Origin of the sequence: Cellvibrio mixtus subsp. mixtus J3-8, from assembly GCF_000766945.1 — a bacterium.
In the GTDB taxonomy this organism is placed as follows: Bacteria; Pseudomonadota; Gammaproteobacteria; order Pseudomonadales; family Cellvibrionaceae; genus Cellvibrio; species Cellvibrio mixtus_A.
This window is the reverse complement of record NZ_ALBT01000058.1, coordinates 115,343-173,013: the sequence shown is the minus strand read 5'-3', so window position 1 is coordinate 173,013 and position 57,671 is coordinate 115,343. Positions and strand designations below refer to the sequence as shown.

39 protein-coding genes (2 of these 39 running past the window's edge) are annotated in these 57,671 nt (G+C 47.1%); 17 read left to right on the top strand and 22 right to left on the bottom strand.

Features of this window, described 5'->3' with window-relative positions; all coding sequences use genetic code 11:
* The 16 genes from A596_RS03515 to A596_RS03440 all read right to left on the bottom strand — a co-directional run.
* On the bottom strand, window positions 1-4,626 hold the 5' portion of the coding sequence (locus tag A596_RS03515; protein ID WP_039912691.1) for a polymorphic toxin type 10 domain-containing protein. 2,679 nt of this gene lie to the left of the window's left edge; 4,626 of the gene's 7,305 nt are visible here — the first part of the coding sequence; the start codon lies at window positions 4,624-4,626; its stop codon lies beyond the left edge, outside the window.
* 193 nt (window positions 4,627-4,819) lie between these two features.
* Window positions 4,820-6,331: a tryptophan halogenase family protein gene (locus A596_RS03510; RefSeq protein WP_039912690.1), complete on the bottom strand. Its 1,512-nt coding sequence runs from the start codon at window positions 6,329-6,331 to the stop codon at window positions 4,820-4,822.
* Between the two features lie 4 nt (window positions 6,332-6,335).
* The gene (locus tag A596_RS03505; protein WP_039912689.1) at window positions 6,336-7,802 is read right to left on the bottom strand and encodes a tryptophan 7-halogenase; all 1,467 of its coding nucleotides are present in this window, start codon (window positions 7,800-7,802) and stop codon (window positions 6,336-6,338) included.
* Complete coding sequence (locus tag A596_RS03500; protein ID WP_039912688.1) at window positions 7,802-9,337, bottom strand: tryptophan halogenase family protein; 1,536 nt, start codon at window positions 9,335-9,337, stop codon at window positions 7,802-7,804. The genes A596_RS03505 and A596_RS03500 overlap by 1 nt, the downstream gene beginning before the upstream one ends.
* Before the next feature lie 37 nt (window positions 9,338-9,374).
* Complete coding sequence (locus A596_RS03495; RefSeq protein ID WP_084127998.1) at window positions 9,375-10,856, bottom strand: tryptophan 7-halogenase; 1,482 nt, start codon at window positions 10,854-10,856, stop codon at window positions 9,375-9,377.
* A complete protein-coding gene (locus A596_RS03490; protein WP_039912686.1) occupies window positions 10,853-12,337 on the bottom strand; it encodes a tryptophan halogenase family protein in 1,485 nt (494 codons plus the stop codon). The genes A596_RS03495 and A596_RS03490 overlap by 4 nt, the downstream gene beginning before the upstream one ends.
* A 110-nt stretch (window positions 12,338-12,447) precedes the next feature.
* Complete coding sequence (locus A596_RS03485) at window positions 12,448-15,987, bottom strand: TonB-dependent receptor (protein ID WP_459542203.1); 3,540 nt, start codon at window positions 15,985-15,987, stop codon at window positions 12,448-12,450.
* Between the two features lie 504 nt (window positions 15,988-16,491).
* A complete protein-coding gene (locus tag A596_RS03480; protein ID WP_039912685.1) occupies window positions 16,492-17,790 on the bottom strand; it encodes an adenylosuccinate synthase in 1,299 nt (432 codons plus the stop codon).
* 46 nt (window positions 17,791-17,836) lie between these two features.
* Window positions 17,837-19,009, bottom strand: coding sequence for an ATP phosphoribosyltransferase regulatory subunit (locus A596_RS03475; protein WP_039912683.1), 1,173 nt, complete (start codon window positions 19,007-19,009; stop codon window positions 17,837-17,839).
* A 175-nt stretch (window positions 19,010-19,184) separates the two neighbouring features.
* Entirely contained in the window at window positions 19,185-20,060 is an 876-nt protein-coding gene (gene hflC, locus A596_RS03470; protein WP_039912682.1) for a protease modulator HflC, read from the bottom strand.
* The gene (gene hflK / locus A596_RS03465) at window positions 20,060-21,196 is read right to left on the bottom strand and encodes an FtsH protease activity modulator HflK (protein ID WP_039912681.1); all 1,137 of its coding nucleotides are present in this window, start codon (window positions 21,194-21,196) and stop codon (window positions 20,060-20,062) included. Before hflK ends, hflC begins: the two co-directional genes overlap by 1 nt.
* A gap of 51 nt (window positions 21,197-21,247) precedes the next feature.
* On the bottom strand, window positions 21,248-22,576 hold the full coding sequence (gene hflX / locus A596_RS03460; RefSeq protein ID WP_039912680.1) for a ribosome rescue GTPase HflX: 1,329 nt from the start codon (window positions 22,574-22,576) through the stop codon (window positions 21,248-21,250).
* 37 nt (window positions 22,577-22,613) lie between these two features.
* On the bottom strand, window positions 22,614-22,880 hold the full coding sequence (hfq, locus tag A596_RS03455) for an RNA chaperone Hfq (protein ID WP_039912679.1): 267 nt from the start codon (window positions 22,878-22,880) through the stop codon (window positions 22,614-22,616).
* A 125-nt stretch (window positions 22,881-23,005) separates the two neighbouring features.
* Window positions 23,006-24,010, bottom strand: a complete 1,005-nt coding sequence (gene miaA / locus A596_RS03450; RefSeq protein WP_039912678.1) for a tRNA (adenosine(37)-N6)-dimethylallyltransferase MiaA — start codon at window positions 24,008-24,010, stop codon at window positions 23,006-23,008.
* Entirely contained in the window at window positions 24,010-25,893 is a 1,884-nt protein-coding gene (gene mutL, locus A596_RS03445) for a DNA mismatch repair endonuclease MutL (RefSeq protein WP_039912677.1), read from the bottom strand. The genes miaA and mutL overlap by 1 nt, the downstream gene beginning before the upstream one ends.
* Window positions 25,894-25,960: 67 nt before the next feature.
* Window positions 25,961-27,715: an N-acetylmuramoyl-L-alanine amidase gene (locus tag A596_RS03440; RefSeq protein WP_052417195.1), complete on the bottom strand. Its 1,755-nt coding sequence runs from the start codon at window positions 27,713-27,715 to the stop codon at window positions 25,961-25,963.
* Window positions 27,716-27,983: 268 nt separating this feature from the next.
* Between A596_RS03440 and traF the strand changes: the two genes are divergently transcribed.
* A complete protein-coding gene (gene traF, locus A596_RS03435) occupies window positions 27,984-29,333 on the top strand; it encodes a conjugal transfer protein TraF (protein WP_039912676.1) in 1,350 nt (449 codons plus the stop codon).
* 75 nt (window positions 29,334-29,408) lie between these two features.
* Here traF and A596_RS03430 read toward each other — a convergent pair whose 3' ends face one another.
* The 3 genes from A596_RS03430 to A596_RS03420 all read right to left on the bottom strand — a co-directional run bounded on the left by A596_RS03430 (window position 29,409) and on the right by A596_RS03420 (window position 33,740).
* On the bottom strand, window positions 29,409-31,652 hold the full coding sequence (locus A596_RS03430) for an EAL domain-containing protein (protein ID WP_039912675.1): 2,244 nt from the start codon (window positions 31,650-31,652) through the stop codon (window positions 29,409-29,411).
* 121 nt (window positions 31,653-31,773) lie between these two features.
* Window positions 31,774-32,220 carry a tRNA (adenosine(37)-N6)-threonylcarbamoyltransferase complex ATPase subunit type 1 TsaE gene (gene tsaE / locus A596_RS03425; RefSeq protein ID WP_039912719.1) on the bottom strand — a complete coding sequence of 149 codons (447 nt, stop codon included), beginning with the start codon at window positions 32,218-32,220 and terminating at the stop codon, window positions 31,774-31,776.
* 17 nt (window positions 32,221-32,237) lie between these two features.
* Window positions 32,238-33,740, bottom strand: coding sequence for a bifunctional ADP-dependent NAD(P)H-hydrate dehydratase/NAD(P)H-hydrate epimerase (locus A596_RS03420; RefSeq protein ID WP_039912674.1), 1,503 nt, complete (start codon window positions 33,738-33,740; stop codon window positions 32,238-32,240).
* A gap of 217 nt (window positions 33,741-33,957) precedes the next feature.
* Between A596_RS03420 and A596_RS03415 the strand changes: the two genes are divergently transcribed.
* The 3 genes from A596_RS03415 to A596_RS03405 are packed head-to-tail and all read left to right on the top strand — an operon-like array spanning window position 33,958 to window position 36,931.
* Complete coding sequence (locus tag A596_RS03415; protein ID WP_039912673.1) at window positions 33,958-35,763, top strand: DUF1631 family protein; 1,806 nt, start codon at window positions 33,958-33,960, stop codon at window positions 35,761-35,763.
* 36 nt (window positions 35,764-35,799) lie between these two features.
* Entirely contained in the window at window positions 35,800-36,162 is a 363-nt protein-coding gene (locus A596_RS03410; RefSeq protein ID WP_039912672.1) for a PilZ domain-containing protein, read from the top strand.
* Between the two features lie 58 nt (window positions 36,163-36,220).
* Window positions 36,221-36,931, top strand: coding sequence for a LytR/AlgR family response regulator transcription factor (locus tag A596_RS03405; RefSeq protein ID WP_039912671.1), 711 nt, complete (start codon window positions 36,221-36,223; stop codon window positions 36,929-36,931).
* 132 nt (window positions 36,932-37,063) lie between these two features.
* On the opposite strand, the gene A596_RS03400 is transcribed toward A596_RS03405, so the two are convergent.
* The 3 genes from A596_RS03400 to A596_RS03390 all read right to left on the bottom strand — a co-directional run bounded on the left by A596_RS03400 (window position 37,064) and on the right by A596_RS03390 (window position 41,206).
* Window positions 37,064-38,941, bottom strand: coding sequence for a tetratricopeptide repeat protein (locus A596_RS03400; protein ID WP_152600082.1), 1,878 nt, complete (start codon window positions 38,939-38,941; stop codon window positions 37,064-37,066).
* Between the two features lie 126 nt (window positions 38,942-39,067).
* Entirely contained in the window at window positions 39,068-40,138 is a 1,071-nt protein-coding gene (locus tag A596_RS23425; RefSeq protein WP_039912669.1) for a PEP-CTERM sorting domain-containing protein, read from the bottom strand.
* A 336-nt stretch (window positions 40,139-40,474) separates the two neighbouring features.
* Window positions 40,475-41,206, bottom strand: a complete 732-nt coding sequence (locus A596_RS03390; protein ID WP_039912717.1) for an SIMPL domain-containing protein — start codon at window positions 41,204-41,206, stop codon at window positions 40,475-40,477.
* Window positions 41,207-41,339: 133 nt separating this feature from the next.
* Between A596_RS03390 and queG the strand changes: the two genes are divergently transcribed.
* The 13 genes from queG to map all read left to right on the top strand — a co-directional run.
* A complete protein-coding gene (gene queG / locus A596_RS03385; protein WP_039912668.1) occupies window positions 41,340-42,458 on the top strand; it encodes a tRNA epoxyqueuosine(34) reductase QueG in 1,119 nt (372 codons plus the stop codon).
* 258 nt (window positions 42,459-42,716) lie between these two features.
* Window positions 42,717-44,171 (top strand): decarboxylating NADP(+)-dependent phosphogluconate dehydrogenase, encoded by a 1,455-nt coding sequence (gene gnd / locus A596_RS03380; RefSeq protein WP_039912667.1) that lies wholly within the window; start codon window positions 42,717-42,719, stop codon window positions 44,169-44,171.
* A gap of 197 nt (window positions 44,172-44,368) precedes the next feature.
* Window positions 44,369-44,899, top strand: a complete 531-nt coding sequence (locus A596_RS03375; RefSeq protein WP_235425606.1) for a GNAT family N-acetyltransferase — start codon at window positions 44,369-44,371, stop codon at window positions 44,897-44,899.
* A 409-nt stretch (window positions 44,900-45,308) separates the two neighbouring features.
* Window positions 45,309-48,632, top strand: coding sequence for a ligand-binding sensor domain-containing diguanylate cyclase (locus A596_RS03370; protein WP_160280068.1), 3,324 nt, complete (start codon window positions 45,309-45,311; stop codon window positions 48,630-48,632).
* A 106-nt stretch (window positions 48,633-48,738) separates the two neighbouring features.
* Window positions 48,739-49,896 carry a DUF2817 domain-containing protein gene (locus A596_RS03365; RefSeq protein WP_084127988.1) on the top strand — a complete coding sequence of 386 codons (1,158 nt, stop codon included), beginning with the start codon at window positions 48,739-48,741 and terminating at the stop codon, window positions 49,894-49,896.
* Between the two features lie 28 nt (window positions 49,897-49,924).
* The gene (locus tag A596_RS03360; protein WP_039912665.1) at window positions 49,925-50,674 is read left to right on the top strand and encodes an alpha/beta fold hydrolase; all 750 of its coding nucleotides are present in this window, start codon (window positions 49,925-49,927) and stop codon (window positions 50,672-50,674) included.
* Window positions 50,675-51,045: 371 nt separating this feature from the next.
* Window positions 51,046-51,684, top strand: coding sequence for a gluconate 2-dehydrogenase subunit 3 family protein (locus A596_RS03355; protein ID WP_052417194.1), 639 nt, complete (start codon window positions 51,046-51,048; stop codon window positions 51,682-51,684).
* A gap of 63 nt (window positions 51,685-51,747) precedes the next feature.
* Window positions 51,748-53,487 (top strand): GMC oxidoreductase, encoded by a 1,740-nt coding sequence (locus A596_RS03350; RefSeq protein WP_039912663.1) that lies wholly within the window; start codon window positions 51,748-51,750, stop codon window positions 53,485-53,487.
* A 60-nt stretch (window positions 53,488-53,547) separates the two neighbouring features.
* A complete protein-coding gene (locus tag A596_RS03345) occupies window positions 53,548-54,411 on the top strand; it encodes a sugar phosphate isomerase/epimerase family protein (protein WP_039912662.1) in 864 nt (287 codons plus the stop codon).
* A gap of 123 nt (window positions 54,412-54,534) precedes the next feature.
* Window positions 54,535-55,602 carry an SGNH/GDSL hydrolase family protein gene (locus tag A596_RS03340; protein WP_039912661.1) on the top strand — a complete coding sequence of 356 codons (1,068 nt, stop codon included), beginning with the start codon at window positions 54,535-54,537 and terminating at the stop codon, window positions 55,600-55,602.
* Between the two features lie 137 nt (window positions 55,603-55,739).
* On the top strand, window positions 55,740-56,675 hold the full coding sequence (locus A596_RS03335) for an NADP-dependent oxidoreductase (protein WP_039912660.1): 936 nt from the start codon (window positions 55,740-55,742) through the stop codon (window positions 56,673-56,675).
* A gap of 83 nt (window positions 56,676-56,758) precedes the next feature.
* Window positions 56,759-56,959: a ParD-like family protein gene (locus A596_RS03330; RefSeq protein WP_039912658.1), complete on the top strand. Its 201-nt coding sequence runs from the start codon at window positions 56,759-56,761 to the stop codon at window positions 56,957-56,959.
* Window positions 56,952-57,671, top strand: partial view of a type I methionyl aminopeptidase gene (gene map / locus A596_RS03325; protein ID WP_039912657.1) — the 5' portion only. It continues 60 nt past the right edge of the window; the window shows 720 of its 780 coding nt (coding positions 1-720); the start codon lies at window positions 56,952-56,954; its stop codon lies beyond the right edge, outside the window. Before A596_RS03330 ends, map begins: the two co-directional genes overlap by 8 nt.

Sequence of the window (57,671 nt, the reverse complement as noted above, 5' to 3'; positions counted from 1 at the left end):
TTCACGATTAAATCCATCGTAATACGTACGAACCGCGGAACTACCGGTTGTTTTTACCTGCTTATACCACACAGCAGCAGAATGAAAACCGGAGCAGGAATTACACTGGCGATAATCAATTTGTGTATTGGTCGCATCGGCATACACAATTGATGAAGGGCGTCCCTGAGCATCGTAGAAACGTTTGGTTTCCAAACCATTTACATCGATTTCGCTGGTTGGGACACCAAAAACCGGGTGGAATTTTGTAGTTTCCTTCAGCCCGAGTGGTTTGGTGGTTTCTACCTGGCGCGCACCTGAAGAATCAAATGTTTCAATGATGTTAGTTTCACGGGTTGTGATATCCAGACCATCATTTGCGGCATCGTCCCAGGCTTCAGTAATTTTCCTGACAGAACCAAATCCGTTATAGAGGTAAGTCGACGTTACCTTGAAATTATTGGGGGACGCCAATTCCGGCTCTATGGTTTTAGTTTCCAATTGGCCGAGCGAGTTATAGGCAAACGATTGCGTGCGAACGTCATAGGCTGATTTTGTTGCCGAGGCAACAGCAGAACCAACCCAGGCATAGGCCTTGCGTTTTTGAACCAATGCCCGCGCATTGCCTTTGCTGGTGACATCCAGATTTTCCAATGCATTGATTTGCACGGAAGCCGACGATCCGGATTGATCGCACATGGCGGTTTGGCTGAACAGTAAAACACCATCAGCGGAATAATCATTATCCGCAGCGCTGCCTGCATTGGTTACCACTATAGAAGGACTTTCTACCAGCTCATCACAAGACGCCGTAGCACTTGCCTGATTCTGGGTTTGCGAATTTGCGATTTTGGTTCCGTCCAAATCCCATTGCTGTGAACTGGATTTATAGAGGTACGAAAAATAATGCGGGCTCTTGAAAGCAGTATCTATATCATCACTATAAATGCGCACTTTCCATTGGTTGCGGGTATCCGATAATTTTTGCAATAACGCGCCCGAAGAATTACTGGTGTAAACAAGTTGTTGCCTCACTCGCCCTGCCAGTTTGTATTGGGTATCCGCCGATTGATAATAACGCGTAATCGTTTTTATTGGCGTTTTACCAGCAACGGTATCCAATACCTCTACTTGCGCAAAGCCCAAGTCACCATAACCGGAACCGTGGGTTTTGGAGCCTTTGTAAATGTATTCACTTTTGTTGGTGCTGCCAGCACCATTGGAAACCTGGATTTCTCTTACACCAAAACGCTTACCAATCACTTTTGCCGATGAAATAAGAGAATAGGAATTATCGTTCCTTGATAAATCCTGTGCTGCTGCATCGGTAGTATATTGATAAATTTTTTGCGACAGCAATGAGTCATACGCAATATTAATCCGACCAGAGGCTTCAATTATCGACTCGATACGATTGGATTTAACATTGTTTTTCAGCCGTGCGTCGGTTTCCTGGTTACCATCATTATTGAAATCATCAACTCTCCTTTTGGCAAGGGACATACGGGTATAAGTATCAGCACCAACTGATTGCAACAATGGCAAATCGCTAATATTAACCGGAGCAGAAAATATTATATTACCCTCTGCATTTGCCCCCAAGGAGAGATAAACACGCGAAGTGTGCGCCGTCACACGATGGACATAGTTCCAACAGGAATCGCGAACTGGCGTTGCATCACGACACTCTGCCAATATTGCTGTAGTACTCGTTTCAACGATATCATCCATTCCATCATTGTTAAAATCAAAAATATCATATCTACACTTGTTAGATATGGGCTCAATTCCTGCACAATTCCCACTGTTGGAACCTGATGCCTCAGCAATAGAGAAGCTCGTAAATCCTTTTAACTCATCACCTGCTGCTATCATTTTTCCTATTCCTGCCTTGACACTAATCCGGTCAGAAGAATAAGAAGGCATTTTCACAATATCAATTCGTCCATCACCATTGAAATCACCCAAATAATTATTGAGAGCAATGGATTTTCCCAACGGGATAATGGTGAAACCATCCTTACCATTATTCAGGCCAACAATTACAAATTCATAAGTACCATTTGATCTTGGATATGCAGTATTTGCATAAAAATCAATGGTGCCATCGCCATCAATGTCAACAAAATTCAATTTGAACGTATTTAATTGACAGTCACGGAAAGCCGGACCAGCGGAAGACGGGCATAATGGACTGGGGCCAGCCCAGTTGGAATACCAGGAAATGAAAGCACCGAACCCCGTTCCAGTATTAAATGCAATAGAAATATCTTTAGCTGCAGATGAATCAAACTTACACCAAACTGTTGAGCCATAACAGCTGTAGGGGTATCTAATTAAATCGATAAGACCATCGCCATTAATATCTGCATATTCTGTTTCATATGCATACACATTTGGAGACGAGTCAGTCGCCGGCGGTGAATTACTTTGGTTAATGTAGGATGACCAGGTACGAATGGCAGAGTAGGAAATATCGCTTACACTTTTTCCGTATGAGCTGGCAGGGGTAGACTCTATTGATGTGCCATTACTTAAATAGACAGTGACCCCACTCACCAATTTATTTTCTTTAATAACATCTTCAAAACCATCGCGATTGACATCGGCTTTTCTGTATTTGATATTTCCCAATTCCGTAGAATCACCACCGAAATACGGCTCAAGCCTTCCATCGCCATTGATATCCAAATATACCTTAACAGTTGAAGAACCCTCGTCCTGATTTAACCCTGATGATGAAAACCTGTAGTTTTCTACCGTTTGCAAATTCCAATCAAATTCCACAGGCTTTGCACAATCTGTCAACGAATTACCAATGCATTTTTTAACGCTAGCCAAACGACTGGTTTTTGCCGGATCGGAATATTGTTTCCCGTGATACATTTGACCGGCTTGCTGATACGCAAGGTTATAGGTATGAATCGTAACGGAGGACGACTTCAATTCGATTTTCGAAAGTCGCTTATCATTTTTAACCTTCATCCCCGCAACGTATTTTACGGAAATGTCTTCACGGTTTTCATAATAAAATTTCACTGAGTGCATAGCACTCAGAAGAGGGTTGCTTGTATAGGTGATTGAATCCGGATAATGCGACTGGTGTCCACCTGATGAAGACTTGCTATAAATGACGGACCAACTATTGTTGGAGACATCTTTTTGCTGATCCAGATACCACGCATAAGTTTGGCTCTGATCATCCTCCAATTTGCTATCCGTATTAAAACCATAGCGGCTTTGGATTCCGACATTATTGGTGACCTCCCAGTAATCCCCCATTTTTTTAACACGCAAAAAACTTTCACTTTCGGTGCGATACTCACCGGTAGCGACTTCAACCAAACGCTGGCCATCAATGCAATATTTGTAATTATCTCCTGCCTGTATTCCACTTACATACCCATCGCGAACCATGCTGGCATTGCAGCGACCAATAACGGAAAGCCCACCCAAGGTCCAACCCCATCCCAGCAATCCATTTTTTGCATTGGAGTTATAATTCAGTTGCAATTTTGGTTGGACACCATTGATTCCAACTGGAATTGACAGTGGAAGGGAATAATTAAATGAGCCATCAGGGCCAACGCTATGTGAGCCACCAAGTGCACCGTTGTAGATGGATTCTGTCATTGAATCAGCAGCAGGATTAACCGGTGCGGTCTGGTTCAAAGACTGGATAAAGTTTGATGCTGTACCCGACAAGTTAATTGATTGAGCAGACGAACTACTTAATTTTGATGAGCTAGCCACTGAACTGCTAAAAATTGTTGCAATACTTGATTTCGAAGAACTATTGGTTGCAGTTGCCCTGTAATTAAATGAAGAGCCTACGAAATCCCTATTCAATATTGCCCCATCTGAATAGGTTATTAACACTCTCCAATAATAGGTAACGCCATTTTGAAGTGGCCCGGGTGTGGCGGGCGGAGTCGAACCTTTTGGTGTCCATCCCGAGCCATTATTCCAGCATATACTGGTTGTAGCTGCTGAATTTATTTGGTATTGCCAACGAGTAGATGGAAAATCAGGCGTGGTGGACACCATTACGGTGTAGGAACCAAAATTGCTCTGAGTGTATATATTCCAGGTAAAACAGGGCTCCCCAGCTGAAGCATCCACAACTGCTCCATTCGCAGGAGAATTGGCAAATACCATGCGTCTGTTATCCAGTGTCGAAAAAGTATTTTCAACTGACTTGGTTACATTACTCGCATAGATATGCCAGTAATATGTTTTTCCATAGGGCAATGACGCTGGCGTCGCGTTGGGAACTACTGTTGCAGCACCCACATAATTGCCATTTCTCGTTTTTCGAACCCAGGTGGAATCCCAACCTATACGATTCAAATTAGTATCCAGTATGCTTTCTGCAGGTAAACCTTCTTTAATCCAAAAATCAATATATTGATCAATACCCGCACCACCACCCCTGGGCTGCTCGGACACGATAATATTGTATGTAACACCCGGAATAAGGCTGGATGCGATGGCAGTAAATTTTGGATTGGATGAAACTTTATCGTTATTAATTGGATAACGAGGCTGCGCTGTTTGCGCCAACGAAAAAGCACTAAAAAAAAATAACGCGATTAAAATTAAATATGTGGAAACGAATCGAAATTGAACGGCAAGGAAAGGATGCATTGAATACGCTCCATGTATAAAGAAATAAAGCAGAAAATTAAACCTGATTCAAATTTAATCAATATTAATTAATAAAGCTAATAATTTTTTGTTACCTCACAAAAACCGAGACATTGATCACAGGTGACTCCTGAATAGTCACCAAGCATCTCATCAATTTAACCCAGGGGCAGCTGCTGTGCCCCCTATATTATCAGTACACTTTTTCAGCTTTACAATTTTCGGCGATAAACTGTGCATGCGTTGGCATGTAATCGACTGATTTATCAATGACTCGACGAACACTATCTAGTCGCTTCATAATCTCCTCCTCGGGCATACGATCAACCAGTGGATGGTATCCTCTAGGACGAATTCCTTGACCATACATAACCTCAAGCCAACTTAAATCACTGAACATTTCATTACTATTTCTAAAAATTCTTCCATTCTTTTGGAACTGTTCAATTTTTTGCTTTAGTTCGGGTGGAATAGACATTGTTCGACAATAATTCCAAAATTCAGAGTCGTTTCTCTCTGTAGCATGATAATGCAGAATGAGAAAATCCCTGATTTTTTCCACTTCGAAATCAGCTTGCCGATTAAATTCATCAATATCAGCTTGATCAAATGATTTGTTAGGAAAAAAACTCATTAAACGCCCAATCGATGACTGAATAAGATGAATACTCGTCGATTCAAGAGGCTCCATAAAACCACTCGACAAGCCAATTGCAAGGCAGTTTTTATTCCAGATTTTTTTTCTTTTCCCAGTAACAAATTTGAGCAATCTTGGCTCAGCCAACGGCTTGCCATCAAGATTATTTAATAAAATTGATCGAGCCTCATCTTCACTCATAAATTTACTGGAAAATACGTGACCATTTCCTACTCGATGTTGCAACGGAATTCGCCATTGCCAACCAGCAGAATGAGCAGTGGAGCGAGTGTAAGGTGTAGGGTCACTCGTGTTTTCACAGGGTACCGCCCAAGCTCGATCGCACGGCAACCAATGAGACCAATCCTCATATCCAGTATGTAAGGCTTCTTCTATTAACAACCCCCGGAACCCAGAACAGTCTATAAAAAAATCTGCTTCAACGGTCTCACCCGATTCCATGCGTACCGATTTTATAAAACCAGTACTTGAGTCAACATCTGTTGCAGCAATTTTACCTTCCGTACGCTGCACGCCGCGCGTTGTAGCAAACTCCTTAAGGAATCTTGCATATAAACCGGCATCAAAATGAAAAGCATAGGCGATATTTGATAAAGGTGAATTTCCCGCATCAAATGGCCTCATAAACTTCCCCTGTTCGGCAGCAACACCAGCAATTGAATATTGCCTCAAATCCTCAGCCTTACCCAATTGAGCCATTTTCAACCAGTAATGATAAAACTGCACAGCTTCCATATCTTTGCCAACTTCACCAAACGCATGAATATACTTCTGCCCAATATTTGTCCAGTTGACAAATTCAATCCCTAGCTTGAATGTGCCTTGAGTTTTTCGTACAAACTCATCTTCATCCAAATCCAGTAATTTATTGAACATTTGGATAATAGGTATAGTCGCCTCACCCACACCGACTGAGCCAATATCATCTGATTCAATTAATTGAATTGCACAAAATCGTTTGTCTATAATTTTCGATAGAGCGGCAGCTGTCATCCAACCTGCGGTTCCTCCACCAACGACGAGTATTTTTTTTATATTTTCCTGCATAACTTCACCGCTTATTTTTAGATTGTAAAAATTGACTAAGAAAAATTAAATGGTTGGGCATTTCAGCAACTGACTTTTTTATTTCCGCACTCATTGAATTTAGTAATATGGCAAGCCGTTCCAATTCGCTTGTGCCTATCAGCGCATCACGTTCTTTTATAGGGACTCCAAAGCCCATGAGCAATGAAATCCATTCATCTTTTGATATCAGCTCATTTTCGTGGAACTCATATCTTCCCGTTGACATAAAATAATTAATTCGTGCAACAAGGGATGGATAAAGACCGTTAAGTTCTTTATCCAGAGAACCTTTTCTCAAGATCGCACTTATTAGGCAATGATAATCGAGAATATTATCTACTGCTTGAGTAGTTATCCTATTATATTCAGCAATCAATTTGTCATTTTGCTCCATACAAGGAAAGTACTTAAGTAATTTTTCCAGCTGGACCTTAGTAACCTCCAACGCAGGAAACGCCAAATTACCAAGAGCAACAGCACTATCTCCAAGCGCCAAACAATTACCATTCCAAAAAACATTTTTGCGTCCTGAAGCCAAAATGATCAACTTTACAGAACTCTCTTGGATTAGATATCCAAGATTATTAAATAGCGCAGAATAATTTTTCTGTCGTGGCAACGGACCAGCACCGTAAAGCTCCACAATAGTACGAGATTGCAACGGAATTTTCTTAATCCAATACTGATCGTTAATTCGACGATATTCAGTTGCGGGGCGATAAACCTGATGCTCATCAAGAAACGCAGTTAAACACCAACTCGACAGCGCGTTACTTCGCCTTGGAGTATTCTGTAACTCATTCATCTCAAATGATGATGTAGAATTAGATGACCTTGCATCAATATAAAAATCCGCAGCATAAGTATTGCCATTACCAGTGATTATCTGGTTAATTTTAGCAGGGCTGTCAACATCAACAGATGTTATTGCATCAGCAATATGTTTTACACCCAATTGTTGGGCATAGGTTTTCAATAGTTTAGAGAACGCAATTCGATCATAATGCAAACCCCAGGCGCTATCTCTGTTGACAATAAATTTCCCATGCTTTGCAGCCTGAGCTTCCAATGAGTAGGCATCAAAAAACGCTGAAGGAAAATCATGATTTAACGCTTTAATAACATGATGAAATTCAAACAATCCGATATCTGCACCATAAGTACTGCAACTATGAAAAAAATCGAGACGATTATCGTCATCATTAACATAATGATTTGCGAGTTTATAAGTAGCACTGGAAGAAAATAGTAACTCCTGCCATGAAAACCCTAGTGAACAAAAAAAATCCTGACAATTACCCCGGGTAGCCGCCGCATAAAATCCACTGTTATTTTCGTTTTCACCAAGAACAGTAACGCTTAACCAAGGGCAATTAAATGCAAGAACTGCTGCAGCAAACCACGCATGCTCATCTTCACCCAAAATAATTATTTTCTTTATTTGCGACATTAGTTGCGCCCGTACAAACTAAGTGTCGCCGCAGGACACTGCCCTACCTCATCACCATGAATTTTGGCAAGAAACGCCTGCGCGTCAGGCATCGCTGCAACACTATTTTTTATAAGATTGTCAAAATCGGTAAGACGAAAATCAAGATTTTTAACATGCCGTGTTCGCAGATCATATTCTTTGGGAATGAAACCTTGTCCTAAATAAACGGCTAACCAACTTGGGCGCATAAACAAGCCTAAACTATAATGCTCGACATGTGCAGTATCTTCAAACAACGCCATTTTTCTTTCAAGCGATGAGGGAATTTCCATGGTCGCGCAATAATTCCAGAATGCTGAATCGGATTTTGAATTAAGCCGATAATGTAAAATAAGAAAATCCCTGATCAATTCATATTCAGTTTTCATAAATTTATTAAAATACAACCTCCTCAAAGGGTTTTCTTCCGAATGAGGAAACAATTCAAGCAATTTCATAATAGCTACCTGAATCAAATAGATACTGGTAGATTCCAACGGTTCCAGAAAGCCGCCGGAAAGTCCAATCGCAACGCAATTTTTTTTCCATGACTCATATCGGCGACCTGCAGTAAATTTTAATTGCCGTACATCTGCTAACGCAGGTGTATCCAGATTTTGTAAAAGCTGATCTTTCGCATCATCGTCACTAATATATTTGCTGCAATATACATATCCGTTACCCGTCCGATGTTGTAGCGGTATTTGCCAGCGCCATCCTGCTTCGCAAGCAATTGACCGCGTGTAAGGGCGAAGTGGTAGGACTTTTTCACTGGGTACTGCCACAGCGCTATCACAAGGGAGCCAATGGCTCCAATTATCATACCCAGCCTTAAGAGTCCCCTCGATCAATAAACCAACAAAACCGCTGCAATCGATAAAAAAATTACCTTGCAAAGTGAACCCGTCATCAAAAACCACTGAACTTATATTGCCATTATCTGCATCAAGTAAAACATCAGCAATTTTTCCCTCCCTCCGAATAACACCAAGGGCCTCGGCATAACGCCTTAGATAACGAGCATACAAACCAGCATCAATATGAAATGCATATGTATAACTTGAAAAAATTGACTGCGAATCTTCTGTTGGATACATAAATTTATTATGTTTTGCCGCCATTGATGCCAAAGAATAATTATCAAATGGAAGCACTTTATTTTCTTCGCGTAGTTTCAACCAACAATGATGAAAGTCTAACAAGGGAAAATCTCGACCATGCACACCAAATGGATGAATATAACTATCACCGTTCTTTCCCCAATTCTCAAATTGTATGCCTAATTTATAAGTTGCACCGGTAGATCGAACAAAATCGTTTTCATCAATTTCAAGCATTGAATTAAAATAACGAATATGAGGAATGGTTGCCTCACCCACCCCCACTGTTCCAATTAGCTCGGATTCAACCAAGGTAATTCGATGAGTATCTTGGGGTAAAAATTTTGCCAAAGCTGCAGCTGTCATCCAACCTGCAGTTCCACCACCAATGATAACAACCTCAAACAGGCTCATAAAACCTTCCACCAATTAGCAAAAAAATTATTTTTTATCATTGATTTCGTGACAGAAATTGATGTATACACTCTGAATATAGCGGCAAATTAAGTGCAGCAGACTGAGTTAATGAATTGATATGCTCAAAATATGTTAACAATTGATTTTCCGGTTTTTCTGCTGCCTGAGCTCTAGTCCATTCAGGGAAAATTTTGCTTCCGAGAAAAAAAGCATCCAACTGATTCAGAGAAATAACCTGATCATTTACGAAAGCATGTCTAGCCGCATCAGAATATAACTGCAATCGATGTTTCGCTTCCGATGATAAAGCATGCTCATTAAAATAATCAGCGAATAGTTTATTGTTGGTGCCACCCACGAAATAGGTTAATGCACTCAGCTCTTTTATCATCACAAGCTCATCAAGGGATAACCGATTATACTCACCAGCACAACATTGCAGCACATCAAACCCCATAAATAATTCTACAAAGCGAACCACCTGGTTTCGAAACCATTTAAATTCACCCCATGGGGTGACAGGCTGCCTAAACGCTGCCTTTCCCATTGCGACAACATTTGCAACCCAAGGAAAATTAAGGAAATAATTACTATTATTTGGCGTCGAAAGATAGGAACCACTTACTGTCAACCCTTGCAATTCCGATTGAGACAAAACATCTAAATCTGACAAAAGATGCAACGACACAAGTTTTTTTTCACGCAAAGGAATTATTTGAGCAACACCAATATCAATACCCAACCAATCTGCAACAGGCTTGAATTTTAAATCAGGAGCCATAGAACCAACAGTTAATCGAGAAAAACCAGGTGCATTAGAGTCACCGGTTTCGGGGAAAATCAATATTTTCCTAACCAAATCTCCGTTGTGAGAGCAATCAATATAAAGGTCTGCATAACATTTTTGCCCATATTCCAAAATCAAAGATTTCACATTTCCCGTACTATCTGTTTCATCAATACCAATTACACGTCCCTTAATATGGGCAACACCGAGACTAAGGGCAACTTTCGCAATTAAGCGCGTATATCCATTCAAATCCAAATTAATACCAAACTGTAAACCGGAATAAACTGAATTTTCATTTTTAACTGGAAATCCAAATCTACCTAATTTAGCAGCTACAGCAGGAAGAATAAAATCATCAAAATTTTTCGCCAGACCTGCTTTTTTTGCGGAGGAAAAAATTTGTGAAAAATTAATACCGCTTCGGTCATTCGGAAAAAAGGACTCAGTCAGAATAAAATCCTGACCTGAAAACGCCCATTGTTTAAAGCGATTGCCATAACTTAACGTTGAATTTGTCTCAGCAAGAATATCGCGAAGGGAGATACCCAACATATCGTTAAAATCATGTATATATGAACCCGCATATTCTGCAGGAAAAAAGTCAGCCTGCTCATTATCAAGAAAAATTATTTTTATTTCAGATGAAACAAAAAATCGCCCTAATGCGCAAGCTAAACTCCATCCGGCCACGCCACTTCCTATAATTACAATTGTCCTTGTATTCATTTGCGATGCTCACCAATTAGACTATCTATAAATTTGTCGGCGTTCTGCATTAATGCAGAACCTTCTGTGACTTGCTTATAAACTTCATTCAATGCGCGCATCAATTGAGCATCAGATAACCGGTTTATTTTTATATCATGGTATTTAGGGATTAAGCCCTGCCCAATACACACAGCTGCATATACGCCATATTGCGAATGATCCACAATTCCGGCGCAAGAAAAAGCCATTTGCCTTGCAGCCAATTCATCAGGCACCGTCATATTCTTACAATCACGCCAGAAAGTAGAATCTTCCCGATTAACTTCCTTATAGTGCATAATGATGAAATCACGTAAACGAATATACTCCTTGTTTAACTGTTTATTGAACTCGAAAGCGTTTGTATCAAACGCCCCTGATTCCGGGAAATACTCAATTAATTTTTGAATAGCATACTGAATTAAATAAATACTGGTCGACTCTAACGGCTCTAAAAATCCTCCGGATAAGCCAATGGCAACACAGTTTTTTTCCCAATTATTTTTGTACTGACCCGCTGAAAAACTTATCCTGCGGGGCTCCGCTAAAAGCTTCCCGGTAACATCTTCACAAAAAATACGAACTGCATCAGCGTGAGAAATGTAGTCAGATGCATATACATATCCATTACCAACTCGATGCTGAAGTGGAATTGACCATTGCCAGCCCACCGATTTAGCAGTGGATTGTGTATAGGGTTGCGGAATTAGCATTGCTTTTTCAGAGGGTGCCACGATTGCATTATCACAACGCAACCATTGCTTCCAAGACTCAAATTGAGCACCAACATCCTTCATCAATAAGGCTCGAAAACCTGAACAATCAATAAAAAGATCAGCCGAAATTTTCTCACCAGACTCCAAACCAATTATTTCGATGAAACCACTTGATGATTTTTTTAAAACACTATTAACAACTCCTTCACGACGAATAACTCCCCGGGTTTCTGCATAGCGACGAAGAAAAGTCGCATAAAGGGTTGCATCAAAATGGTAAGAATAATTAAAGCTTGATAGTAATGGATGATCACGCTCGGGAAATTGAAAACGTCCTTGCCTGGCGGCCACCGCTGCTAATGAATATTGATCAAAAGGAACCTTATTGCCGATTGAGCGAGCCCGTCTCCAATAATGATGAAAATCAATGCCGGCAAAATCCTGACCAACAGAACCGAAAGGATGAATATAATCGCCACCAAGCTCGCCCCAATTTAAAAATCGAATACCGAGTTTAAAGGTTGCTTTAGTTTCCCGAACAAAAGCTAGTTCATCGATGCCGAGAAATTCATTAAACTGCCTGATTGGGGGTATTGTCGATTCACCGACACCTACAGCGCCAATCACATCACTTTCTATTAACGTGATGTCGAGTTGTTTTCCAGGAAAGCGTCGAACTAACGCCGCAGCTGTCATCCAGCCAGCAGATCCACCACCAACAATAACAACCTTTTTTATATTCATTTTTTTCAGGTTTTAAAATTAGAGAAGGAGTTTCAAAAAAAACGCGCCAATGAAGGCGCGTTTTCCCTGGAGTAAAATGAAAGCTGCTGCTTTCATCTAAAATTAACCATTTAGAAAGTAGCTTTAACCACCACAGCCGCCCTGCGATCATTAACAAACCAGGAGCGACCAGCCTCAAGCCCTTTGCCATCCAATATCATAATAGTTTCTGTCTGTGCGTTGGTAATATTAGTCATCTGCAACCCAACAGTGAAATTATCATTAACAGTATAGAACAAAGACCCATCAACCGTACCGTAGTCATCATTCCACAGCGGATACCGACTAATCACGTCACGTGTAGTTAACAAATAACGAGAACGCCAGTTATATGCCAAACGGAATGACCAATCATTTTTCTCGTACATACCGGTAATATTAAAGGTATCTTTAGATTGCCCCTTTAATGGTAAACCAGCTAAATCTACACGAGCCCCAGTATCGGTTGAATCACCATCATCCTGCTCCAGGCTTCCTGCATTAGGAATCGCTTTGGAATCAATATAGGTATAGTTAACCTGTACCCCTAAACCATCAAATGGTGCAGGCAACATATCGAAGAATTGCTGATACGCAAACTCGATACCTTGCAATTCCCCTTCACCATTATTGATAGTGCCCGTTACCAAAGCTTGCTGAGTTACACCACTCTCAGGATTGGTGTAACTTCTGGTAAATGCGCCTTCTGTGAAGAAATTTGAAAGCTCTTTTCTAAACGCTGTAACTGTTAAAGAACCATCTTTTGCAAAATACCATTCAAGAGACACGTCAATCTGATCAGATTCCATAGGCTGCAAATATGGGTTACCTGCAGTGCCGGTCCATTCATTAACAGTCGCAGCAATAATCTGGGAGCTCTGCTCAAGTAATGGAGGAGTGGGAGGAATAATTCGTATTTGATTAGTCGTCGTCGTATTCGATATTGTCGATGTATTTCTGACATTTTCCATATCAGGCATAGCTATCGCTTTCGCGAACGCAAAACGACCAATCAATTCATCGGTAAAACTTACCGCCAAATTAAGGCTTGGTAGCACGGCATCGTATGTGCTTGATGCGCTCTGGAACTGTGACGCATTATTTGCAAAACCAGACTGTTCATCTGAGAGGTAATATCCTGACTGACCACGATATACCATGATTTTGTCGAGATCGGTATTAACAGCTTTCTCACGGTCTTGTGCAGCCTTCACTTCAGTGGCATAAGTCGCAACCAACGCATTATATTGTGCAATCCCTGATTCCCCTTGGGCATACAGCGCGGCAACAGCAGCTGGCTGCAATTCTGCAGGCAAAAGAGATACCGCACTACCACCATATTTAGCTTCAATGAGCGCTTTTTGTTGTGCTTCATAGGCATCGCTTGCGGCTATATCTTTTGGATGAGGCGCTCCAGCGGGAATGGCTACGGTCGGACGCAAATCAGGATACTTAACTGAGCCAGTCGCATCACGCTCCAACTCAATGTAACGTAAACCTACGTTACCCTTTATAGGCAATTCAGCAACTTCCGTATTAAAGTCAAAACGTACATATGCTGCTCTATTTTCCTCAGAGGTAATGTTTATTTCCGAGGGGAGAAATAATGATCCAGGAATAACACCCTCGCGCTTACCGGTTTGCTCCCAAGGATTATCCACTTTATCACCAGCCGTTGGTAAATCACGACCATTGATAACATCTCTTACCAATCTCTCTGATGGATGAAGAAAGGAGTCACCTTGCACACTTAATACATTGCCACGGTGAAAATCGCTCCAATTAACAGCTTCCCATTGCCCCTTCAAATCTCCGACGGTGTCGGTATCTGCCCACCCCAAACCACCAGCACGAGCAAATACCGGAAACAAAGCACCCCAGTTGTAAGTCGATGATCTGACTGTTTGCTCACGCTTGGCAAATCTCACCCCAGCTTTTACAGCAGTCAGGAAATCACCATCAGCATTAAACGTGACATCCAAACGTGCGGCGTTTGAATCCCCTTCTGAGCGCTCATAGTGATCCATCGCAGATTGCCAGTTGTAAGAATTAATATCCTGGAAATAATTGCTATCACCTAATGGATCATCTGAAAAACCCGGTAAGTTCTTGCCGCCAATTTTAGTGCCGTCTCCAGCAACACCAAAAGGCCCTTGCCCCGCCAATGGCATACCATTAGCATCGAGACAAACTTCACCTTTTTCGGGGCCGCCGCAATCAATCTTATAATTATTATCGCGCGCACCAGCCCAAGGCTCAATGAATCGCAGTTTTGGTGTATCTCCGCGAGTGTCATAATCCTGGATAGCATTCATTGCCATCATGATTGCAACGTCGTCGTCGTCACTCTCGGCTTCAATATGTTGTAAATCCAAGCTGACTTCCCAGCTGTCGCTAGGAGTCCATTTGAAATTTGTAGAGAAATCATCAATGATGGTATCAGTCTCTTTTACACGTGTAGCAGTCTGGAATTGACTACCGAAAACACGCAGGTTTGGAGTAGCCCATGAAGCCCCGTTAGGGATATGTGCATTTGCACTATCGTCCCCATCCACTGAGCGCCAGCCATTAGCTCCAAAACCACTGTCGTTTGTAATTACACCCGCCTGAAAAATACCATCATCATCAAAGGTGTATTCCGTTCCTGGCAACGGGATTGCACGGCGCCTGTCATAACCAGACTGATAACCGATAGTATTTTCCTTCCAACTTAAACGCGCATCAGAGCGTAAAAACTGGGTGGTATTAATAAGAGTTTTATCAGTATTTTCCCATTGGAAAGCAGCGGAAAAGCCTTTACGGTAACGATCATCATTTTTCATTGAGGCGTTTGAGCCAGCCGGCAACCAAACGCCTTTTCCAGCTTCTGCAAAACGCTCTGCACCAGCAATATCATTTGGACCGGCGTGATTGGCGTTAGGACCGCCATCCAAAGGACGCGGAAAATTAGTGTAATCATCCAAATACTGAACATAAGCATCGGACTGAATGCCGTGAGAAACACCATCTAATTTTGAGGATGATGCATTAACAAGAAAACCAAATTCGCCGGCAGAGGTTTCCCAACGATCACTAAACAAGCCAGATATCGTAGGAGTCCAACTTTCTGCCATGTCACCATAAGAATAGTCTGCTGTAACTGCCACCAAACGATCAGGCGAGTCAAATGGTTTACGCGTCCGGAGACTTACTGTACCCCCAATACCACCTTCGATCATATCGGCAGATTGGTTTTTATATATATCCACACCTGACATTAGTTCGGGCGGGACATCCTGAAAGTTTAGCCCGCGTCCTGAGTTCGCCGTGAAAGAATCCCGGCCATTGAACTCTGAGCGGGTAGCACTCATCCCGCGGATTACCGCACCAGAACCCTCAACACCGAAATGGTCAGGATCATTTGCCGCAGCAAAACGTTCGATCGACACACCGGGAACACGCGACATAGCTTCTAAAACACTGCGATCAGGCAAAGAGCCAATGTCCTCTGCGGAAATAGAATCGACGAATGTGTTTGCGTTTTTCTTGATTTCTTGAGCATTTTGCAAGTTAGCACGTGTGCCACTTACAACTATCTCTTCGACGTTATCAGTTTGTGCAAATCCTGGAGCACTCAATGCCACTATGCACATCGCTAACATGGACTTTTTAAATTTGATGTTTTGCTGCTGTGGTGCGGTTTTGTCATTTTTATGGAAAACCATATAGCCAACCCCATTGTTAAATTTATGATTAGGTAATTTTTTATAGTTCTTTGAGTCAAATAGACCCTAAGCATTCTGAGTTTAGATCAAGATGAGCAGTGTCATACTTACCTGTCACCAATAATCACTAACTATGCTCCGGTAGTGCGAAATGTGTGTCGCACCAGTTTGCGCAGGTTGCGTAAAATGGTGCAGAGCAGTTTTGACTGCGGACCTGGTGATTATTGTTAGCAGGCGATTAAATCCTAGCATCCATTAAAGGGATGTGGCGCCGTAAAGGAAGAGGAGCAATGGTTTTTTTGACTATAAAAGAATCAAGCTGACAGCGCTATCAATTTGAGCGCAAGCAATCATTTACTTGCAATAATAAATTTCACCCATAAAAAAGCCCATTATGGCAAATGGGCTTTTTAAGCGACAAAAAGAAAAGTTTTATGCCGAGAATGGATGACGTAAAACAATGGTTTCAATCCGATCAGGACCAGTGGAAACTATATCAATTGGCGCCTTGATTAACTCTTCAAGCCGGCGAATATAGGCTCTGGCGTTCGCGGGTAAATCATCCAGCGACTGTGCACCGACGGTTGATTCACTCCATCCCTGTACTTCTTCATATACAGGTTTGAGGCCAGCCCAACCATCAGCGTCATAAGGCATGCTAGCGATTGGATTGCCTTTGGAGTCTTGATAACCGATACAGATTTTGACAGTTTCCAATCCATCCAAAACATCCAGCTTTGTCAAACAGATGCCTGTAACACTGTTAATGCGATTAGCGTGGCGCACGGCAACGGCATCAAACCAGCCGCAACGGCGCTTGCGACCGGTAGTGGCACCAAACTCGTGGCCTTTTTTGCCCAGGTATTCGCCAATTTCACAATCCAGTTCGGTTGGGAACGGGCCGGAACCGACACGTGTGGTGTAGGCTTTGGTGATACCCAAAACATAATCGAGATACAGCGGACCAAAACCTGAACCTGTCGCTGTACCACCGGCGGTCGTATTTGATGAGGTTACATACGGATAAGTACCATGGTCGATATCCAATAAAGACCCCTGCGCGCCCTCAAATAAAATACTTTCACCTTGCTCGCGTGCAGCATGAAGCAATTCTGTAACATCAGCCATCATCGGCAGAAGCTGCTCAGCCCAGAGCTTGCAATCGGCAAAGACACTGTCGAAGCTAACTTCATTAACCTTGAAATAGTTGGTCAGGACAAAGTTGTGGTAGGCAAGAATTTCCTTCAGTTTTACGGCGAAGGTATCCAGATCAACCAGATCCCCCAAACGCAAGCCGCGACGGGCAACTTTGTCTTCGTAAGCCGGGCCAATACCGCGGCCGGTGGTGCCAATTTTGGCATCGCCACGAGCAAGCTCGCGCGCTTGATCCAACGCAACGTGGTAAGGAAGGATAAGCGGGCAAGCCGGAGACAAACGCAGGCGGCTGCGTACAGGAACACCCGTTGCTTCCAGCCCGGCAATTTCTTTAAGCAAAGCCTCAGGGGAAAGCACTACACCGTTGCCAATCAGGCAGGTAACGCCGTCGCGCAGAATGCCGGAGGGAATCAGGTGGAGTACGGTTTTTTTACCGTCGATCACCAAGGTATGACCCGCATTGTGACCGCCCTGGAAGCGAGTCACCAGGGAGACCTGATCCGTTAACAAATCAACAATCTTACCCTTGCCTTCATCACCCCATTGGGTGCCCAATACCACAACGTTCTTGCCCATGACTGGTTTAACTCTCTGTGCTAGATAAAAATAAAAAATGGATTAATCAGATGGCCAAAACCTGATAATGACCATCGCGCAAAATCAGATGGCGATCACATCCTAATTCACTCAGGTCGGAAGTAGCGCTTACATTCACAACTCTTTCGCCTTGTTGGCGTAACTCACTCACCGCACGCCACTGTAAAGGATCTGTTGATTCAATAACGGCAATCGCATTTAACGACTTGCGCGGCAACAACCCCAACTTACTGATAGCGGTAATATCAACAGCAAACCCGGTAGCAGGCCGCGCACGGCCAAACACTTCACCGATGTGATCGTAACGACCACCGCTAGCAATAGGGTTGCCGTATCCGGGAGCAAAAGCTGCAAACACCAAACCGGTCAGATAGTGATAGCCGCGCAACTCACCCAGATCAAAATACAACTCAGCTGTCGGATAACGCCGCTCAATAATTTCTGCAACTTGCATCAACTGTTCGACAGCATGCTGCGCAGCCGTCAAACCTGAAAAAAGCGCTTTGGCTTTCTGCAACACAGATTTATCACCAGCAAGGCCAGGTAATGCCAAAAATAAATTCGCCGTCTCAATATCATTGATATTCGCTGCAACCCAGGCGCGAATCTCGGTCGTTGCTTTGCGTTGCAACAATTCGAAGAAAGTTTCTTCCTGTTCCTTGCTCAGTCCAGCACTCGCAGCAATAGCGCGATAAATACCTACATGGCCTAAATCAATATGTTGATGGGTCAATCCTGCTATGGACAACGACTCCAGCAGCAGGGATACCACTTCAATGTCAGCTGCGATTCCCGATTCGCCGTAAAACTCAAGCCCGGCCTGAATTGGGGTACGCGTGGCCAGCGGATTCTTCGGACGGGTATGAACTACATGTCCGGCATAACATAAACGGTTGGCACCTGAGCGATGAAAACTGTGGGCATCCATACGCGCAGTTTGCGGGGTGATATCTGCACGTAACCCCAAGGTACGACCACTTAGCTGGTCGGTGACTTTAAAAGTGAGCAAATCAACATCGCGCCCAAGCCCTATCAAGAGGGAATCTGTGTACTCCAGCAGCGGAGGTATGACCATGTCATAACCCCAGGTGCTATAGAGGTCCAGCAGGCGACGACGCAGAGCATCTATGGCTTTGGCTTCGGCGGGGAGGATTTCTTCCACTCCGTCCGGTAACAACCAGCGATCAGCGTAGGTCATAAGCGACTCAATATTCAGCAAAAATCCGGCGTGCGCGCATAAAAAAACCGAGCGGTCGGCTCGGTTGCGGCATTTTAACACTGTTTACCACAGGATTTGTAGGCCAATCTGAAGTTGACCTGCAAAAGTTGTATTACTTAAACAATAAGGCCCGCAACAGCGGGCCTTGTCAGGATCAATTTTTACCTTGTGGATCCTTCAGGTAACGAAAGAAATCACTTTTAGGATCAACAACCATTAAATCCTCCTTACTGCTAAAGCTTTGGCGATAAGCATTGAGGCTGCGCACAAAACTGTAGAATTCAGGATCTTTGGTGTAGGCTTCGGCAAAAATACCTGCTGCCTTGGCATCACCTTCACCGCGAATTCGCTCGGCATCACGATAAGCATTAGCCTCAAGAACAGCGCGCTGCTTATCCGCATCAGCACCAATAACTTCTGCTTGTTCCTTACCCTGTGAACGATACTCACGCGCCTCTTTCTCGCGATCTGCCGCCATACGGGCAAATACTGATTGACTGGCTTCCGGCGGGAAATCAATGCGTTTTACACGGATATCTTTTACTTCGATACCCAATAATTTGATTGCATCCACATTGATGCTGGTGGTGATCTCACTCATCAATTCATCGCGCTTGCCCGATACCACATCATGTAATGTGCGACGGCCAAACTGGTTACGCAGGCCATCGGCAACACGTTGCGCCAGGCGATCTTCCGCCAACATCTCATCGCCGCCGGTAGCTTTATAGTATGTTTCTACATCTTTAACTTGCCATTTGATATAGGAATCAACCACCAAACGCTTGTTCTCGACGGTAAAGAAACTTTCAGGATTCATGTCTGCTGTTAACAGGCGCCCATCAAATTTGCGCACCTTTTCTGCAAATGGCAGCTTGAAATGTAAGCCAGGAGGCACATCAGCCTTAACCAGGCGACCAAATTGCAAAACCACTGCACGCTGGTATTCAGTCACTACGTAAATGCTATTAAACGCAAGCAACAATCCTAATACAGCAAGAATGAGGGCAAAAAAACCTTTATTAGACATTAGCGCAACTCCCGACGAACAAGTGGCTTGGTCGCTTCAACAGCAGGCGTTGCACGCGAATTGAAATTATCGGTCTGTACTTGCGGTTCAGCTACAGCCGAGCGATTCCCCAAACGATCCAGAGGTAAATACAACATGTTGTTGCCCCCAGCCACATCCACCATAACCTTGGAAGAGTTGGACATTACACTTTCCACGGTTTCCAGATAAAGACGCTGACGAGTTACTGCCGGCGCACGCTTATATTCCGCGAGGAGGCTCTCAAAACGATCTGATTCACCTTCTGCGCGCGCAATTACTTCGGCCTTATAGGCTTCCGCCTCTTCCAGCATACGCTGCGCACGACCACGGGCTTCCGGAATAATACCGTTTGCATAAGCCTGCGCCTGGTTCTTCAGGCGAGCCTCATCTTCTTTCGCTTTGATTACATCATCAAATGCAGCGCGAACCTCTTCTGGAGGGCGGGCCTCCTGGATATTCACATTAATTACCTGAATACCTGCACCGTAAGAATCCATATAGGTTTGCAAACGTTGCTTCACTTCTGCCGCAATTGCCTGACGACCTTCAGATAACACTTGATTCAACTCTGTAGAACCAATTACATGGCGCACAGCAGAATCAGTGGCATGGCGCAAACTGGTCTCAGGGTCACGCACATTCAACACATAGGATTTAACATCTGCGACGTTGTATTGCACAGTAATTGGCAATTCAACGATGCTTTCATCTTCGGTAAGCATTAATCCGCGGGAAGGATATTGGCGCTCGCCCGTTACGTTGACGATGTATACATCGGTAATCAACGGCGCATTCCAGTTAAGACCTTCCGTTTTGATTTCAGAGAAAGCACCGAACTTTAAAACTACCGCACGCTCTTTGGCATCCACCTGATAAAAACCGGCGCCGAAATAAAATACAAGGGCAATAACGCCCGCAATGATAAATAGCGGACCAAGGTTTGCCCCGCCAGAAGATTTACCACCACCGGAACCAGAGCCGCCACCGAAGATACCATTCAGCTTATCTTGCAGCTTTCTGAAAGCCTCATCCAAATCAGGAGGTCCATCGTTATTATTGCCGCCACCGCGACCACCCCATGGGTCTTTGTCTTTTCCCGGTTCATTCCAGGCCATAGTTTTTCTCCACGTAGAAAATAATACGGTTGTGGGGGCTGTATGCCGGTTTTACAACTCCCCTGATAAATCCTGTCCAGCAGAAACGTCATCTGCCCATAGCAACTGTTCAAATTCGATAGATTCGGCGCTGAGGATACGCAACAAATCACTTTTGGGTACACGTATTTGCAATAAGCTGGCGCCATCATCGCGATAATCTTCGGCAATTACCGCTTGTTGAGTGTAGAGCATAGCGCGTAAGCGCCCTTGCGTGGGTGTTAACACCAGACAACCACTCACAACCTCTTTACCAAGGAGCTCGGAAATGGCCTCTTCCAATAAATTACATCCCACTCCCGTTTGCGCTGAAAGCCAAACAGCAACCGGCCTACCAGAGTCATCACGATCGATATGCGGATCAGTATCGGCAAGCAAATCGACCTTATTGTAAACTCGCAGCTGCGGCAATTCGGCAGCACCAATTTCCTCCAACACCAACTCAACTTGCTCTATATTGCGCGCACGCTCTTCCGCTGCGGAATCTATCACATGCAAGAGTAAAGTTGAGTTACTGGCCTCTTCTAATGTCGCGCGAAAAGCCTCAACTAACTTATGGGGAAGATGACTAATAAAACCTACCGTGTCTGCCAACACCACTGCGCCGATATCCGCAAGCTCAATGCGACGCATTGTTGGATCAAGCGTCGCAAACAATTTGTTCTCGGCGTAAACATCAGAACCGGTAATACGATTAAATAAAGTAGATTTACCCGCGTTGGTATAACCAACCAGAGAAACCGTGGGGATAGCCGCGCGCTGTCGGGAGCGCCGCCCCTGTTCACGCTGGGAGCGAACCTTCTCCAGCCGCTGCTCAATCATGGTAATGCGATTACGCAATAAACGGCGGTCAGTCTCCAGCTGTGTCTCACCCGGACCACGCAAACCAATACCGCCTTTTTGGCGCTCAAGGTGGGTCCAGCCGCGAATTAATCGCGTGGCTGTATGACGAAGCTGGGCGAGCTCAACTTGCAACTTCCCCTCAAAGGTTCGTGCACGCTGCGCAAAAATATCCAGGATCAAACCGGTGCGGTCCAGCACGCGACATTGCAATTCGCGTTCGAGGTTACGCTCCTGGCTGGGAGTAAGGGTGTGGTTAAAAATCACCAGCTCGGCTTTGTGTTCAGCAACCAATTGCCGAAGCTCTTCGAGCTTGCCGGTGCTGATTAAAAATTTGGCGGTAGGGACAATACGGGAGCCAGTCAGAAAAGCTACAGGATCACCCCCTGCAGACAATACCAACTCTTCAAATTCGCGAGGGTCTTCGGCATCTTGGCCATGCGACAAGTTCAGGTGAACCAGCACCGCTAGCTCACCTGATTCTGGGCGATCAAAAAACAATTAGCGACCTCGAGGCTATATCAAATAGCTTGATAGATTACTCGGCTTGCTCGTCTTCTTCGCCTTCGATACCACCAGCTTCATTGAGCAGTGGTACACGTACCGCACGGGATGGAACTACTGTGGAGATAGCGTGCTTGTAAACCATTTGGCTTACAGTATTTTTTAACAGCACGACAAACTGATCAAATGACTCAACCTGACCCTGCAACTTGATACCATTCACCAGGTAAATGGACACAGGTACACGCTCTTTGCGCAGAACGTTCAGGTAAGGGTCTTGTAAACTATGCCCTTTTGACATGTTTATTCTCCTCGGGACAATAAATAAAAAGAAAGCAAAAATTACCCACCCAAAACACCTAATACATCCAGTAAGGAGGGGGTGGAAGAATGCATGAAAATCTGACTAGGGTTCTCACGTGGGTATTATATGGCTCTCGTGCCTATAAAATTCAAGGCGCAACGCACAATTTCTTCCTTTGTGAGTGAAATTCCCTGTTCAGTCTCCGTGAATATCCAGTGTAGATCAGTATTTGCACTTGTCGACCATCCGCGCAACCAGGTGAACTGGCGCTTGGCTAATTGACGCGTGGCAATAATGCCGCGTTCGGTCATTTGCGTGTAATCCCAAATACCGTCGAAATAATCCCACACCTGGCGATAACCCACGGCGCGAATTGCCGGTAAATCTTTATGCAAATCGCCGCGCTCATACAATGCGCGCACTTCTGCCAGCAGGCCTTTTTCGAGCATCGTTTTAAAACGAAGTTCAATCCGTTTATGCAGGATCGCGCGATCGCGTGGAGCTATCGCTAATTGGCAAACATCGTAGCGGTCAGAAAAATTGCCGGCATTTATCTGCAAATGTTGAAGCTCGCGCAATTGCGACATGGTTTTGCCACTGACTCGATAAACTTCCAACGCGCGACTTAAACGCTGCGAATGATTGGGGTGTATCTCTGCTGCCGTTTGTGGATCTACCGCCGCCAATTGTTGATGCACATAAGGCCAACCAAACTCTTCTGCCTCGCGCTCGATTTGCGCGCGCACATCGGCATCAGCCGCTGGCATTTCTGCCAAACCATCCAGCAGCGCGCGAAAATAGAGCATAGTTCCGCCCACCAGTAACGGGATTTTTCCAGAATTGTGGATATCCACAATTTCTCGCTCTGCATCAGCAAGGAAATCGGCTACCGAATAAGGTTCTGCCGGATCGCGAATATCAATTAAACGATGCGGAGCCGCTGCTAACTCTGCCGCCGAGGGCTTCGCGGTTCCAATATCCATGCCGCGATACACCAATGTGGAATCCACGCTGATCAATTCCACGGGCAAATGCTGGCGCAGGGAAATCGCCAAATCAGTTTTACCCGAGGCGGTTGGACCCATCAAAAAAATGACCGGTTTTTTTTCATTATTGGCAATGGTCATTACTGTCCACGCATAAATAATTTATCCAGTTCATCCAATGACTGTAGCAACCAGGTGGGGCGGCCATGGTTACACTGACCGCTGCGCTCAGTCGCTTCCATATCGCGCAACAATGCATTCATTTCCGGAATGGTTAATTTGCGATTGGCGCGCACAGAACCATGGCAGGCCATTGTGCCGAGGATTTCATTAATGTGATGTTGGATGCGCTCGCTGGTGCCGTGTTCGATTAAATCCGAAAGCACATCGCGCACCAGCTGTTCAACTTTCGCACGATTTAATATCACAGGAATCTGGCGGATCAATATTGTTTCAGGTCCTGCGCGCTGCAATTCAAAGCCGAGAGATTTAAAAATCTCGTGAAAATTTTCAGCACAGTCGGCTTCTTTTTCACTGATGGCAATTGATTCGGGCACCAGTAGAGGTTGGGTTTGAATACCACCGCAACTAAAAGATTCTTTCATGCGCTCATAGGTGATACGTTCATGCGCCGCATGCATGTCCACCAGAATTAAACCTTGCGCATTTTCCGCAAGAATATAAATCCCTTTTAATTGCGCGAGCGCATAACCCAACGGCGGAATATCTTCACTTTGAGTTTCCGGCAATGGATTATTTTTCAGCGGTGACGAGTGCAATGCACCATATACCGCCATCTGTTCACGCACAGTGTTTTCATCAGGGAATGAAGGCTTATAGGATGATTGGTAATTTCCCTGATAACCGGCTGCAGATGGTGCACGAAAACCAATAGTTTCCTGCCCTTTAAATTCTCCCGCGGCAATTCCCTGAACTGTTTTTTGCGCGGAAAGTGCAAACGGATTTACAGCGGGAGCATCATCAACTTCATTGGATTCGCGTCGCGCCAAAGTATCTTCCGGGCGAACGCGCGCGAGGGCATGATGCAAGCTCGAATAAATAAAATCATGCACGCTGCGATTATCGCGGAACCGCACTTCATGTTTGGTGGGATGCACGTTGACATCCACCGTTGATGGGTCCAACTCCAGATACAACACAAATGCCGGATGGCGTCCGTGATAGAGCACATCCTGGAACGCCTGACGCACGGCATGGCTCACCAGTTTGTCGCGAATCGCGCGACCATTGACGTAGAAATGTTGCAGGTCTGCCTGGCTGCGTGAAAATGTTGGCTGCGCGACCCACCCCCACAAACGCAAACCGCTGCGCTCAATATCAATATGCACCGCATTTTCCATAAACGCAGGGCCACACACTTGTGCAACGCGACGCTCCTGTTCCAATTGCGAATCACCCGCGCGCCAGGAATAAATTGCGCGATTGTTATGGCGCAAATTAAATGCGACATCAAACCGCGATAACGCCAAACGTTTTACAACATCTTCCAAATGGGTGTATTCAGTTTTGTCGGTGCGTAAAAATTTGCGGCGTGCAGGCGTATTAAAAAATAAATCGCGCACTTCTACCGTAGTACCGCGTGGATGCGGAGCAGGCGAAACCTGGGTCTCCATATCGCGACCTTCCGCTACCACTTGCCAGCCGGCACTTTCTTCATTGGTGCTACTAATTAATGCAAGGCGCGCGACGGAACTGATACTCGCCAATGCCTCACCACGAAATCCCAAAGTAGCAACGGCTTCAAGATCATCCAGCTCGTAAATTTTGCTGGTGGCGTGGCGACTCAATGCGAGTGGCAAATCATCTTTATCAATGCCGCCACCATTATCGCGTACGCGCATTAATTTAATGCCGCCTTCCTCAATATCAATTTCCAGGCGTGTAGCGCCGGCATCCAATGAGTTCTCAAGCAATTCCTTGATTACCGAAGAGGGGCGCTCCACCACTTCACCGGCAGCAATCTGGTTGGCAAGGCGGGGGCTGAGTAATTTAATTTTGCGCATGGGAAGTCGCATCAACCTATTTTGAAAAAAGCATTAACAGGGAAAAACGTTTACGCAGCAGATGTAATCAAGTCGTAGGAATCTTAATGGTTTGACCGATTTTTACTGTGGGGTTTTTCATATTGTTGTGACGCAATAACTGCCCCACCGAAACGCCGTAACGAGAGGCGATCCCGGATAACGTATCACCTGCAATCACTTTATGCTGGCGCGGCATCACTGGTTTTGAAGCAGGCGGCGGTGTAACCGGCTTTGCAACCGGCAAGGTAGTAGGTTCAATTTGCGCAGTAGCAACAGGAGCAGAGGCAGGCGCATTGCCGGAAGGAATCCGTATTACTTGCCCGAGTTTCACAACGGTGGAATTCATTTTGTTGTATTGCATTAATTGCTGGCTGCTTACGCCATAGCGCGCAGCGATTGCCGATAAACTATCGCCCGCCGCAACTGTATGTTGCCGTTCAAAATCTTTTATGCCACCGGATTGCAATTGCGCCGCAACATAAGTTCCCGCCGGTGGATGCTGATAAAAATATTGGCGAATGCCTTTAAATACCGAACTGGCCATTTGCTTGCGATAAGCAGGCGTTGCCAGTTTGCGTGACTCATCCGGATTGGAAATAAAACCGGTTTCCACCAAAATCGAGGGAACATCCGGCGCTTTCAATACCATAAAGCCTGCTTGCTCCACATGGCGCTTGTGCAAATGCGCAATGCCGCCCATGGAATTCAACACGTGGTGGCCTACCTGTAAACTTGAGTTGAGCGTTGCCGTCATGGATAAATCCACCAGCACACCGGCAAGCACCTGGTCTTTATCATCCAGGCTGATATTGCCCACACCGCCAATCAAATCCGATTCGTTTTCACGTTCGGCCAAAAAGCGCGCCGTTTCCGAGGTGGCACCATTGCGCGATAACGCAAATACCGACGCACCGCGCGCACTGGATTTATGAAATGCATCCGCATGGATAGACACAAACAAATCCGCTTTCATCGTGCGCGCAATATCGCGGCGTTTTTTGAGCGGGATAAAATAATCGCCAGTGCGCGTTAATTTACCGCTGAAGCCCGGCTGCGCATTAATAGCAGCAACCAGTTCTTTGGCAATGGCGAGCGTCACTTCTTTTTCGCGAATACGATTAGGGCCCATTGCACCGGGATCTTCACCGCCGTGCCCCGCATCAACAGCAATAATAATCGTGCGCTTGCCTTGCAGATCGACATTCGCCGGTGCAGGCGTTTTTTCAACAGGTGCCGCTGTCGCAACCACAGGTTTTACTGAAACCGGTGCATTTGTCGCTGTTGAATTGGTAGCGGTTGGATTAGCAGTCACCGGATTTTTATTTGCAGGCGCAGCTGGGTTGGCAGGTGCAACCACAGGCTTATCAATCGCCGCCGTCGCTGTTGTATTGGCTGGCGTTGCAGGCTCGTCATAGAGGTCAATCACCAAACGATCATGCATACCGCCGTGGGCTTTTAATAAAAAACTGTTAGGCGCGATTTTGGCTTTCAGATCCAGAACCAAACGCAGATCCGTTTTATTTTGCACATAGCTGCGCACCGCCAATACCGGTGTATCAGCAAGGGGTAGAGAGTTGAGAGTAGTATTTAATGAGCTCGCTGGAACATCGAGGATAATGCGATCGGGATTATTGGCGAGGGTCAGGCTGTGTTGTACCGGCGCATCCAGGTCCAACACAATGCGCGTGTGATCGGGCGCGCGCCAGACACGCACACCATTGACGGTCGCCGACTGGGCGGCCTGGGCAAGAACAATCAGCCCCAGGAAAAAAAATCCACATGTGCGGCAAATAAAAGACATAGGCAATTTCAAAACCGGAATACTCTCTATCTGCTGAGATCAACAGCTTTTTGTCGTTATGACGCAACATTACCCGCCGTTTAGTAACGATGGCAACAGGCGCACTTTACCGCAAAAACCTGTTTTCACTCTAGCAAAATTGCCAATTTGATCACTGTTTGATCGCCAAGCTCCATTAACTTTTCCCCAAAATCTGTGAACCAGGTACGGCTATAGCCAAACCAGCTTCTGCATTATTGGGCCCCGATAACATCAACCGGTAGTGTTTATGCACGCATTTTTCGCCCGTCGCTCTTGTTTCAAACCTGTTGCATTGCTGGTTGCGTCACTTGGCTCGCCGGCATTTGCAATCACTTACGGAATTTACGATTCGCGCGCATTAGCGATGGGAGGCGCCGCAACCGCCATCGGTACCCACGCGCAGGCGGCATTTTATAACCCGGCCCTGCTCGCGTTTCATGAGGAAGAGGAAGAAGCCGGGCGCGATGGACGCGTATATTTACCCAATATCGTAGTGCAAGTATCCGATGGTGCCGAATCAGCAATCGATGCGGTTGAAGATGAATTGGACACGCAACTCAGTAGCGCAATCGATAATTTCAATGACGCTCCGGTTCAAACATCTGCCGCCTTAATTCGCGATGTTGCCACCGATTTACGCGATGTACTGGATGATATTGCGGGCAAGGATTTATCCGTCGACAGTTTTATTGGTTTCAATATCAGCGAGCCAAGTAATCGCGAAGGCGGTGGATTTTATTTTGGTGCACGCGCATTGGCAGGCGGTGTTGCGAATGTCAGCGACGCTGACCGCGCATTGCTGGGCGACTACATTGAATCCATGGGACAAATTGCCGCCGGTGCCGATCCAGTTGCGGTTGCCGCCGCCTACCCGCACCTTGTTAACAGTCGTGGCCAGCTACGGGATCTCACCCGCACCCTCACCTCCAACGCCGATGTCAGTGCATTGATTGTGAGTGAATGGGGCATGGCGATGGCCAAACAATTTGAAGTGCGCGGGCACGCTATCGCCATTGGTGTCACCCCCAAATTAATGCGCGTGGATGCCTTTCGCGATACTGCCGATTTCAACGATAGCCTCGATTCCGTTGAAGAGGCCGGCGATGAATTTAAAGATACCCGGGAAACCCATTTGGCCTTTAACGCCGATCTCGGCATTGCAGCTACGTTTGCCGAGCATTATCGCGTTAGCCTCACCTTAAAAGATGCCTTTAAAAAGCGCTTCAGCACCAAGCAGGAAGCCGACCCGGAAACTGGCGAGCCAGAGCCGGATTTGAAAGTGACACTGAGCTCCCGTGCGCGCATGGGCCTCGGTTATGTAGGCGATAAATTCAGTGTGGGCCTGGATTACGACCTGGAAGAATCCACACCCATGGCAACCGAGGCAGGAACGCAGGAATTAAGCCTGGGCGCAGAATACGTATTATTTGATAGCCTCGCGTTGCGCGCGGGTTATCGCAATGACCAAACCGGTATGCATGAAAATATGTCCAGCGCCGGTGTCGGTTATCGCTGGAAACGTTTTGTCGTGGATGTGGCTTATGCGAGTGGTGGCGATTATCGCGCGGGCGGATTACAACTCGGGTGGACGTTTTAAATCCGCGCGGCTACCCTGGCTGGTGGCTGGCTTAATTAACCGGTACAAAAACAAGCGCTCGCCGCTCAAGAAAGCTTATCGTTTCATAAACTGGCTGATATCAAAAAGTTGCGCAGCGTGGGCGCGCATAAATTCAATAAATTCTGCTTCCGCCATGGGCTTCGCAATCACATAACCCTGCGCCAGATCGCACCCATCCTTCTTAAGGATTTGCAGGGTCTGGTCATCCTCCACACCTTCGGCAACTGTTGTCAGCCCCAGTTCGCGCGCCATTAAAATAGTAGAGCGCACAATACTGTGGTTACGCGGATTCCCGATCATATCGCTAACAAATGTGCGATCAATTTTTAATTCGCGAATCGGAAACATCGTCAAATACGAGAGCGATGAATAACCCGTTCCAAAATCATCAACCGAGGCGTATATCCCCAACTCGCTTAACTCCAGCAATACCTGTTTTACACGGTGCGGATCACTCGCGACCGACGTTTCAGTCAGTTCCAATTTAATATCGCTCGCAACACCCTGATAGCGCACCAAGGCCTGGCCAATCACTTCAGCGAGCCTGGTTTCAATTAAATCGTACGCGGAAATGTTGACGCTGATTGCGCACGGCAAATTACGTTTGCGCAACAACACCGCAACACGCACTGCCTCATCGATCATCTGCGCGGTAATTTGTTCGATCAAACCGGAATTTTCCAATAGCGGAATAAATACATTGGGGGGGATAAACCCCAATCGCGGATGCTGCCAACGCACCAACACTTCTGCCGAAATAATTTTGCCAGTGCGTAAATCCAGCTGCGGTTGAAACACCGGATAAATTCCCTGCACATTGCCATCGATAAAAATCGAAATAATATCCAGATCCAGGCGGCTGGGTTCCATGGCAGATTCATAAGCCATCCAGCGCCGCCGGCGCGCAATGCTCATCGCCATGGCTGTTTCCGCGTGCCGCATTAATTTCCCCGCCGAACGACCATGCTCAGGCCAATAAGCCGAGCCGCCGACAAATTGCGAATTTAATCCCGGGTCCGAATTGGCCATGGCCGCACCGAGGCGATCAAACAACGCGTGCGCATTGCACTTGTTGGTAAAAATCGCAAACACTCCGCGCCCAAGGTATGCTGCCAGCGAATCATTTAATTTCACCAGGTGCACCGCGAATGCACTCACTACCATTTCTGCACGCGAGAAACCGAAGGTGCGCACAATGACATCCAGATCGACCAGTTTTAAAATCAGGATTTCTTTCTCCTGTTTCACCGGTTGCTGGTGCGAGTGAAAATAATCATCCACTTGCTCGATAAAATATTGCAGCTTGGCCAAACCGGTTTGGGAATCAAAATGGGCGACATGGCGCAATTCCTGTTCGGCCATTTCACGCTGGGTGAGTGCATCGCGCAATTCCTGTGTGCGCAAGGCAACTGTGCGTTTCAAACTCCAATACCAACTCGCGCCCAGTAGCAAAATAACAATCACAATTGCCAGGCTGATCCACAATATGTTTACCAGGGTTTTATCGGAAGCGGCAGGCTCGAGCGTTGTTTCCCATTCGTTATAAAGCTGCTGGTAGCGCCCCGATGCTATGGTTTCACTGAGCGCATTCTGCAACCACTCCGCTAACTCCGGCTTGTTTTTATTGACCGCAAAGGCATACCCACGCGACCAGAAAGGTGCGCCCATACGTTCCAGTTTCCAATTATTTTTTTGCAGCAAACTATCAGCGGCGAGGCTGGTGAGAATGGCGTACTCTGCTTTGCCATTGTGCACGGCTTCTATCGCCGTGAGTGTATTGGAGGCTAGTACCAGTTGCGGTTTTATCGCTAATGCACGCAGCTGCTGGTGAGCAAACGACTCTTGCTCTACCGCAACGGTGTGACCATTCAAATCATCCACCGAGGAAACGCGCACAGCGCCCGGCCGCGCGTAGATGGAGTGGGATAGATAATGATAGGCGTGCGTAAAAATAAATTGTTTGGCGCGCTCGCTGGAATAATACATGGGCACCACATCAAGGTGACCCTCTTCCAGTGCATGGATGACATCAGGCCAATTGCCCAAATGATGTTCAGCTTTGCTGCCGCCCACGCGCGCGACCGTGCGGGCGAGTTCTACGTTAAATCCTTTAGCCTGGTTTTTTTCCATCCATTCAAGGGGTGGATATTCAGCATCGCCACCAAACAGGACGCGCCGGGGCGTTTCATAGGCACAGCAGGTTGCACCAAAAAATGCGCTGGATGCACACAGCAATAACAAGAAGCCGCGCACGCAACCCGCGAGCGGCCCTTGCCGGAAAAGCATTTCTTTGTGCATGAATCTCCCTCACCACACTAACAACCAGCCAGACTCATTTTATGAATGGTATTCCCAAGCCTAGGTTAGTTTCAGGTTTTTCACCAATGACAGGGAGATGACAAGTGAATGAATACAGAGCTTAAATCGCCAACGGCAAACGACTTTGCAAGTGAATATGGCGGCCAATCCCCGCCACGGTTATGTGCAAGCTAACATCCGCTTCCGGCAGCAGGCCAGCACCGCGTTCGGGCCACTCAATCAGGCAGATATTGGGCGCGGCAAAATAATCGCGGATCCCCATGTACTCCAGTTCTTCCGGGTCGCCCAGGCGATATAAATCGAAGTGATACAGGATGCGTCCGGCAAATTCATAGGGCTCAACCAGGGTATAGGTCGGGCTTTTTACCGCGCCGGCATGGCCAAAGGCGCGCAAGATTCCACGGCTTAGTGTCGTTTTCCCGGCGCCCAAATCACCCTGCAAGTATACCGAGATGGTCCCGTCGCACGCTGCCAGCGCACGCCCTAGTTGCTCGCCAAAAGCCACCATCAGGGCGTCATCCTCTAATTGGAAGTCACGATCAATCATCAACATCTCCCACCGGCTTACAGTAATTCGCCCAGATAGGGAATAAGGTCAGTCGCCAACAAACTGCGTTGGCCATGTTCATCGGCGGCGAGATCAGCCACACAAGCGTGGACCACAGCACCGAGGCGTGCGGCATCGGCCACAGGCAATCCCTGGGCAACCAAACCACCGAGGATGCCAGACAGCACATCACCCATTCCGCCAGTTGCCATACCGGGGTTGCCATCGGTGACAATACCAACCGGGCCCTGCGCCGATGCCACCAAACTACCGGCGCCCTTGAGGATAACGCTGGCATTGTATTTGGACTGGATCGCACGCACCGCCGCAAAGCGATCCGCTTGCACCTCAGCCGTGGTTTGTCCCAGCAAGCGCGCTGCTTCTGCCGGATGCGGGGTCAGTAACCAGTTATCGCGTTTGACGCTGGCCGGTATCACGCGTCCTGCAGCGAGAATATTGAGCGCGTCTGCATCCAGCACTAACGGCAAACCGCTTTTTACGGCTTGTTGCAGCATCTGCTCGGACCAGGGCGAACGCCCCAAACCAGGGCCTACCACCAATACGGTTGGCCGCGCTAGCAAAGGCTCCAGCTCTTGCCCGGACACCACACCACAGGCCATGATTTCCGGGCGGCGTGCCAGGATTGCCGGAATGTGTTCGGGGCGCGTAGCGATGCTCACTAACCCGGCGCCAGTGCGAGCCGCCGCCTCCGCCGCCATCAATGCAGCGCCACCGTATCCGGTATCGCCACCAATCACTAAAACATGGCCAAAATCACCTTTGTGGGCATCGGCAGCGCGTGGCGCCAACAATGGCAAGAGCGCGTTTAAATGCAGCCTTTCTGTAGATGGGCTAACGGCGGTATAAGATGCTGCGGGCACATTCAGGTTAGCCAGCACTAACTCACCACAGACCGCAGGGCCGCGCCCCGTCAATAATCCTCGCTTTACACCGATATAGGTCAAGGTGAGCTGCGCCTGCACTACAGCGCCAGCCACAGCACCGGTATCGGCTTGTAAACCAGAGGGGATATCCAGCGCCAGTACAGGTACACCACTCGCGTTAATTTGCTCAATCGCTGCCGCATAGTTTGCGCGCACAGCGCCCTGTAAACCAATGCCGAGCATGGCATCGACAATCAAACCGCCGTTTGGAGCGTCGACAAAGGGCCTACTATCAAACGATAAAACCTCCACACCTTCCTGCACCGCAAATTCATAGGCCTGGCGAACCTCGTTTTTCAGCTGGTCAGGTGCCACCAGGGCAATTACCTTCACGGCATACAAACGCTGGGCCAGCAGCCCCGCCAATACATAGCCATCGCCCCCATTATTGCCGCCGCCGGTGTAGATGCTAATTAGCGCTGCGTCAGCAAAACGTTCTGTCACCAACTCAAACGCTGCGCGCCCGGCACGCTTCATTAACTGGATGGACGGAATGCCCGATGCGATAGCAGCGGCATCCACCGCATAGGTTTCGGCAGCAGTGTATAAAAGGGAGGAATCGGCAGTAATTTTCATGGAGTCACAAGTCCCAGAGGCTAATAGCTACAAACGGGGCGTGATTATACGCAAGTTGCCACGAACCGGGGCGGGAAAACCTTTGTCAAAACCCGCGCGGGGAAAAGTACAGCGCAGCCTGCACATCTTGGCTATATTGAGCAGAGAATGATTGCGCAAAATAGAGTGATGGTAGCTACTGATGCTCCTGTGTTTGGTCTTTTATGTTTGATCCCCTATGTCTGAATTTACCCTGCAAGCCATAACCGCTGGCGATTCGCTGCAACTGAGCGAAGTATTTGCCAGTATCGCCGCACATGAACACCAATCCCCCGATGTTATCCGCGGGCAACTGGCCAATGACTTTATCAGCCAATTCAAGCAAAACCCATTGTGGGATGCAAAGCTGCACACCGAATTACAAATGCTATGGCCAACGCTTTCGACTGCAATCAGCCGCGACAATGAATTTTTTTGCTCACCGCTCCACCCGCTACATCAATTGCTGCAAACGTTATTAAGCGGACGCTATTGGTATCCGCGAGACGGCAAGCCTGCCCAACAATTCCTGGAAAAATTTCAAGCATTCGCCACTGCCACCCAAACACACCTCACCACAATAACGGATGCAGAGCTGACTGATCACGCACCACTACGAGATACGATTCAACAATTTAATGAGTGGTTAGCCAGCGAAGAAAAACGCGCGGCTATGCTGGAAAGCCGGCTATGCGAAACCGAACTGGCACACCTGAAACAAATCAGTGCAGAAACACGCGTGATTGATCTACTGAACAAAAACCTGGGCAATCGCCCGCTCCCCAGCGACTTGCATGGGCTGATCAAGGGCACGCTGAAAAGTGAATTGCAGTATTGGGCATTTAATAAAACGCCCGAAGAATTAATCCAGTTACCGCTATGGAAAAGCTGGAACCGGTTGCTACCCGCGCTCGGCGAATTATTTTCTACCGATGAGATTACGGTAGATGAGCAACACCTTTACCAGCAAATCCCACTCGTGATCGCCGAGCTGGAGCGCAGTAGCGAGCATCCGCTAAATAACAGCCATGCCTATCAGCAATTATTTGAACATTTGCACGCTCACCTGATGGCTGCGATTCAGAAACACCCCCTGGAAAACTCCTTGTTTACACCGCTGGGGTATAGCGCCGGGCAAAGCAGTAGCAACACCCAACTCCCCTATAGCTTGCTGAAACAGACTGAGCAATTACGTGTCGGCGATTGGTTTATTTTCTATGGCGAAAACAATGAAGCATTGCGTTGCAAACTCGCACTGAAAAACCCGGATGTGGATCAGTTATTGTTGGTTGATCACACCGGCCGCAAAGTGATGATTAAAAGCCACAAGGACTTTGCACTGTGTTTATCCACGGGCATTGCGAAACCATTGCCACATCCGGATATTCAAACCATTATTAATACCGCACTCGCTACGTTGATTGAACGTGCAAATGCGGGTGTACAAGCACAATTGCTAATGCAAAAACAAAAAGCGGAACAAGTGGTCAAGGCATTAATTGCCCAACAACAAGCGGTAGCCGAAGCGGCTGCACAAGCGCGCGCTGAAGCAGAAGCGCGCATGCAACAGCAATTGGAAGCCCGCCGCGCTGCCGCGCGCAAAGCAATGGCAGAAGCGCGGGCCCTGGCAGACGAGCAGCGCCGTCGCGAAGCCGAACAGGCGGCAGAAGCCGCGCGTTTACGCATCGAAAACGCGGCAGCTGAAGCGGCCGCACAATTGATCCGGGAACAATCTGCACTACAAACAGTTAGCGAACTGCAAGTCGGCGCCTGGCTGGAAATATCGAGTAGCAATGAAAAGCAGCGCGCTAAACTTTCAGTCATTATTGCATCCACCAGCAAATATATTTTTGCCGATCAGGTGGGCAGAAAAATTGCAGAATACACGCGAGAACAATTGCAGGATTTAATAGCGCGGGAGCAAATAAAAGTGCTGCGTAATGGCGATAATTTTGAAGACCAATTAGCAAAAGTCATTCGCGGTTTGCGCAGAGATTTGAACTAACCAACCAAAACCATACCGATATTCATGGACAGCCCTATGGATAATAACCACAACAATCCCGAACAGCGCCAGGAGTTCCGGCTGGACAATCAACTCATCGTGATTATCGAACTGGATTCGTCCGCCAACGGTGATCCCACCCTGGTCATCACCCAAAGCCTGGATATATCGGCCAATGGATTGCGCGTTATCGCCACCCAGGCAGTAGCAACCGATATTATCTTGCGCTGCTGCATTCGCGATGCCGATGGTAATCGGCAGTTTTTATTAGTCACCGAAGTCAAATGGTGCAGACCACAAGCAGCGAGCGGGGATTATTTATTGGGCTTAAGCTTGTTTGATTCCGAAGGCACTGACATAGTCGCGTGGAAGGAATACATCGCCCAAATTTGCGCATAATTCCGCAAACCATTCGCACGCCTAAAAATAATAAGTTTCGCTACAGAGACTCAAGGCCATGAAAATCCTGATCGTTGATGATTCACGCTTCGCACGCAAAGAGCTGGCAGGATTGCTACAACATTTCCCCCAATACAGCATCGCCGGTGAAGCGAGCGATGTACAAACAGCCATTACAGCGATCAACCAATTGCGCCCGGATCTGGTGCTGTTGGACATCAATTTAGCTGAGGGTAGCGGATTTGATGTATTGGAACATAGCGAGCACACGCCCGGCGTTATTTTTACTACTGCTTATGAAGAACACGCCGTACACGTATTTGAATCCAATGCGCTGGATTACTTACTCAAACCCATCACCCGCGATCGCCTGGATGCAGCCCTTGGGAAATTAGCGAGGCGGGCACAGCACGTTCCATTTAACCAACCGGAAAAAAGCCTGGACGCACATATTTTTATCCGTGAAGGTGAGCGCTGCCATTTCATAAAACTTCGGGAAATCAGCCGCATCGCTGTAGAAGGAAATTATGTCCGTTTATTTTTCGGCGCGTTAAGTGCACCAGTACTGCGCCCATTAAATTACCTGGAAGCACGCCTTGACCCGGAAACTTTTTTTCGCGCAAATCGCCAGGAAATTATTAATTTGAACTTTATTGATCGTATCGAGCCTTGGATTGGCGATGGTGTGATGATTATTATGCAAGATTGTACTGAAGTAATTGCCTCACGCCGCCATGCACGGGAACTGAAACAGCATATGGAATTTTAAATTCCCACGCTGATTACAAAATACATAAATACCACGTGGAGTTTTATTGATTTCACCAGGGAGCGATAGAATTTTTCACCATTGTCCCCTGCGAACAGCCTCTCAACTATTCACAGGGGACATCGAAAATACTTAAGGATTGGCCGCCAGGCGTTGCTTTGCATCCGCCGCCCAATAGCTGTTGCCATCCAGCTTCAATGCCTGCGCCAAGGATTTTTTCGCAGCAGCAGTATTGCCAATTGCCGTTTGCACCACGCCGGTATGATAGTGAATGACTGCAATATCCGGCTTGGCTTTTGTTGCGTCAGCCAATACATCGAGGGATTCCTTGTACCGTTTTTGCTGATACAAAATCCATCCGAGGGTATCCAGCAATTGTGCATTACCCTTGGATAACTCACTGGCTTTTCTAGCGGCTTTTTCAGCGTCATCCAGCTTGCCTTGTTCTGCCAATAATGAAGCGAAATTATTCAATGCAACCAGATTGCCCGGTTCTTGTGTAAGAATTTTTTGATAAATCGCTGCCGCTTCCGCTAATTGTTTGTCTTGTTGTAACAGGGTTGCGTAAAACAGTGCTTCCGGTGTTTGTTCCCCACGCACCTTATACAATTTTCCGGCAGTTGCTGCAGCATCAGCTGTTTTACCGGATTTACTTTGCACCAAACTATAGGAACGCAAAATATCAGCATCTTGCGGTTTCAGCTGATGGGCCTTGTCAAAATACGGCAACGACTCATCATAACGACGCAAGGCAGCAAGCTCACTCCCCAACCGGAATTGCAACAATCCGTTTTGTGGAAATTTATCGATACCCGCGCGCAATGCTGCCAAACCTGCGTCCACATTATTTTGAGATCGCTCAAGCTCGGCCAGCATTGCATAGGTTTCTGGCTGTACTGCACCTTTATCAATTCCATTACGCAACCGTGCAATCGCTTCCCTGGTTTGCTTGTGGGCCACGTAATACTGTGCAAGTTTATAATCGATTGAGGCCGCATCAGCACCTTTGTTAATCGCCGTATTAAACGCGGCTTCAGCGTCGGCAACTTTTCCAGCAGCTAACGCCAGTTCGCCTTGCTCAAGGTAAGCGGGCCTCCAATCGGGATTTTTGACAATCAGTTTTTTCAACGTGTCTGTCGCTGCGGCCAATTGCTTTCCCTCTCGCTGGCTAATTGCTAACCCTAATTGATATTCTTTACTCTCAGGTTGCAATTCAACAGCGCGGGAATATCGTTCACTCGCTTTATCAAACTGCTGCGCACCGGAATAGGATGCAGCCAAAATGATATGGACCACCGGATCCATCAAGGTTAACGGCGCGCGTGGAGCCAGCGTGTCAATGGCATCCTTGTAACGTTTTTGTCGATTCAATAATTGCGCAAGATTCGGTGCAACTCCCAAATAATTATTGCCAGTTCCTTTTAAGCCTTTTTGCAAATATTCAATCGCGGCGGTGTATTTTTTTTGGTATTCGTACAACAGGCCAAGACGCTGGTTGGCAATACGATTATCCGGCTTGAGCGCTAATGCTTTTTGCAATGAAACCTCCGCCGAGTCAATGCTTCCCGATTCCATTTGGGTAATACCCAACTTCACCCAGGGGCCCACTTGCTGCGGTTCCAATCGTGTTGCAATCGAAAACTCCTCAAGCGCACCTTTCATATCACCCGAATAAAATAAAGCCGTACCCAACACTTCATGGGCCAAGCCGGATTTCGGGTATTTTTTGATTGCATCGCGTGCAGTCTGGCCAAGTTTTCTTAACCCTTCCGCACCCCCCCCAAACGAAACATTGGTAAAAGCCTCCGCTCCGGGGCGATTTTGTATATCAATGGAAGGAGCAGAATTTGCTCCGTTATCGCTAAATGCCGATTGGGGATCTCCACCGATGATCGCGGCTGTTGCAGTGCCAGTGCCCATACTTAACCAGCACCCAAGAAGCAACGCGCACAATGGTTTTACATGTGCGAGACGAGGTGAAACAGAAAATAACGATGCCGTGGCTCTCACTATTGCCAACTCCTTTCTTTGAATAGATGCGATGACGAAAAAACACTTTAATTATTGTTGGCGATTCTACTACTGCACCAATAAAAAAAGCGGCCATTACGGCCGCTTTTTTACGCATGGTAACAATTAAGCTTTCATACGACGACGGGTCAAACCCAGGCCCAACAAACCAACACCCAACAACAAGATGCTGCTTGGCTCTGGAACATCAGCACCAGTTACGGTAATGGTGTCTCTCTCACTGGCAACGATAGCGCCATCAACCAGACCACGGGTCAGGAAAGAGTGGGTACCAGTTTCCAAACCGGTGAAGGTTACAGAGTAGGTGAATGAACGGGATACGCTACGGTCAAAAGAACCAACCGCAGAATCACCCACGCAAGTACCGGTGTCTGCCGTCAAGCAAGTTACAGAAACACCAACACCTGGCAAACCTGCACCCAGATCGCCAACACTTACTTTGCTGTAAGTAGCGAAAGAGTCTTCAACACTTGCAAGAATTGAAGCAATCAATGCACTTGGATCAATAGCACTTGATACTACGCTACCACCGGTAGCAGTTGCCAACAGGGTAGGGTCAATGCCGCCCCATGCGGTTTGAGTCATGTTGCCAAAGTCGATACCGATGAAAGTTACATCGTTAGCAGCCAGAGCAGCTTGCGCTGATGCCAGGGTTGAGCCATCAGATTCTTTGAACGTAGCATCACCTAAAGCGATAACGAAACGTGAAGAACCGGGTCTCCAGGAAGTATTGGTCGCTGCCAATTCAACCGCATGGATACCTTCTTCAGGGAAGTCACCGCCGCCACCGCCATCACCCAGGTTAATGGCATTAATCGCAGCAACACCGGCAGCAGTGTTGGTGGTCAGGTCGGTATTCAAGCCTGAACCTGGCTCACTGTAATAACCGGTACCAGTAGCCAAATCACCGAAACCAGCCAAGCCAGTCAACAAGTTTGCCGCCGCCGCTTTTGCAGCCGCAATAACGCCGCCCATACTGCCGGAAGTATCAATCAAAAATACAACGTCGAGTACACCACTGCTTACAGATTCTTCAACAGTTACGGTTTTGGTGATAGTCACACTTTCGCCAACTCCGAGGGTAGCAGCGTAAGTTTCTGGAGAAATAGTGTCAGCGTGAGCTGCTACTGGCAGGGCCAGGGCAACAGTTAACGCAAGTTTTTTGAAAAGAGTCATGGCATCAGATCCTTCAGTACTAAAAACATAATGATCGGGTGTAGATACAACTGTGAGTTATGTATCCGTTGAGGTTGTGCTGGCATATCAATCAGCGAAACTCAAAATGAGAAAAGTTTCACAGTTTCCTTGACTGGATATTCAGCAGCAACACCCAAAGCAAAAGCTGAGCCAAATGAAAAATTGCGTTTACTTTCAATAGGAAAAGTAAACGCAATTTATTTTTATGGCATCTGTTGTAAATAACGCCGACAAGTTTTTATTTAACTATTTATGTGCCATCCATCGATGCTTAAAGCAAAACAGATACGTTAAGACTTGGCAGAAAAAACCGCACTATTTTAATAGATAAACCACATAAACCTGCGCCGTAATTTTCATCACACCAGGTTCAAATGGCTCGCCTTCGCGCTTAAAACCCATATCTGCTGCCGCTACTATATTTGCCGAGCTGCCAGCCAAACTACGTGCCGGCCGCAATTCCCAACGCTCATTGCCGCGATTATTAAATTCCGAAATCGACCAAGGCTCACCAACCGCCTTGCCCTGGGTTTTAGCCAAACGTTCTGCACGGGCCCGCGCATCGTTCATCGCTGCCGTCTGGGCTTTCTCTTCAACCGCTTTTTTATTGGCGACGGTTAAATTGGTATTGATGGTTTCAGAAATTTTTGCATCTACTAACGCCTTCATCAGGTCGGGGTATTTTTTTAAATCGCGCAAGGTGATGTCTACCTGGCGTGAAACGTTATTGCCTGTTAACACGCGCTGATTATCTTTGTATTCATATTCGGGGCGAATATTGAGCGCAGTAGTTGCAACATCTTCCGATTTAATACCGAACTTTTTGATAGCATCGATTAACAATCGTGAACGCGCATCAACATCTGCTTTGGCTTTGGCAAGGTCCAAATCTACTTTCTGGATGCTGAGCGTAAACGTCATAGTGTCGGGTTCAACCTCCAATTCGGCAGAACCTTCTACATACACATGGGCCTGATTAGGCAAGGGAGTTGCAAATACCGGGATACTTAACAGTAACGACGCAACAGCAGGAATCAGAAATTTCATAGCATTACTCCATTTAAAAAAGTCCCGTTCACTATAGCCGCCAAGCCTGAATATCTGCCAAATCAAATGTTTAAAAATGTAACCCCCATCAAATTCAGGCAAAATAGCTTTTTTCGTTAATTGCCACTCCACTATGACCCAACCCGATCTGCAGCAACTTGCCCGCGATATCAAACTCTGGAGCCGCGAACTGGGCTTCCAGCAGTTGGGCATTACGGATATCGACCTGGGCACTGCAGAAGTGCGCCTTAGGGAATGGCTGGCGAAGGGCTATCACGGCAGCATGGAATGGCTCGCCGCACACGGCAACAAACGTTCGCGCCCGGCAGAATTATTACCCGGCACAGTACGGGTGATATCAGTGCGCATGGATTATTTGCCTGGCGATACCCAACAAATCAAAATCCTTAAAGATCCAACCAGGGCTTATATATCGCGCTACACATTAGGGCGCGATTATCACAAGTTGATTCGCAAGCGACTGGGTGTACTTGCGCAAAAAATTGATGATGCATTACCGGCGGGCTATGAATTCAAAGGCCAAAATCGCGCCTTTGTGGATAGCGCTCCGGTGATGGAACGGCCACTCGCTGAAAAAGCCGGCCTGGGGTGGACCGGTAAACACACACTTATCATTAATAGCGCCGCAGGCAGCTGGTTTTTCCTCGGCGAGATTTTTACCTTCGTCCCTTTACCCATCGACGAACCCGCGCAACCCAACCAATGCGGCGAATGTACGGCCTGCCTGAAAGTATGCCCGACCGATGCATTCCCTCGCCCATATGAACTGGATGCCCGTCGCTGCATTTCTTATTTGACCATCGAAAACAAGGGCGCTATTCCCGAGGAATTCCGCGAACCCATCGGCAATCGCATCTTCGGTTGCGATGATTGCCAGGCTATCTGCCCCTGGAATAAATATGCGCAATTCACACAGGAAAAAGATTTTTTACCTCGCCATGGATTGGCCGATAGCGATCTGGTCGATTTATTTAATTGGACCGAAAATGAATACCTGAGCCGCACCGAAGGTTCAGCCATTCGTCGCATTGGCTATGAAGGGTGGTTAAGGAACCTCGCCGTGGGGCTGGGGAATGCGCCGAGCGATGAACGGATAATTCTGGCGTTGAACAGCAAAAGGGATCGGGTATCTCCCCTGGTTAAAGAACATATTGATTGGGCATTAAACCAGCAAGCCATTCCCAACCGTCGCCGCAAACGTAAAATCCAGCAAACCCGCCCGACCCATTGACACAACCAATGGCCAAAATAGCCAGAAGTTTTACGCCTTCAGCTATTCTTTTGACGCGTAAACGGGAATAATACGCACCCTTTCAAGAGCGCGACCACGTAAGAGTTGCGCCATTAGTGTTTAGAAATCGGTCAATCAATGCACCCTGATCCTCCGAATGCGAGGCCAGTGACAATGTCTTGGTACTATGGCCGGAACTGTCCTGTTGCAATGCTTCCGTGGGTAGGACATCAACCACAACGATAGGCTATTACTACTATGAAACCACTTTCCGATATAGGCTTGGTTGGCTTGGCAGTGATGGGGGAAAACCTCATCCTCAACATGGCGAGCAAAGGCTATACAGTTACCGCTTACAACCGCTCCGTAGAAAAAGTAGACGCCTTCATCGAAGGCCGCGCCAAGGGCAAAACCATTCGCGGCGCGCGCTCTATTGAAGAGCTGGTGCAGTCACTGGCCAAACCACGCAAGATCATGCTGATGGTAAAAGCCGGTAAAGCGGTAGACGATTTCATTGAACAATTAATTCCGCACCTTGACGCTGGCGACATTATCATCGACGGCGGCAACACCCACTTCCCCGATACCGACCGTCGCACCGCGTACCTCGCGAGCAAAGGTTTGCGCTTTATCGGCACCGGCGTTTCCGGTGGTGAAGAAGGTGCATTGACCGGGCCATCCATCATGCCCGGCGGTTCACCGGAAGCCTGGCCATTTGTAAAAGATATTTTCCAAAGCATCGCCGCCAAAGTCGATGACGGCAGCCCATGCTGCGATTGGGTTGGCGAGAACGGCGCTGGCCACTTTGTGAAAATGGTTCATAACGGAATTGAATACGGCGATATGCAATTAATTTGCGAAGCCTACCAATTGCTGAAAGAAGTCGTCGGCCTGAGCGCAGACGAAATGCACGAAGTATTTGCCGAGTGGAACAAAGGCGAACTCGATTCCTACCTGATCGAAATCACCCGCGACATCCTCGCGTACAAAGACACCGATGGCGAACCACTGGTTGAAAAAATCCTCGACACCGCCGGCCAAAAAGGCACCGGCAAGTGGACTGGTGTAATCGCACTGGATCTGGGTGTACCGCTCACGCTGATTTCTGAAGCCGTATTTGCGCGCTGCCTGTCGTCACAAAAAGCCGAGCGCGTTGAAGCAGCAAAAGTAATCAAAGGCCCCGCCGTAAATTTCACTGGCGACAAACAAGCTTTCATCAACGATTTGCGCGATGCAGTATTTGCATCAAAAATTATTTCTTACGCACAAGGTTATTTGTTGATGCGTGAAGCCGCGAAAGAATACGGCTGGCACTTGAACTACGGTGGCATCGCATTGATGTGGCGCGGTGGTTGTATCATCCGCTCATCATTCCTCGGCAACATCAAAGAAGCATTCGATAAGAATCCTGAATTGAAAAACCTGTTGCTGGATGATCACTTCGCAAAAACTGTTGATGCAGCACAAGCTGGCTGGCGTCGTGTTGCTGCGGCTGCAATTGTGAACGGCATCCCCGCTCCAACCATTACATCAGCACTGACCTACTTCGACGGCTACCGCACTGCCCGCTTGCCAGCAAACCTGCTGCAAGCCCAACGCGATTACTTCGGCGCGCACACTTACGAGCGCACCGACAAACCACGCGGTGAATTCTTCCACACCAACTGGACTGGTCGTGGTGGTAATACTGCATCGAGCACTTACAACGTTTAAGTTTTTAAATATTGTGGGAGAAAAGCAAAAGGCCGAATCAGAAATGATTCGGCTTTTTGTTTCGTAGGTTGCCGGTGAGGCACGAACCGCAACATTTGCAAACGCAAACGCAAACGCAAACGCAAACGCAAACGCAAAATGTTTTATTAAAATGAATAATTAAAATGAATAATTAAAAAAGCACAAATAAAGGATTGGTGGCTGCCCGTACATGGTCATGTTGCGGTTCGTGCCTCACCGGCAACCTACATCATTTCAGCAAACCGTTATACAACATCTTAAAAACAATCGATGCATATCTTAATAAAGCATTTAACGATCAGGAAGCTGGCGTCGCATTGCTGTTTGCAGTTGTTGATAATCGCACCCAAAAAATTATTGGTACAACTCGCTATTGCAATGCCGACAATCTCAATCATCGCGTTGAGATTGGTTATACCTGGTATGCAAAGTCCTTCCAGCGAACCGGTGTAAATACCGAATGCAAATATTTATTGCTTAGCCATGCATTTGAGACCCTTAATTCAATCGCAGTGGAGTTTCGAACGCATTGGCACAACCATGCATCACGCACTGCAATTGCTCGCCTGGGTGCAAAACAGGATGGCATTCTGCGCAATCATCAAAAAAATGCAGAAGGCGTTTATCGGGATACCGTGGTTTTCTCAATCATTGATCAGGAATGGCCAACTGTTAAAAAAAACATTGAATACAAAATGGATCGATAATTTTAGTAGTGGATATCGATTTACGAATGGACCAACCGACAAACGGACTGGGGCATGAGCATGCGAATGCGTTGGTCGCTTATTTTCGGGATAAAGAAAAACTGTAATAACCTCACTGCTCATGAGCGCGCGGGCAGCAATGCCCAATGCCGCCTCGAAAGAAAATCCCTACAAACACTACGGAATAAAACGCCAATCCCGCTTGATTCGCAATTCCTGGCTGCCAGGGAGCATTCACTCGCACCGGAACGTGCGAATCAACCAACACCTGCTATAACTAAACAAACTCAAACCCAACGCCGTCATTAACTCCAACAATACCCGGCTTATTATTGGGATAGCTCACTACATACAGCGATACACAAGATCAATGAAACCAACGCTTTTTATACGGACCAGCAAACACCGGGTGCGTAAGCTCCTGCACATAACGGCCTATGTCACAATAATTCTAGTGGCCCATTTATTTGCGGGCATTAGTTTTGCCAATGAAACTTCCGCTGTCGATTACCCGAAAAAAATCCACTTCCGCAACATTATGCAAAACCAGGATATTGCACTGGGTGAAGTAGAAGCAATTTTGCAGGATTACCAGGGCTTTATGTGGTTGGGTGGACGCAATGCATTACTCCGTTACGACAGCTATGAGTTTTTAACAATTCCTGCCGCCAAAGATCCGCAGGACCTGTCGCAAACCGAACCCGTCAATCAAGTATTGGAATTATTGGAAGATCGCCAACGCAATTTGTGGGCAGCGACCCGCGCCGGTTTATATCGCTATGATCGCAACCACGAAATTCTGGTGCCCATACCACTTCCGGAAAGTGCCACCCCCGCAGGCGGTGCGATTAATGCAATTGCCGAAAGTGCTGATGGCGATATTTTGATTGGCTCTGCCAACGGGTTTGGCATTCTTAACCCCGACAATGGCCACCTGGATTTTTTCAGCCAGCAAAACGGCACCTTGCCGAGCAATTTGGTCAGCGACATTGAGGTAGATAAAGAAGGGATGGTTTGGTTAGGCCTGGACACCGGCGTTGCGCAATTCGATCTTGCGACTAAAGCAATCACCCTACACATTCCCAGTCCCGATAATCCGAAATCCGCGCTTGAAAACAGTATCCGAACTATCGCGGTAGATCATTCGGGGCGCATTTGGGCTGGCAGTGATAATGGAATTTATCGTCTGGATCGCACCACTCGCCAATTCGTTCACTACCAACATGACGCACAGGATCCGCATAGCCTCGGCAACAATTTTTCGCGGCAAATTTATATTGATCGCAATGGCTGGATATGGAGCGGCAGCGATGGCGCCGGCCTGGACCTTTATAACGAAACACAAAATAACTGGATTCACTTTGATCGCGGTGACGGCGGCGCGGGTCGGTTAACCAGTAATACTATTCGCCGCATTTATGAAGATCGTATTGGCGACCTGTGGGTGGGCACCTATCCATCGGGCGTCCATGTCTATGATCGCTCCAGCGCTGCGATAAAGGTTTACCAAAAATCCACTGACAGCAACAATGGGCCACTGGATAACAATGTCGAAGCCATCGTCGAAGATAAAGAAGGAAAATTGTGGCTGGGATCCGGCGGCATTTCCCGTTTTGATCCGGACACGGATTCCTTCACCCATTATCGCCATACCACCGGAGCTGATTCACGTGTAGCTACCACTGCCATTCTCAACGGCGCAATAGATTCAGCGGGCACGTTGCTTTTTGGCACCTGGGGCGCCGCCGCACAAAAATACAACGCCGTGACCGACCGCTTCGACACCATCCCTGTAGACCCCGACCAAAGCAAGCGCGGTGAAAAAACTGGAAAAAAACTCAATGATTTGATGATCTGGAATATTTTCGAAGATCGACAGAAAAACCTATGGTTCAGCACACACTTTAATGGCCTTACCAAATTCGATCCGCGCACCGGCGATTATTCGTTTTATCCACACGATGAAAATAATCCCGAAAGCCTTTCCAGTACGGTTGCCTGGGTTTCCTATGAAGATTCCCAGGGGCGATTCTGGATCGGTACCGCTTATGGTTTGAATTTGATGGATCGCGAAAAAGGCATTTTCAAGCGTTACATCCCCGACAGTACCAAACCGCGCAGTTTGGCCAATGGTTCAGTCATTTCCATTCGCGAAGATAGCAAAGGGCGACTTTGGTTTGGTACCGATATGGGTTTGCATTTGTATAACCCGCACAGCGATGATTTCACGCTGTATGACTCGCGCAATGGTTTTGCCGATCAGGGCATTCGCGCGATTATTGAAGACCAGCACGGCAATTTATGGTTGGGCACCAATAACGGTATTGTGCGTTTTAATCCGGAGACGCTAGCCGTAAAAAATTACACGCGGATTAATGGTGAACTCATCGGTGGTGTTGCCACTAATGCCGCATTAGCAACACGCTCCGGTGCGATGGTATTTGGTGCGCGCACCGGACTTTATTTTTTTGATGTTGATCGGCTCGACAACCATCAAAATGAAATTGCACCAGCCATCGCGTTTACCGATTTCCGGCTCTTCACTGAAAAAGTAAAAGTGAATGGCCCGGATAAACTATTGACCAGCTCAATCAACCAAACAGCATCCATCACCCTGGATTACACGCAGTCGATGATTTCATTTAGCTTTGCCGCGCTGAATTATCGCGAGCCGGAAAAAAATATGTACGCCTATATGCTTGAAGGCTTCGATGACCAATGGCGCGCCGTAGGCAACCAACGCACTGCGCTTTACACCAACCTGCCCGCAGGCACCTATCAATTCCGCGTACGCGCCAGCAACAATGATGGAGTGTGGAATGAGCAGGGGCACAGCATCAAACTTATTGTATTGCCGCCGCCGTGGAAAACCTGGTGGGCTTACAGCATTTATGTAGCCATCATTTTAGGATTACTCTTGCTGTTCGTGCGCAACCAGCATTTAAAAGTCATTGCTGCGCGCAATATCAGCCGTGAGCTGGAGCAAAAAGTTGCCGAGCGCACAGCAGAATTGCGCAACAAAAATGGCGAGCTCGAAAATGCCTACGCGCAATTGGAAGCGATCAGTTTGTCCGATCCATTAACCGGCTTGAGCAATCGCCGCTATTTGCAAAAACTAATGCCGATGGACACCGCCAAAGTCCAGCGCGAATACAACGCAAACTTTTCTAAAGAGCCGCGAAAAAAACCTACACCCGACCTTACTTTTTTTATTTTGGATGTAGACCATTTTAAATCGGTTAATGATATTTACGGACACAACGCCGGCGACCAATTATTAATTCAATTATCCGACCTGCTGACCCACACCTGTCGTGAATCGGATTGTGTTGTGCGTTGGGGCGGCGAAGAATTTTTAATTGTCAGCCGCTTTGCGGATCGCGAAGATGCACCGCTCATGGCCGAGCGCATTCGCACCGCGATTGCAGAACACACCTTTAAATTACCCGATGGCTCCGATTTGAAAAAAACCTGCTCCATCGGTTTCGCCTGCTTCCCGTTCCTGCGCGAAGCGCCGATGGCGCTCACCTGGGAGCAAGTAATCGATGTTGCCGACCATGCGCTTTACGCTGCAAAAAAATCCGGGCGCAACCGTAGCGTCGGCCTGACCGCGAACACGACAACCCGGGCTAATGACTTACACCAGAATATCAGCGGTAATCTACAACACATGATTGAGAACAATGAGTTGACAGTCATCGCGCACGCCCGCGACGATCTGGTGTGGAATTAAACCAGGCCACGCTAACAGCTCAACCAGGGTTTCATAAAAGTGTAAGAATACACACAACAAAAAGCCGCTATGCTCAGCTCGTCAGCCATTGCTAGCGGCGGTATACATGAATACTGATGAACCCAATTACATAACAGATCCTGTCGCGGAACCGTCTACCACGAACGTATCAACAGACGCGTTAGCCCCGCTACCGGAACCTGCATCGACACCCGATCAATCCAGCCTGCGCAGCGCCGAACTACGCCGCGACTTCAAACAAAAAATTCCCGAACTCTTGCAACTTGAGCGCTTGATTCGCCAATATCCGCAACACCTTCACGCGCGCAATGAATTAACCTTGCAGGCCCGGCACCGCGAATTCCCACTCTATTCACTCACCCTCGGCAGCAGCGCCAACACCGCTCCTGCATTATTATTAACCGGCGGCATGCACGGCCTGGAACGCATTGGCAGCCAGGTACTAATTGCCTGGCTGCAAACCCTGCTGGAGCGATTGAATTGGGATTCACACCTGCAACAACAACTCGCACAAGTGCAATTGGTGTTGATGCCCATTTTGAATCCGGTGGGAATGTATTTAAACCAGCGCAGCAACGGCAACGGTGTCGATCTCAATCGCAATGCGCCCATCAATGCCGACGGTGATGTCCCCCTGCTGGGTGGCGGTCATCGTTTGGGCCCGTTTTTACCCTGGTATCGCGGGCGTAAAAACGGGCCTATGGAAGCGGAAAATATTGCGCTGGAAAAATTGATGCACGCGCGAATTTTAAATCGCCCGTTTGCATTGGTGGTGGATTTGCATTCAGGTTTCGGCATGCGCGACCAGCTCTGGTTTCCCTACGCCTATCGCAAAAAACCGATTCATAATATTGCCGATTACGTCGCGCTCAAAATGCTATGGGAGCGTACCTACCCTAACCACACGTATGTCTTTGAACCGCAATCGGTTCATTATTTATCGCACGGGGATTTGTGGGATTATTTTTATTTGCAATCGCGGGCGCAGCAGCAAGCGCATTTTTTACCGCTAACGCTGGAGATGGGCTCCTGGGCCTGGATTAAAAAACGCCCGCGCCAGATTTTTAATATGGCCGGCTTATTTAACCCGCAAATGCAGCATCGCCATGCGCGCGTATTGCGCAGCCATCTGCTCCTGCTGGATTTTATGCTCGCCGCCACACTTAATTATCGAAACTGGTTGCCAGATGAAAAGCAACGCGGGATATTAAGCCAAACAGCGAACAGCCTCTGGTTTCGCTAACTGCATATAACATAATAAGGAAAAATCCATGCACGTTATTTTATTGCGCGGCCTTGCGCGCGAAGCGGCCCACTGGATGCAATTCCCCGAACAATTGCGCAATGCATTGGGCGAGGGCTATCAAATCCATTGCATCGATTTTCCGGGCTGCGGTACACGCTATCGCCAAACTGCACTGGATTCAATTCCCGCCATGACTGACTACGCGCGCATGCAACTTGCCGCGCAAAAAATTACCGGCCCGGTACATGTTGTCGGGATTTCCATGGGCGGCATGATCGCACTCAATTGGGCCCAACAATTTCCCGAACAACTTGCCAGCGTAACACTCATTAACTCCAGTGCCGGCGATCAACCGCTGCAATGGCGATTGCGTCCGCGCGTTTGGCTACCTATTTTAATGGCCCTGTTATTACCTGCCGCATTGCGTGAGCGCCTGGTGCTACGCAAAGTCAGCAATGAACGTCAACATTTTGCGGCGCACTTGCAGCAATGGCTAAGCATCCAACAGCAGCGCCCGGTAACACGCGCGACTATCATCACCATGCTCACTGCTGCCGCACGTTTTCGTCCACAAGCAAGTTGCACCGTGAAAGGATTGGTCATCGCCAGCCAGGGAGATGGTTTTGTTTCGGTCAAAGCCAGCGAGGACCTGGCCCAACGTTTTCAGTGGCCGCTCAAACTCCACAGCTCAGCCGGTCACGACATTCCCATGGACGATCCCGCCTGGTTAAGTGCGAACCTTGCAAGCTGGTTAACATCGCACCAGGCTGGATGAGTTCTCATCGCCACCCCAAAAAATTTTACTTCAGGTTGATTATTACCCACGCTCTTATGCTGTTTTGCGTAAGCACCTTATTCTGTTTTGCGTAAGCAAAAAGTGATCTCCAGCCAAAGCATTCTAAACCGCAGTATGTTCACGAAAATTCGCGTAAAAAGCGCGAGTAACCGTTTCCATATTTACAAATATTGACCCCTCTTAACCATGTCGGCTACTAGACTTGAGCGCAAGCCCGCCTAAAAAGAGCGGGCAGATATCCCGTGTTTGCCCATGCACCTGACAGCAATTGAGCGGTACACAACAATAAAGATAGGCGCGTTAAAAAATAGGCGCGCTAAAAGACAGACGCTTTAAAATAGAGGCTCCTAATGAACAACCCCACTCAGCTCATCCCCTCGGTCGCGGAGGATCTGGATTTACCACAGGAAATGGATCAATCCCGTCGTAATGCGATTAAACAATTAGCCCTGATGTGTGGCCTGGCATTGTCCGCCAGTTCACTCTCGGCATTAGCGGCAGTGGTAACACCGCCGACGGATATGAATCGCAGCACTAAAACCCTGTTCAATAAAAGCCAGCTCGCACTGGTACGCGAACTGGGCGAAATCATTATTCCCACTACCGATACTCCCGGTGCAATTGCCGCTGGTGTCCATGATTTTATTAATCACTACGTGGTTTATTGTGCGAGCAAAGAGGAGCAGCAAGATTTGCTCACTATGCTCAAGCGCATTGACGACAGCGCACAAGCAAATGCGCAAAAACCCTTCCTGCTGCTTACCAAAGAACAGCAAACCGAATTACTCAACAACATGGAGCAAGCCAAAAACGGCTTTAACCAGACTGACCGCAATGGCTTCAAACAATTGAAGGCCCTGGTGCTGTTTGGTTACTACACGTCGGAAATTGGCGCAACCCAGGAACTGGCCTACCTCGCCATTCCCGGTGGTTACAAAGGTAACTTTAAATTTAAAGAGATTGGTAAAGCCTGGGCACTGCCGCAGTAAATAATTTGCGCATGCCCGATTAATTACCACTTTTTATTTACCCTTTCTTGCGAAGAAAACTCCATGAGCGACAATGTTTATATCACCAATACCAAAGAAATTTTTGATGCAATTGTGGTTGGCTCCGGTATTTCCGGTGGCTGGGCTGCAAAGGAATTAACTGAAAAAGGTTTGAAGACCCTCATCGTAGAACGCGGTCGCCCGGTGGAACACCGTAAAGATTATGTCGGCGAAGGTGTTAAGCCCTGGGAGATGCCGTTCCGCGGAAAAATCGAGCGCAATGTTGTTGAAGAACAGCATTACATCCAGAAAAAATGTTATGCCTTTAACGATGCCACCAAACATTTTTTTGGCAACGATAAAGACTATCCCTACGCGACCCCAAAAGATAAACCCTTCGACTGGATTCGCGGCAACCAGCTGGGCGGAAAATCGCTGTTGTGGCACCGCCAATCCTATCGCTGGAGTGAATACGACTTCACCGCCAACGCGCGCGATGGACAGGGTACTGATTGGCCTATTCGCTACAACGATGTTGAAAAGTGGTACGACTATGTCGAGACCCACGCCGGTATCAGCGGCTCGGTAGAAAATAACCCGGCATTACCGGATAGCAAATTTTTACCGCCGTTTGAAATGAACGCGGTGGAAAAAGAAATGAAAAAGCGCATTGAATCCAAATGGAGCACGCGCAAATTATTTATTGGCCGCACCGCGCATTTATCTGTACCGGCACAACACCATCTTGAACAGGGCCGCGCACCGTGCCAGGCGCGCAATGAATGTCAAAAAGGGTGTTCATTCGGCGCTTATTTTTCCACGCAAAGTTCAACCTTGCCCGCTGCACTGAAAACCAATAATTTGAAAATCGCGACCAATAGCATTGTGCATAGCGTGATTTATGATCCCAAAACCAATCGCGCTACCGGTGTACGTGTGATTGATTCAGAGACTATGGAAACGCGCGAATATTTTGCAAAAGTTATTTTCCTGTGCGCATCTACGCTGGGCACAACGCAAATTATGCTCAATTCAAAAAGCGAAACATTCCCTAATGGTATCGCCAACTCTTCCGGTGTATTGGGTCACTATTTAATGGATCACCTTTACACTGCCGGTGCAAGCGGTCGAGTGGAAGGTTTTGAAGAGGAATATTATTCCGGTCGTCGTCCAACCGGTTTGGCGATGGCGCCCTTCCGCAATATCACCGAAAAAAACAGTAAGTTTTTGCGCGGTTATATGCTCACTGGCGGCGCCCAACGTACACCATGGGAAGCATTCGCACAGCAAGATGGTTTCGGGGCGGATTTCAAAAAATCCATTCGCAATGCCGGCAGTTGGTATTTCCATTTGGGGGGCTCTGGCGAGATGTTACCACGCTACGAAAACCAGGTTTCATTACACCCAACATTGAAAGACAAATGGGGCATGCCGCAACTTTATATCGATTGTAGCTATGGCGAAAACGATATTAAAATTTTCCACGATATTGCAGATACCTGCGCGGAAATTCTGGAAGCTATTGGCGTGAAAGAAGTGAGGAAAGAAATTCGCGCGTTAGAGAAAGGCCAATGGGCTCCCGGTTTATCTATCCACGAGATGGGAACTGCACGCATGGGTAAAGATCCAAAGACATCAATACTCAATGGTTGGAACCAGGCGCACGATGTTCCCAATTTATTCGTGACCGATGGTGCCAGCATGGCATCCTGTGCATCGCAAAACCCATCGCTGACCTATATGGCGTTGACTGCGCGCGCAGCGGATTACGCCGTCACACAATTAAAGCAAGGTAAAATCTAAAAAACCTGACACCCAAACAGTGACACAACCACTATTAAACATTTAACAAAGGAACTCACCATGAAACTGTCTACAACAATAAAGGCAATCACAATGGCAGCACTTGCCAGCGTCAGCATTTCGACATTTGCTGCCGATGTTGCACCAACATCACCGCAATTAAGTGTGCAACTCTGGTCAATTAAAGATGATGTTGCCAAAGACTTTGAAGGCACACTGAAAAAACTTAAAGCCATGGGTTTCCAGGGCGTAGAATTTGCCGGTAACTTCGGCCCTTACGCCAATGATCCAAAAGGGTTGAAAGCGTTTTTGGAAAAAACCGGTTTGAAAGCATCGGGCGCGCACGTTCATTTCGATAAATTATCGCCCGAAAATTTCGACGCGACCGTAGCGTTCTACAAAGCGATTGACTGTAAATATTTAATTATTCCAATGGATGAGCGCGCATTTACACCGGAAGGTGCCAAAGCTGTTGCTGCAGATCTCGAAGCTGTACAGAAAAAACTGGCTCCACACGGCATGCACACCGGTTATCACAACCACAAGCCGGAAATGCTGGGCGAAAAAGGTAAAACGCCTTGGGATGTCATTGGAAAAAATACCGAGCACGCCGTTATCCTGCAACAAGATGTGGGTTGGACTGAAGTTGCCGGCAAAGATCCGGTTGATTTCGTAAAAGCCTACCCGGGCCGTACCATCACCACGCATTACAAAGCATCTGCTCCGGAAAAAGGCAATAAAGAGGACCCGATCATCGGTAAAGACACTACTGATTGGAAAGCCCTGATTAATGCCAACAGAACGGTGGGGGGCACCTTGTGGCTGGTAGTTGAACAAGAATCCTACCCGGAAGGTTTGACACCAATGCAAAGTGTTGAGGCATCATTAAAAGGCTTGCAAAAAATTATTGCGGAAACCAAATAATTCTTCTGTGAGATAATGTTTTACTGCATAAAAGGCGCCGCAACTGCGGCGTTTTTTATTTTCGTAATAGCGCGCTACAATTAACGCGCAAAAAATTAATAACAACAAACCTCGAGGATAACTATGAACCTGACAAAAACCGCCCTGCTATTAACAGCATTGACACTTCCACAACTCAGTATGGCTACGGGGTTACAACAACTGCCCACACATGTCGGTGGACGGGTATTGGAAACTACCGTTGCAGATGGCAGCAAAGCCTACGAATATTCCTGGCCCGCAATTTATTTTGAAACCGCGTTTAAAGGTGACTCACTCACGCTGAAATTTAATGATGACCAAAACATTTTCCAATTAATTGTGGATGATGGGACACCTGTTGTGATTAATAAACCTGGTGTACAGGATTATGTGGTGCCCGGCTTGACTGCGGGCACACACAAAGTGCGTCTGGAAAAAATTACTGAAACACAATCCAGTACAGGGCGCTTCCTTGGTTTTTTCAGCGACGACAAACCAGCCGCATTACCCAACAGAAAACGCCAGATTGAATTTATCGGCGATTCATTTACGGTCGGTTACGGCAATACTTCACCCAGCCGCGAATGTAATAATGAAGAATTATTCAAGACAACCAATTCCCAACTTTCCTTCGGCCCCATTACCGCAAAACATTTCAATGCGGATTACCAAATCAATGCCTCATCCGGTTTCGGTATTGTGCGCAATTACAATGGCACATCGCCAGATAAAAGTTTGATTGGCCTTTATCCTTTTACCTTGCACAGCAACAACTACATTTACACCAGTACCTGGCAACCACAAGTGATTGTGATCGGCTTAGGCACCAATGATTTCTCCACAAAGCTCAACAACGGCGAACGCTGGAAAACGCGCGAAGAATTGCAGCAAGATTACATCAATAAATACGTTGAATTTATTAACGCTTTGCAACGTAAAAATCCCAAAGCACAATTTGTGCTGATGGCATCAGACAAAGCTGAAGGTGAAATTGCCAACCAGGTTGGAAAAGTGCTTGCGCAAGTGAAGGCCGCCGGCATGAAAAACATCGATTCGATTATTTTTACCGGCCTGGATTATGAAGGCTGCCACTATCATCCGTCTGCCAAAGATGACAAGTTAGTAGCTGATTTGCTGATTGCGCACTTGAAGTCCAGAAAAGTCTGGTAGTTATTTTTGACTCAACAACTTTTGGCTCAACAGGGTTCTCCATTTTATTTTTTGTTATTGCAATTTGTCGTTATTGACAATCACCGCTAATGTAAATTGATGTTATTACACAACATATCCATTGCGAGGAATTAAAAATGAAAGCGGTAAGAATTTATGCATATGGCGGGCAAGATCAATTAACAGTTGAAGACGCGCCGGTGCCGCAACCGGGGGACAATGATGTTCTGGTACGTGTAGTAGCCACCTCGGTGAACCCTGTTGACTGGAAAATTCGCGAAGGCTACCTCAAAGAAATGCTGCCTTATCACTTTCCGATTATTTTAGGTTGGGATGTTTCCGGTGTAGTGGAATCGGTGGGGAAAGCTGTTACCCAATTTAAACCGGGTGATGCAGTTTATTCTCGCCCTGATATTTTGCGCGCTGGAACCTATGCCGAGTATATTTCCATCGACGCAAATGAAGTTGCGTTTAAACCTGCCACAATTTCTCACTCGAGCGCCGCGTCTTTACCACTCGCCGGCATTACCGCGTGGGATGTATTAATTAAAGCGGCCGGAATAAAAAATGGGGATCGTGTTTTAATTCACGCTGCGTCCGGCGGCGTCGGCTCACTCGCGGTGCAATTGGCAAAAGCACGTGGTGCTTATGTTATTGCGACAACCTCTGCAAAAAATAGTGCACTGGTTAAATCACTCGGGGCCGATGAAATCATTGATTATCGCACACAGTCATTTGAAAAAATGGTAACGGATGTTGATATTGTTTTTGATTCCCTGGGTGGAGAGATACAGCAGAAATCCTGGCAAGTACTTAAGCCTAACGGAATACTGGTTTCTATCGTAAATCCACCATCGGTAGAACAGGCCGCAGCCCATAACGCCCGCAGCGCATTTGTCTTTATCAAGCCCGATGCAGCCGTACTCAAGGAACTCGCCACCCTGGTAGACGCCGGAAAAATTCGCCCGATTATCGGGGCCGAATTTGCCCTGTCAGATATCGCCAAGGCACAAGCTTTAAGCGAATCAGGGCGAGCAGTAGGGAAAATCGTAGTGCACGTCGGCAACCCTTAGGATTTCAGTGCAGCGCCCTCACTATAGACTTCAATATATGATTCATATACGATACATATATATTTTGCATATTGAGGCATTTTATGGGCATTGTGAAAATCAGCGATGAGTTGCATGAGGATATCCGTAAAGCCAGCTCGGCCATGGTTAGGTCCATTAATTCCCAGGCTGAATTCTGGATCAAAATCGGCATGTTGGCCGAAACCAATCCCACGCTGACTTACACCGAAATCCTGCGCGAACAATTGCGCCTGGCCACTGGCGAGCCTGTCGCTGATGAGTGACATCATCCTCAAACACAACAGCGAACTGGCGCTTATGCGCGAATCAGGGCGCCTGCTTGCAAGGGTATTTGATTTCCTTAATCCGCTGGTCGTGCCTGGCATATCGACAATGGAAATCAATGACCGGGTCGAAGATTTTATAATCAATCATCTGCATGCACGGCCCGCCAGTAAAGGCCAATACAATTATCCTTACTCTTTGAATACATCCATCAATGATGTTGTTTGCCATGGCATGCCATCGCCCACGCAATTTTTAAAGGCGGGCGATATTATTAATGTGGATATCACGCTGGAAAAAAACGGCTTTGTTGCCGACTCGAGCAAAATGTATATGGTTGGCAATGTTTCAGCGCAGGCAAAACATTTAGTCGATAGCACTTATGAAGCATTATGGAAAGGTATCCGCGCCGTAAAACCGGGCGCAACCCTTGGCGATATTGGCCATGCAATTGAATTACACGCAGCAGCGAATGGTTACTCCGTCGTGCGCGAATATTGTGGCCACGGTATTGGGCGGGAAATGCATGAAGCACCGCATGTATTGCATCATGGCACACCAAATTCCGGTGTCGTGCTACGCGAAGGTATGACGTTCACAATAGAACCCATGCTTAATCAAGGCACCGCCAAAGTAAAAGTAAAACGCGATGGCTGGACAGTAATCACGCGCGATAAAAAACTTTCTGCGCAATGGGAACACACCATTGCA

What these genes read in the sequence shown, in the direction of transcription:
- A596_RS03405 (WP_039912671.1), top strand. Translation starts at nt 36,221, where the DNA reads ATGAAAATCCTGATCGTTGATGATTCACGCTTCGCACGCAAAGAGCTG.
- A596_RS03360 (WP_039912665.1), top strand. Translation starts at nt 49,925, where the DNA reads ATGCACGTTATTTTATTGCGCGGCCTTGCGCGCGAAGCGGCCCACTGG.
- A596_RS03505 (WP_039912689.1), bottom strand. Translation starts at nt 7,802, where the DNA reads ATGTCGCAAATAAAGAAAATAATTATTTTGGGTGAAGATGAGCATGCG.
- A596_RS03345 (WP_039912662.1), top strand. Translation starts at nt 53,548, where the DNA reads ATGAAACTGTCTACAACAATAAAGGCAATCACAATGGCAGCACTTGCC.
- gnd (WP_039912667.1), top strand. Translation starts at nt 42,717, where the DNA reads ATGAAACCACTTTCCGATATAGGCTTGGTTGGCTTGGCAGTGATGGGG.
- hfq (WP_039912679.1), bottom strand. Translation starts at nt 22,880, where the DNA reads ATGTCAAAAGGGCATAGTTTACAAGACCCTTACCTGAACGTTCTGCGC.
- A596_RS03420 (WP_039912674.1), bottom strand. Translation starts at nt 33,740, where the DNA reads ATGAAAATTACTGCCGATTCCTCCCTTTTATACACTGCTGCCGAAACC.
- A596_RS03480 (WP_039912685.1), bottom strand. Translation starts at nt 17,790, where the DNA reads ATGGGCAAGAACGTTGTGGTATTGGGCACCCAATGGGGTGATGAAGGC.
- A596_RS03415 (WP_039912673.1), top strand. Translation starts at nt 33,958, where the DNA reads ATGTCTGAATTTACCCTGCAAGCCATAACCGCTGGCGATTCGCTGCAA.
- A596_RS03475 (WP_039912683.1), bottom strand. Translation starts at nt 19,009, where the DNA reads ATGACCTACGCTGATCGCTGGTTGTTACCGGACGGAGTGGAAGAAATC.
- A596_RS23425 (WP_039912669.1), bottom strand. Translation starts at nt 40,138, where the DNA reads ATGACTCTTTTCAAAAAACTTGCGTTAACTGTTGCCCTGGCCCTGCCA.
- A596_RS03510 (WP_039912690.1), bottom strand. Translation starts at nt 6,331, where the DNA reads ATGCAGGAAAATATAAAAAAAATACTCGTCGTTGGTGGAGGAACCGCA.
- A596_RS03500 (WP_039912688.1), bottom strand. Translation starts at nt 9,337, where the DNA reads ATGAGCCTGTTTGAGGTTGTTATCATTGGTGGTGGAACTGCAGGTTGG.
- A596_RS03340 (WP_039912661.1), top strand. Translation starts at nt 54,535, where the DNA reads ATGAACCTGACAAAAACCGCCCTGCTATTAACAGCATTGACACTTCCA.
- A596_RS03365 (WP_084127988.1), top strand. Translation starts at nt 48,739, where the DNA reads ATGAATACTGATGAACCCAATTACATAACAGATCCTGTCGCGGAACCG.
- A596_RS03495 (WP_084127998.1), bottom strand. Translation starts at nt 10,856, where the DNA reads ATGAATACAAGGACAATTGTAATTATAGGAAGTGGCGTGGCCGGATGG.
- miaA (WP_039912678.1), bottom strand. Translation starts at nt 24,010, where the DNA reads ATGACCATTGCCAATAATGAAAAAAAACCGGTCATTTTTTTGATGGGT.
- A596_RS03485 (WP_459542203.1), bottom strand. Translation starts at nt 15,987, where the DNA reads ATGTGCATAGTGGCATTGAGTGCTCCAGGATTTGCACAAACTGATAAC.
- A596_RS03410 (WP_039912672.1), top strand. Translation starts at nt 35,800, where the DNA reads ATGGATAATAACCACAACAATCCCGAACAGCGCCAGGAGTTCCGGCTG.
- hflK (WP_039912681.1), bottom strand. Translation starts at nt 21,196, where the DNA reads ATGGCCTGGAATGAACCGGGAAAAGACAAAGACCCATGGGGTGGTCGC.
- hflC (WP_039912682.1), bottom strand. Translation starts at nt 20,060, where the DNA reads ATGTCTAATAAAGGTTTTTTTGCCCTCATTCTTGCTGTATTAGGATTG.
- A596_RS03350 (WP_039912663.1), top strand. Translation starts at nt 51,748, where the DNA reads ATGAGCGACAATGTTTATATCACCAATACCAAAGAAATTTTTGATGCA.
- queG (WP_039912668.1), top strand. Translation starts at nt 41,340, where the DNA reads ATGACCCAACCCGATCTGCAGCAACTTGCCCGCGATATCAAACTCTGG.
- mutL (WP_039912677.1), bottom strand. Translation starts at nt 25,893, where the DNA reads ATGCGCAAAATTAAATTACTCAGCCCCCGCCTTGCCAACCAGATTGCT.
- A596_RS03390 (WP_039912717.1), bottom strand. Translation starts at nt 41,206, where the DNA reads ATGAAATTTCTGATTCCTGCTGTTGCGTCGTTACTGTTAAGTATCCCG.
- A596_RS03490 (WP_039912686.1), bottom strand. Translation starts at nt 12,337, where the DNA reads ATGAATATAAAAAAGGTTGTTATTGTTGGTGGTGGATCTGCTGGCTGG.
- A596_RS03335 (WP_039912660.1), top strand. Translation starts at nt 55,740, where the DNA reads ATGAAAGCGGTAAGAATTTATGCATATGGCGGGCAAGATCAATTAACA.
- A596_RS03430 (WP_039912675.1), bottom strand. Translation starts at nt 31,652, where the DNA reads ATGCACAAAGAAATGCTTTTCCGGCAAGGGCCGCTCGCGGGTTGCGTG.
- A596_RS03330 (WP_039912658.1), top strand. Translation starts at nt 56,759, where the DNA reads ATGGGCATTGTGAAAATCAGCGATGAGTTGCATGAGGATATCCGTAAA.
- A596_RS03355 (WP_052417194.1), top strand. Translation starts at nt 51,046, where the DNA reads ATGAACAACCCCACTCAGCTCATCCCCTCGGTCGCGGAGGATCTGGAT.
- traF (WP_039912676.1), top strand. Translation starts at nt 27,984, where the DNA reads ATGCACGCATTTTTCGCCCGTCGCTCTTGTTTCAAACCTGTTGCATTG.
- A596_RS03440 (WP_052417195.1), bottom strand. Translation starts at nt 27,715, where the DNA reads ATGTCTTTTATTTGCCGCACATGTGGATTTTTTTTCCTGGGGCTGATT.
- tsaE (WP_039912719.1), bottom strand. Translation starts at nt 32,220, where the DNA reads ATGATTGATCGTGACTTCCAATTAGAGGATGACGCCCTGATGGTGGCT.